The organism is Bacillus sp. 7705b (assembly GCF_002289525.1).
GTDB lineage: Bacteria > Bacillota > Bacilli > Bacillales > Bacillaceae > Bacillus > Bacillus halotolerans.
This window is the reverse complement of the sequence record NZ_NSDH01000009.1, coordinates 1-57,671: the sequence shown is the minus strand read 5'-3', so window position 1 is coordinate 57,671 and position 57,671 is coordinate 1. Positions and strand designations below refer to the sequence as shown.

Genomic DNA, 57,671 nt, shown 5'->3' with positions numbered 1-57,671 from the left:
ATGAAACAATTATCGTGCCAAAAAATACAACATATGACGGGAAGGGACAGCGGTTTGTAGCAGGAAAAGAATTGGGTGACGGAAGCCAATCCGAAAACCAAAAGCCTGTTTTTCGTGTGGAAGACGGAGCAACTCTGAAAAATGTAGTGCTCGGAGCTCCTGCTGCTGATGGCGTGCACACTTATGGAAACGTTAACATTCAGAATGTGACGTGGGAAGATGTCGGTGAGGACGCGTTAACTGTGAAGAAGGAAGGAAAAGTAACCATTGACGGCGGTTCTGCTCAAAAAGCTTCTGATAAAATCTTTCAAATCAATAAAGCCAGCACGTTTACAGTGAAAAACTTCACTGCGGATAACGGCGGAAAGTTTATTAGACAGCTGGGCGGGTCGACCTTCCATACCGATGTCATTATCGACAGATGCACCATCACAAACATGAAGGAAGCGATTTTCCGTACGGACAGTAAAACGAGCACTGTCACCATGACGAACACAAGATACTCCAACGTCGGCAAGAAATGGATCGGCGTCCAGCACGTAACGGAAAAAAACAATACCCAATTTTAATATACAGAAAAAGCCCGCGCTATTTATTCAGCGGGCTTTTTATTCTTTCCTGCATTTCTTCCCTTGTGTATATGATTTTCATCGGATTTCCGCCGACAAATGCTCCGGCTGGCACATCCTTATGGACAAGCGTTCCGGCAGACACGACTGCGCCATCCCCTATTTCTACGCCTGGCAGAATGGTCGTGTTGGCTCCGATCATCACTTCGTCTCCGATCAGGACTTTACCGGTTCGATACTCCTGAATTAAATACTCATGGGCCAAAATGGTCGTATTGTATCCGATGATTGAATTCGTTCCGACTGAGATCTTTTCCGGAAACATAATATCGGGCATCACCATGAGGGCAAAGGATGTCTGCTTTCCGACCTTCATCCGCAAAAATGTACGGTACAGCCAGTTTTTCATCCCTATAAACGGTGTGTATCTCGCGATTTGAATAATCATAAAATTCTTCACTACCTTCAAAAAAGGCACCGTTTGATAGACATGCCACAGTGAGTTAGCACCTGATACAGGATGCCGATCTGTTTTTCTCACAGATTACTTCACTCCAACGATTTGTAATAGATCACTCATTTTCTCAAGCATATAGTCAGGCTCATGTTTCGCCAGCGCTTCCGGGCCTTTAATCGTCCAAGCGACCCCGGCTGTTTTTGTACCGGCGTTTTTACCCGCCAGAATATCATGATAGTTGTCGCCGACCATGATGGCTTCCGTAGGCTCGCTTCCCAGCTGTTTCAGCGCCAGCAGAACAGGCTCGGGATCAGGTTTTGCCATCGTGACGTCATCAAGTGTAACAACGGTTTCGAAAAATTCGCCGATGCCCGTCAGCTTAAGGCCCATATTGACAGTATCTCTTAATTTTGTTGTCACAATTCCTAATGTAAAGCCTGCTTTTTTTAGTTCATCCAGCGTTTCATAAACCGTTTCATATTCGGTGACAAGTGTGTCATGCATCTGGTGATTGTATGTTCTGTACATGCTGATCATATCTTCAGTTTTCTCAGCATCCATTGAAGAAAACGTTTCAAAAAGAGACGGGCCGATAAACGCAAGCACATCTTCACGTTTATAGCGGCTCGGGTAATAATGCTCCAGCGTATGCAAAAATGACGCGATAATTAATTCATTCGTATTAATAAGGGTTCCGTCTAAATCAAACAGAATTGTCGTAACTTGTTTATCAGTCATACTGCTTCCTTTCCAACCGCTGAGGGTTTCCATTTTTTCCACGTATACGATATAGCCATCGTCAGCAGCACAGCCGTAGTGACCCGGATCAGCAGAAGCGGCCAAACTGGAATGCCAAGCGGAATAAAGACAAGTGTGTCTTCAACGACGGCATGGCAGGCAACGAGAAAAATAAAGGCCAGTGTCATGTCGCGCCTGCCAACGCCGTCATCTTCGACTGCTTTAATCATGACACCCGCTCCGTAGGCCAGACCGATTGTCAAGCCGGCCACCATTGTCATCGAGGTATTTTTATTCATGCCGAGCATCTGCGTAAACGGAGACAGCCACTTCGAAAACGTGTGCAGCCAGCCTAAGTCTCGCATAAATTGAATGATGATCATCAGCGGGATCACAATTGCCGCCAGCTGCAAAACGCCAAGACCGGCTTTCATTAAAGCCTCGGCCAGCATCGCCAGCCAGCCGTCAGGCGCATCACCCCTTGCAGCGATAAAACCGTACTGCGCCGTTTCCTGCCCGCCATGCCAGATGAGATTGATGACGATTGCAGAAACAGCTGCCAAACCAATGCGCACTGCCAATATGATGCCAATCCTGATCCCGACCTTTGCTGCGACTGTCGATTCGATAATCAAGTTATGACAGAATGAAAGCATCACCGCTAAGATAAAAACTTCCTTCACGGATAAATCCAGTGTCAATATCCCGGCAATTCCCGCGTACAGATTCAGCATATTCCCAAGAACAAGCGGGATCGCCGCTTCACCGGAAAGCCCGAATAGGCCCATCACTGGTGTAATCAGCCGTACCAGCCAATCCATGACAGGCGTATGCTGAAGCAAAGTGACCACCAGCGTTACCGGAAAAATGACTTTGCCGAGTGTCCATGTTGTTTGAAGACCTGCCGCAAGACCGGCCAGAAAAATCTTCTTCATCCCTCATCCCCCTTTGTTACCGTCTACTCTGCGTAACGTTTCGCCGAGTACCCCTTGACGCGTCTGAAGATGATTGCTGCTACAGCCAAAACAATCAATACGATTGAGATCACCTGAGCGATGCGAAGCGAACTTGTCAGCATTAAGCTGTCAGTCCGCATTCCTTCAATAAAGAGCCTTCCGATTGAATACCAAATGATATAGATTAAAAACAGCTCGCCTCTCCGCAAATTCGCTCTGCGCAAAAGCAGCAACATAATAACGCCGACAAAGCTCCATAGTGATTCATATAAAAAAGTAGGATGATAATATTGGCCGTTGATGTACATTTGATTGATGATAAACTCAGGCAGGTGCAGATTTTCTAAAAAGGCTCTGCTGACCGCCTCCCCGTGTGCCTCTTGATTGACAAAGTTTCCCCAGCGGCCGATCGCCTGACCGAGCAAAATGCTTGGCGCCGCGATATCCGCAAGCTTCCAGAAAGAAATGTTTTTCACTCTCGAAAAGACATAGCCTGTCAAAATGGCACCGATTAAGCCGCCGTGAATCGCGATGCCACCCTTCCAGATTTTTATGATTTCCCCCGGATGTTCGGCATAATAATCCCATTCAAATGCAACGTAATAAATCCGTGCGCAAATAATCGCGATTGGGATCGCAAAAAGGACGAGATCGATAAAAATATCTTTCTGCAGTCCTCGTTTCTCACTTTCTCTCATGGCAATCCAAAGCCCCAGCAAAGCACCGAGGCCGATAATGATTCCGTACCAATGGACGGCTAACGGCCCCAGCTGAAACGCTATCGGATTGAGTGGTTCTATCGCTTCATTCATTTATTGCCAACTCCTATTCGTCTTGTTCACCGTCTTCAATGACATCCGCCAGCTTGTTGGTAAATTGCTCAGCGGCGTTTAAGCCCATCCGCTTCAATCTGAAGTTCATAGCAGCCACTTCAATAATGACCGCGAGATTTCGTCCCGGACGGACAGGGATCGTGAGTTTTGTAATTTCTGTATCAATAATTTTCATTGTTTCTTCTTCGAGTCCAAGACGGTCGTATTGCTTGCCCTGCTCCCAGAGTTCAAGATTCATGACAATTGTAATTCGTTTATTGCTTCTGACCGCACCGGCACCAAACAGCGTCATGACGTTTATAATGCCGAGCCCTCTAATCTCAAGCAGATGCTCAATGAGCTCAGGGGCGTTTCCGACAAGGGTATCCTGATCCTCCTGCCGAATTTCAACACAATCATCAGCAACAAGGCGGTGGCCTCTTTTCACAAGCTCCAACGCAGTTTCACTTTTTCCGACGCCGCTTTTCCCTGTGATCAGCACTCCGACGCCATATATATCGACAAGCACACCGTGAATGGCTGTAGTTGGCGCAAGTCTGCTTTCTAGGAAGTTGGTCAATCGGCTTGACAGTCTTGTCGTTTTCAAAGGCGATCTGAGGACAGGCACGCCGTTTTTCTCGGAAGCGTCAATGAGCTCCTGCGGGATAGGCATATCTCTAGACAGAATAATAGCTGGTGTTACATCCGTGCATAGAGAGTCCATTCGCTGCTTTTTATCCTCTTCCGGCAGCTGTTCAAAGAAAGAGAGCTCTGTTTTCCCCAGAAGCTGTACGCGCTCTCTAGGGTAATATGTAAAATATCCGGCAATTTCAATGCCTGGTCTTGATAAATCGCTCATCGTAATCGGGCGGTTAATTCCTTCTTCTCCGCTGATTAATTCCAAATGAAACTGTTCCATTACATCTTTTGTCCGAACCTTTGCCACGATATGTTCCTCCTGTTCCGGGATAACCCGAGCTTGCTCAACAATAATTTCATTTTATCACTTTCGGGCTTGAACCTAAAACAGATTTTATAAAAGACTGGCAAACGTGTCAGCTGGTCTAGATCACTAGTCTGAAAAAGAGTAAAATAAACGTATTCATATTCCAGAAAGGCGGATCATTTATGGCAGATAGTCTTCTTCTCAGCGGAATCAGTATCGTGACAGAAAATGAAGTGATTAAAAACGGCTATGTTGGGGTCAAGGACGGAAAAATCAGCGCTGTCTCAACAGAACGGCCAAAAGAGCAATACGCAAAGGAAATTCAAGGCCCAAAGGATGCCGTATTGCTTCCGGGGATGATTGATATTCATATTCACGGCGGCTATGGCGCAGATACAATGGATGCGAGCTTTTCCGTGCTCGATGCCATGTCCTCAAGACTGCCTGAGGAAGGCACAACGAGTTTTTTAGCGACAACCATCACACAGGAACACGGCCAAATTTCTCAAGCACTGGTAAACGCGAGAGATTGGAAATCTGCGGAGGATTCCTCTTCATTAGGTGCGGAATTGATCGGAATTCATTTAGAGGGTCCCTTTGTTTCACCTAAAAGGGCCGGAGCGCAGCCAAAGGAATGGATCAGGCCCTCAGATCTTGCACTTTTCAAGAAGTGGCAGCAGGAGGCAGGGGGGCTGATCAAAATCGTCACGCTTGCGCCGGAGGAGGACCAGCAATTTGAGCTGATCCGTTATTTAAAGGATGAGTCGATTATCGCGTCAATGGGACACACGGATGCAGACTCCGCATTACTTTTGGAAGCCTTTGAAGCAGGCGCCAGCCATATGACTCACTTATACAATGCGATGAGCCCGTTTCATCATCGTGAACCCGGAGTAATCGGGACAGCCCTCGCACATGAGGGGTATGTCACAGAGCTTATTGCTGACGGTATCCACTCCCATCCGTTAGCGGCAAAGCTTGCTTTTTTAGCAAAAGGCAGCAGCAAGCTTATCTTGATCACCGATTCGATGCGGGCGAAAGGGCTGAAAGACGGAGTCTACGAGTTCGGCGGACAAAGTGTGACAGTAAAGGGAAAAACAGCTCTTCTTCCGGACGGGACGCTTGCCGGTTCGATTTTAAAAATGAATGAAGGCGCCCGGCATATGCGCGCGTTTACGAATTGCTCTTGGACGGATATAGCAAATATAACTTCAGCAAACGCGGCCAAACAGCTTGGCATCTTTGACCGAAAAGGCAGTATAACAGAGGGAAAAGATGCGGATCTTGTAATCGTCAGCAGTGAATGTGAGGTGCTTCTCACCGTTTGCCGCGGAAACATTGCATTTAAATCCAAGGAGGCTGATCATATATGAAAGTAATCGAATGTCAATCGTATGAGGCATTAAGCCAAAAAGCTGCCGGCATTGTGGCTGAAACAGTCAGGGAAAAGCCTGATGCCGTTCTCGGTTTAGCAACAGGCGGGACACCGGAAGGCACGTATCGCGAGCTAATCCGCCTGCACCAAACAGAGAATCTTTCTTTTCAAAACATCACCACGATTAATTTAGATGAATACGCCGGGCTTTCCGGTGATGACCCAAACAGCTATCACTGCTATATGAATGACCGTTTCTTTCTGCATATCGACAGTCAACCGAGCCGGCATTTTATTCCTGATGGAAACGCAGGTGACCTGGAAGCCGAGTGCAAACGCTACGAACAATTGATTGAATCACTTGGCGGAGCGGACATTCAGCTGCTCGGCATCGGCCGGAACGGGCATATCGGCTTTAATGAACCAGGTACATCATTTCAGTCCCGCACACATGTCGTGGCATTAAATGAACAAACCCGTCAGGCCAATGCCAGATATTTTCCCTCCATTGACAGTGTGCCAAAAAAAGCCGTTACAATGGGAATTCAAACGATTCTCTCAAGCAAGCGGATTCTTCTGCTTATCTCCGGCACAAGCAAAGCCGAAGCTGCCAAAAGGCTGCTGGACGGACAAGTCAACGAGGAATTCCCTGCGTCTGCTTTGCATCTGCATCCTAACGTTTCGGTTTTGATTGATCAAGAAGCCGCGGGATTCAGGCATTGAAAGGATTTTCGCTATGAATATCGATAAACAATCTCCTATCCCGATTTATTATCAGATTATGGAGCAATTAAAAGCCCAAATAAAGAGCGGAGAGCTGAAGCCGGATATGCCGCTTCCTTCCGAGCGGGAATATGCCGAGCAATTCGGGATCAGCCGGATGACAGTGCGCCAAGCGCTTTCTAATTTGGTCAATGAAGGTTTTCTCTATCGCCAGAAAGGCCGGGGCACCTTTGTCAGCAAGTTAAAAATGGAGCAAGCGCTCCAAGGGCTTACAAGCTTTACCGAAGATATGAAAAGCCGCGGTATGAGGCCGAGCAGCAGGCTCATCGATTATCAGCTTATCGATTCGACTGAGGAGCTGGCCGCCATACTAGGGTGCGGGCACCCGTCCCGCATCCACAAAATCACACGGGTTCGGCTGGCGAATGATATTCCTATGGCGATCGAAGCCTCACACATCCCATTTGAGCTGGCAGGTGAATTAAATCAGTCTCATTTCAAGTCGTCGATTTACCAGCATATCGAAAGGTACAACAGCACGCCGATTTCCCGCGCCAAACAAGAGCTTGAACCGAGCGCCGCAACACAGGATGAAGCAAGCATGCTCGGCATCCAAGAGGGGGCGCCAGTCCTGTTGATTAAACGAACAACGTATTTGCAGAACGGGACTGCTTTTGAGCATGTAAAATCTGTATACAGGGGCGACCGTTATACTTTTGTTCACTACATGGATCGGCTGTCATAAAAAAATCTCCAACCCCTTTTTAAGGATTGGAGACACGGCGAAAATCAAACTGGTCTGGCGCTGGACGATAGGTTTCTTTTTTCGTCTTGAACTTCCAGATCGGTGATTTCGTTTTTCCGTTAAAGCTGTCTTCCACAATGGTGTACCAATAATAAACAGAACTCGGCTCTAGATTCTCCCAAAGGAATTCGGCGGTTTCCCCGCTTTTCACTTTCTCGCGTTTTCCGAGCTGTTCGTTTGTATAGACATTGCATTCAAAATAATCGGTTTCTACTCTTTTCATTCTTGGCTTCAGATCAAGCTCCAGCGTAAACTCATCCTTGTTGCCGTAACTATCTGTATCATAAAAGTTTTTATCATCCAAATACGGAGAGTATGTGGATACATGCACCACATTGTTTGCCTGGTCAAACTGCATCAAACGCAAATATCCCTGGCCGCCCTCGGGCCCGCCCTGATAATCAGCAAGCATTTGATGTACGAGACGATCCGGTTTTCCGTCTCCGTCATCATCCAGCTCATCTGTTTTTCTCATCGCGCTGTGATAATGTCCGCTTAACACCATCACGACATTCGGGTTCGGCTTGACAACTTTCTTGAAAATTTTCTCACCGATCGGGCTTCTGTTTCCGCTTACGAGTAAATATTCATGAAAAGCTAAGACAGCTGTCCTGTCAGGGTGCTTCTTCAGCACTTGATTCATCCATGCGATGTCTTCGTCCGTGATGCCCCAGCCCATGTACAGCATGATATAGTCATTGCCGCTGCTTGATATGAGGTCATAATGCCCGCGGTTATTTTTGTACGATTCGCCATAATACAGTCTCTTATCGAAACGGTGGCTGCCAAAGTATTTGCCAAATGCCCTGTAGGAGCCGTCCTTATGACCGACATCGTGGTTTCCGGCCAGCACGCCGTAAGGAATTCCGCTGTTGTCCAGGACACGCATTGATTGATCAGCGTTTCTCCACTGTCTGATATCCGCGGAATCATCTACAATATCCCCTGTATGAAACACGTATTTCGTATTCAGCTTCCTTTGGGTATTTTTGATCCATGCAGTCTGCTTATCAAAAATATGCGGATAGCTTTTTGCATAATATTGCGTGTCTGACATCCAGACAAAGGTATACATATCCTTCGCAGGAGGAATTTCGTCCTGAACAATGATATTCACCTTAGATTTCCGTACATAATCGGAAGCGATGACAGACGCCTTTAGCGTGAACTGTTTGTCATCTTTGGCAACGAAGCTGTCAATCGGCTGCCACTGGCTTGTCCGGTAATTCCAAGCGTACATTGTCACTTTCCTCCCCGGCAGAGAGCTTCCTCTCCAAACGGCTTCAGCTAAATCATTCTCATCAATGGACGGGTCAACCGTCACTTCAAAACGGTGATAAGGAAAAAGCTCCTTCTCTTCAGTTGACACTGTTTTTCCGTCAGCTCCTGACACCCGATTCATTTCTTCATTGGTAAACGGCGTCTCGCTTTCCGGGACAAAGCTCTTCGGAGGTTCAGTCAGTGACGCATGCTTAAAAATTTTCACATTATTTCTGTTTTGCGCCGTATATTGAAAGCCTCTGTAAAAAGACACATCCATCGCGTCATTCGTCGGATCCTTCACCCGCACCGAAAGCTTGGCTTTGTGCGTATCGGCATCGCTATTTACGATTTCCGGCTGGTCCGGATGCTCCCGCTCTGTCTTAAATGTCCGCTCAATAACCGTTTTATTGCCAGCCAAATCTGTTGCTGAGACTTTCAGCGTGTGTTTGCCCGGAGACAGCTCAGAAGTTGACGTATGATATGGGAGCGTAATGCTGTCACCATCTAAAAATGCCTCTGTTTCCTCTATTTTGCTCCATTTATCAAACATATCTGCCTGCAGAACCAGGTTACCTTTATACGTCTGTCCGTCCGTCACATTCGGTTCGATGTGCGGCCCTGAATTATCAACCCGCACTACAAAACTCAGGTTTTCATTCCCGTCGCTTACTGCAATATGATGGGCTCCTTCAGTCAGCTTCTCTGTATCCCACTTCAGCAGCTGTGACGTAAACAGTCCGTCAGGCAAATGAAATTGAAACGGCCAGCTTTTATTTGAGCGCTGATTATCCCCAATAAAAAGCTCCTTCTCGGGAGAAATACGCTCATCCCTGATCACCGTTCCATCCGATAATACCAATCGGGCATTTTTGACTAAAAAGTCATCACGGTTTTCAGCCGTATCAAACGGAGATACCTTTGAACCCGATCGTATCGTGATACGCTGCAGCTGCTTCCCTTTTTGAAGCAGCGTCTCCGGCAAAGGGACAGAATAGGTGCGGTATTTATTTGTCGTATCATCGAAGACTTTTAGCACCTTGCCGTCCATCGTTACAGCATTTTTAAAGTAAAGGTTCGTTTTTCGGGTATCGAACGCAAAATATACTTCTTTTTCCATGGCGGGCTCTGTCAGTTGTTTTTTTCCGTCAATCCACAACTTAATGCTGTCAGTCCGCCCATCCGTAGTCGCTTTGAGAAACTGTGTCCCCGAAAGTGTATCTCTGTTTTCTATATTCATCCGCAAACCGTGCGACTTGCTTGTTTGCTTAATATCAATCATTTTGACAGGCGTCTTCGCTTCATTAATCCCGTCACCGGCTACGACGTAATACTCAAGCTGATCCTTCCCGATCAGCTCAGGTGAGTAGACAATATAATGGTACAAATGATCGTTGCGGTCTTTTTCAGCGAAAATGCGTTTGAACGGTTTGTTTTCATCTGTCCGATAATAAAAGGCGGCCGTTTTCACTAAACTGCGGTCACGTATGTCAGCCCGCAGTTCAATGCTTTCAGCCGGACGGACAGGCTTGCGGTCTGTTAAATCTTCTATAACCGGCTTTTCTTTATCAAGCATCATTTTTCGTTTTTGCTCTGGAACCTGCGCCTGTAAAACCGAGCCTGGCGACGGATTTTTTTCTGCTATTGAAATGTTGAGCAGTTCCGCTGTTCCATCGAGAGGATATTTATAAAGCACAGACGACAGGCGGCGCAGCGCATGCTTTCTGTAGTGCGCAACTGAAATATCCTTCCCTGTATTCGTCGATATCGCAACCGCACGCGGCCGGGTATTCGCCATGCCCTCTGTTCCTTCCAGCACCAACAGATTTTCCCCTTCTCTCAAATGTGTCTGATAGTGCCGGTTAAAATCATCCGATGTCAATTCAGGATGTCCGGCAGGCTTGAGCCAAAATACACAGGTTTCGCCAGAAGGAATAACGACCCGCTGATCAGGTCTCCAAATCAAATCGGAGTCCGGCCCTTCCTTCGGATAGCGATAGCGGATGTGATAATCTTTAAAATCAATTGTTCTGTCGGTTGTATTATATACCTCAATAAATTCATAACCGTCTGTACGCCCGGTATTTTTTGTATCAACCGCAAGCTCGGTGATCAGCAGCTCCGGGATATGGGCGAGATCAGCCTGATATCCATCCAGCTTCAGTGTCTTCGTTTCTGACTCCACCTGCTGCTTTCCATTCGAGAACACAATGTAATACTCGAGCTCGCTATTCCAGATTGACCTCTTCGGAATTTGCGCCAAAAACTGGCGGATAGCTCCAGGGGTTGGGTCCATCGGCACCATTTTATAGCCCAGTTCATTGCTTTGTTTATAAAACAAAAAGGCAGAAAACGATTGATACTCACTGTCACGCACGTGCGCCTGAATGATCAGGTTGCCCTTCATTTCAGCCTTCACTTCAATTTGAGGAGGGTTTTCAAGCAAGGGTATGTAATGAGGCGTTTGAAACGGCTCCTGCTTTATGACGGGCAAGGCCCTCGCTTCATGATGGCCGCCAGACTGAACAAACAGAAAAGACAATAATAAAGAAGCGATGACTGTGTATTTTCTCATCACGACACCTCCCTTTTACGTATTTTGCGTCTGAACAGGGAAGCTTATGAGTTAATTTTTGTGCAAAAAGAACAAAAAGATATCTGCACCTTGGAGTTCCACTATTATCCAATAAACCGAGGTTAGTTAAACCGGTTAACGATAAAATCAGAGAGGCAGATTGATGAATAACAGCATTCATAATGAATGATTTCAAGCGATACAAGAGTTCGCATTAAAAAGAGATAAGCACGGTACAGCTTCCATCTCATTTACCTCTTAAAATGAGATGGATTATTGATAGACAGCACTTAAAGCTTCAACGGATCATTTTCAGCAATAACCTTTTTTCGTTTCATAGACGATTACCATAATTAATGTTTATCAGTAAACATTGGTCATTCCATCCCTTATTCTGCCATGTGTCAATATCATCAGCCCTAAAAAATTGAAAATAAGTGTAAATGCCATGGTTTTTACACTATTTTTACTGGTCATTTTTCAGCTTCCTTAAGCACCAGCAATTGACAACAAAAACAAGTACAGATAAAATAAAATCGTTCACCGGTAAACAATTTTTATTATTTCCTGGTACACCATTCATTCAAAGAAAGAAGGTAGCCTATGTCCGATCTGACAAAACAGCTGATATACGACATATACGTTCGGCTCCTGCATCTTAATGAACAAAAAGCGAATACTTCACTTCGGCAGTTCTTTAAGGAGGCCGCAGAAGAAGATGCTAGTGATGTTCCCAAAAACATCACTAGCATCCATGTCATTGACTGTATTGGTCAACATGAACCGATTAATAATACGGGAATTGCCAAAAAAATGAACTTATCAAAAGCGAACGTAACGAAAATCAGCACAAAACTGATCAAAGAAGAATTTATCAATAGCTATCAGCTGACTGATAACAAAAAAGAAGTCTATTTCAAATTAACCCGTAAAGGCAGACAGATTTTTGATTTGCATGAAAAACTGCACAAAAAAAAGGAGCTGGCATTTTACCAATTCCTTGATTCATTCTCACAAGATGAACAGCATGCTGTATTGAAATTTTTAGAACAGCTTACCTCCAGACTTGAAGCTGAGCAAACAGATGATACTTCAGAGAAACCTGTAAAGTAAAAAAGGGGGTTGTTCTTTATGGCTCAAACGAAATCAAAAGCAATGCTGATCTTGTATATTGTTTGTTTCAGCGCATTTTTTGCTTCTTTAAGCCAAAATATATATTCACCCATCATCCCGATTATTAAAGAATCTTTCCATGTCTCTGTAACCCTCGTAAACCTGACAATTTCAGTTTTTATGATTGTGACAGCCATTATGCAAATTATTTTGGGCCCCATCATCGATTTTAAAGGCGCGCGTTATATCTTGCTTGCCGGAATACTGGCAACGGCGGCAGCCAGTTTCGGGTGTGCCATCACCACTGATTTTACTTTGTTTCTTATTTTCAGAATCGTACAGGCAGCCGGTTCCGCAGCACTCCCTCTCATTGCAGCCACCACAATCGGCCAGCTATTTACAGGCAGTGATCGCGGAAATGCCATGGGTACGTATCAAATGCTGCTTTCGGCCGCCCCGGCTATTGCTCCTGTTCTCGGGGGGTTTCTCGGCGGTGCTTTCGGACACGAAGGGATCTTTTGGATGCTGACGGTGATCTCTGTTATTTTATTAGCAACAAACAGCATTTTCTTCCCTAAGGATTCTCATAGCGCACCAAAGCAAGATGCAAAATCAGGCAGTTTGCTTGCTCATTATAAATCCATTTTCACAAACAGAGCTGGAAATGTCATTTTGACCTTAAGCTTTTTTCTCTTTTTCATTTATTTTGCGGTTATTGTCTATCTTCCGATATTGCTGACGGAACATTATCATATGGATGTACAGATAGCGGGACTGTTATATTTGCCTCTGGCGTTAAGCACAATCGCTGGTACCTTTCTGTTTAAAAACATACAGGCAAAAGTTCCTTTAAGTACATTGTTTGTCTACAGCAATTCAATTGCAGCGGTCAGCATCATTTTATTTGCTTTTACCCATTCCGTCTCGATCATTCTTATGGCTCTCACATTGGCGCTGTTCGGTGTCTCGATGGGGGTTATTCCTCCCCTGTATTCCACGATGATCACCAATGAGTTTGAACACAACAGGGGGAGCGCGATCGGAATCTTTAACTTTGTCAGATATACAGGTATGGCGGCCGGCCCGATGATATCAGCTTATCTGTTGACACGGATGCCGTCTGTCATGTCCTTTGGCCTTTTGGGTATCGCATTTGCCATATTGAGCTTTTGCCTTCTGCCGTATATGCATCAGGCGAAACATGACATCAAACAAGAAAAACATCTTATGTAAAAAAGCTGCCATTTGCATGGCAGCTTTTATTTTTTTCGAAGCGGTTCTAAAATGCCTTTTTGAATCAGCAAATGGAACACCGACAGGACAACAGATGCCAAGATGGCTGATCCGAAGCCGTCAATTTGAAAACTGTCACCCATAATGGACGCTGTCATCATCAAGGTGATGGCATTAATCACAAACAAAAAGAGACCCAGCGTCACAACTGTGACAGGCAGCGTAAAGATAATCAAGAGCGGTTTAATCAGCACGTTTAAGATTGATAAAATGAGGCTGGCAATAATCGCTGCCCCGATGCTGCTGATATGAATGGAATCAATGTAACCGTCAATGACGATTAATAATAAAGCATTTACTAAAATGCTGACTGCCCATTTGACCATGTTACTTCATATCCCTTTCTGACGGAACAATAAAAATCCAAATGATATATATGAGCAGAACAGGAATAACGCTTGTCATAACGGCTAAAATGACGGTTATCACTCTGAGGAGTGACGCATCCCAGTTGAAATACTCCGCCAGGCCGCCGATGACGCCGGCCATTTTCCTGTTTTTTTCTGAACGATATAATCTATTCATTCGATCACCTCTGTGTATACTTTAATTTGATGGCGCCAGTTAATGATTCGGAGAAAACGGCGATGTTTTGATCATGTGCTTGATTAGAAGTGAACATCATTTCTTTTTGAATGGTATCATTTTTTTCTTTCAGCATGTCAACATCTATTAATTCGTGGGACAGCGAGCCGAGATTGCTTTTCAGTTCAGCCTTCACCGCAAGATCATCCGGAATCGACAGCTCCACATTTCCAGTAGTCGTTTTTGTGTAAATCGAGCGGCAGTCTGATTCTGTTACAGTAATCGCGATATTTCCGTTAAAGCTTTGAACATCAATGGATTCGCTTTTTCCGCGCAGATCAATCAGCCCGTTAATGGTTTCCGCTTCTATCGTGCCGCAATTGTGATTGGCTAGCTTAATTTGGCCGTTCGCCGTTTCTGCCGAAGCTTTTTCAGCCGTCAAATTCGAGAACGACAGCACGCCATTTGTCGTTTTCGCCGAGAACTCTTTTACATGTAAATGTTCCCCTCTGATCGGTCCGTTAAACAGCTTCACCCGAATCTTATCATACTCCTTCTGAGGAATATACAATGTGACATTGGTTTTCATCGTTTTCTTTTCTGTACGGATAAAAAACTTATTTCCTTTGATTTCACATTCAATATGCTGAAGAAAAGCGTCTCTTGCTGCTTCTTGGCTGTCAGTGCGATATACCTTCGCCTGGCATTCCGCTCTGATATCCTCGTCTTCCCACGGAACAATATTTACGCTGCCGTTTGCGATCTGGAGCTCCACACTGGAAAAATCAGTATCCTTAAATTGAAAAATATGCTGTACGTCAAACGAATGCCCGAAGTTTAAATCAAGATCAACTTCTTTGACCTTTTTCACAGCAGAATCAATCCAATCGAACAGCTTCGCCCCTAAAGACGGCTTGTTGCCCTCTTTTTTGGCCGCTGTGAATGGCTCATCCTCTTCATGAACGTTAACTGACAGAGCCGTGATTTTTTCTTCTTTTTCCTTATAGTCGCTGTCGAGCTTTTCAATCAGCGTCAGTGCTTCCTGTGCCGTCAGCTTTCCTTCCTCCACAAGCTTGAGGATTCGTTCCTTTTCCTGCTTCATTCGATCTCCTCCCTATGATCTACTTATGCTGCACGCAGCACCTTAATGCCCTGAATGACGTTCCAAATGATAATACCGAGTACAACTAAGAAATAGACGATGACTCCGCCAATCATCACAAAGACAGGCAAAACGCTTTCCCCATCAATGGCAATGGCTCCGCCAAGAAAAGCGATAAATAAGATCAGCCAGCCGACAAAGGGAACAATGTGGGAAATGAGAGAACGCACCGCGTGACGTTTCGTCTCTTTCTCATCAACAACAAAGTAAGCGACAATCGGCACAATGACCGGCGCGATAAAGACGCTGAAATAACAAAGTGATGCAATTATGGCTTGATTACGGTTCAATTTATTCCACTCCCATCGTTAATCATCCGTGATTATAAGTCAGGACGTTTTACTTAGATAGATATACGTATAAAACCTCCAGAGGTTTCAAAATCATCCTTTAGACATGCTTCCATTTACGGAAATTGGATTTTAAAAAGTTTTAGAAGTAGAATCTTTCAGCCGTACCGATTACAATATGTAAAAAGCTTACGGCAATCAAGGAGGCTGGACAAGCAATGGAGAAAGATCCCAGTGACTATACAGTAACACAAGAATCCGTTTTAAAACTGATTCATGAACAAAAAAGAATGAACCGTGAAATGTTAGCCGAGCTTGAACAGATTCACGGGCCTCTTCCCATCTCTCATGACATTCAATATATAAAAGTTCTTCTGGACAGCAGCAGCACTCATATTGTTCAAGATTTAATGAATGTGAGCCGGCAGCTGTATAAGAAGACGTTTTAATAAATACTGCAAAGAAAAGTGAAAACCCTCTGAAAAGAGGGTTTTAAGATGTTGCAGTTTCTTTCGCTTCCAAGAGTGACTTCATGCGTTTTTTGTCACGCTCCATAACAGGCTTCAAATAACGCCCTGTATACGACTCTTCCACTTCAGTGATTTCCTCCGGTGTTCCCGACGCGACAATGGTGCCGCCTCCGGCTCCGCCTTCGGGCCCCAGATCAACAATATAATCAGCCGTCTTGATGATATCAAGATTATGCTCAATGACAAGCACTGTATCCCCATTATCAACCAGACGCTGAAGCACGACAAGAAGTCTGGCGATATCGTCGACATGCAGACCTGTTGTCGGTTCATCTAAAATATACAGCGTGCGGCCGGTTGAGCGTTTATGCAGTTCAGATGCAAGTTTCACCCGCTGCGCTTCACCGCCTGACAAGGTAGTCGCAGGCTGGCCGAGCGTAATATAACCAAGACCAACATCGTACAGGGTTTGGAGCTTGCGCTTAATTTTCGGGATATTTTCAAAGAAAGAAAGAGCATCTTCGACCGTCATATCAAGCACATCAGAAATGCTTTTTCCTTTGTATGTCACTTCAAGTGTTTCCCGGTTGTAGCGTTTGCCGTGGCACACTTCACATGGCACGTATACGTCAGGAAGGAAGTGCATTTCAATTTTTATAATCCCGTCTCCGCGGCAGGCTTCGCATCGTCCGCCCTTCACGTTAAAACTGAAACGGCCTTTCTTATAGCCGCGGACTTTCGCTTCATTTGTCTGTGCGAACACATCGCGAATATCATCAAAAACACCGGTGTATGTCGCAGGATTTGACCGCGGCGTTCTTCCGATCGGCGCCTGATCAATATCAATGACTTTGTCTAAATGTTCGAGGCCTTTGATTTCTTTATGGCTGCCTGGCTTCGCTTTTGCTTTATGAAGCTTTTGCGCTAATGCCTTGTGAAGTATTTCATTGACGAGAGTGCTTTTCCCCGATCCTGATACACCCGTAACCGCTGTAAACGTCCCTAGCGGAAACTTGGCATTTGCCTTTTTCAGATTGTTTTCTGAAGCGCCTTTAATCTCAATATAGCGGCCGTCCGGTTTTCTTCTTTCGGGAGGCAGCGGGATAAATTTCTTCCCTGATAAGTAACTGCCTGTTAACGAATCTTGATCTGCCATGACTTCTTCCGGAGTTCCCGCGGAAATAATTTGTCCTCCGTGGATGCCGGCACCCGGGCCGATATCAATTAAATAATCGGCTGCCATCATCGTATCCTCATCATGTTCTACGACGATCAGTGTGTTCCCCAGGTCTCTCATGTTTTTCAGCGCGCTGATTAAACGGTCGTTATCACGCTGGTGCAGACCAATTGATGGCTCATCTAAAATATAAAGCACACCGGATAACCGCGAACCGATTTGAGTTGCCAGCCTGATCCGCTGCGCCTCTCCCCCGGACAATGTTCCCGCTGCCCGGCTCAGTGTCAGATAATCAAGTCCGACCTTATCCAGAAAGCTTAAACGCTCCACAATTTCCCGCAAAATCAGATCGGCAATCTTCATATCCTTTTCAGAAAGCGTAAGGTCTTTGAAGAAATCAAGGGCATTTCCGACAGACAGCTCGGTAATTTTTCCGATGTGACGTCCGTCGACCAGTACCGCAAGCGCCTCTTTCTTTAGCCGATAACCTTTACAAGTCGGACAAGCCTTTTGGGACATATATTGCTCCATCTGCTCACGGATGAAATCCGAGCCTGTCTCCTTGTAACGTCTTTCAATGTTGCGCAATACGCCTTCAAATTGGATTTCACCTTCGCGTATTTGCCCGAAATCATTTTCGTAACGGAAATAAATCAGGTCATCTCCGCTTCCATAAAGGACTTTATCCAGCTGATGCTTCGGCAGATCCTTTACCGGCACATCCATATCAATGCCGTAATGGGTGCAGACCGCTTCAAGAAGCTGCGGATAATATTGTGAGCTGATCGGCGTCCAAGGGGCAATTGCATTCTCTTTCAACGACAAATCTTGATTGGGAATGACAAGATCTGCATCAACTTCGAGCTTCATACCTAGACCGTCACACGTTGGACACGCTCCGAATGGGCTGTTGAATGAAAAAAGCCGCGGCTCAAGTTCACCGATTGAAAATCCGCAATGCGGACAGGCATGATGCTCACTGAACATCAGCTCTTCCTCACCGATCACATCAATCATGACACGCCCTTCACCTAATCGAAGCGCTGTCTCCAATGAATCCGACAGACGGGCTGCTACGCCTTCTTTTACCACAATCCGGTCAATGACAACCTCGATTGAATGCTTCTTATTCTTTTCTAATTCGATCTCATCAGAAAGCTCGGCCATCTCGCCGTCAATTCTGACTCTGACATAGCCTTGTTTTCTGATCTGCTCAAGCGCTTTTACATGAGCGCCTTTTCTGCCGGACACAATCGGCGCCAGCACCTGAAGCTTCGTCCGCTCCGGATATTCCAAAATCCTGTCCACCATCTGCTCAATGGTCTGTGACGTGATTTCGATTCCGTGCTCCGGGCAATGCGGCTTTCCTACTCTCGCATACAAAAGACGCAGATAATCATAAATTTCCGTTACCGTACCGACAGTAGATCTCGGGTTTCGACTCGTTGTTTTCTGGTCAATGCTGATGGCAGGAGAAAGCCCTTCAATCGCATCGACATCAGGCTTATCCATTTGCCCTAAAAACTGGCGGGCATAGGCGGATAACGACTCAACATATCGTCTCTGCCCTTCTGCATATATGGTATCAAAGGCAAGGGAGGATTTCCCTGACCCAGACAGTCCTGTAACAACGACAAGCTGATCTCTAGGAATGGTTACATCAATATTTTTCAGGTTGTGCGCCCTTGCTCCCTTCACCTCAATCCGATCCATAGCCATTCTTTCATCATCCTTCCGCTTTTAACTCTAAAAGTAAATCGCGAAGTTCCGCGGCTCTCTCAAAATCAAGCGCCTTGGCGGCTTCCTTCATTTCATGCTCCATTTGTTCGACGACTTTCTGACGCTCTTTCTTCGTCATTTTCGACAGCTTCGGCGCAGCTTTTGTTTTATACTCCGCTTTGTCCTCAGCAGCCACAGTCGCACGAATCACGTCACGAATTTCTTTATTAATCGTTTGCGGCGTAATGCCGTGTTCTTCGTTAAACCGCTCCTGCTGCTCGCGCCGGCGTTTCGTTTCATTAATTGCAATTTCCATAGACTTCGTCATTTTATCGGCGTACATGATGACACGGCCTTCCGCGTTCCTCGCCGCCCGTCCGATCGTCTGAATAAGCGAACGCTCCGAACGCAGGAAGCCTTCCTTATCCGCATCTAAAATCGCAACCAAGGATACTTCCGGAATATCAAGCCCCTCTCTCAGGAGGTTGATGCCAATGAGCACATCATGCTTGCCGAGACGCAAATCACGAATAATTTCGATCCGTTCAAGCGTCTTAATTTCTGAATGCAGATAATTAACCTTGATGCCGATTTCTTTTAAATAATCGGTTAGGTCCTCTGACATCTTCTTCGTCAAAGTCGTTACAAGCACCCGTTCATTCCGTTCAACTCTCGCGTGAATTTCACCGATTAAATCATCAATCTGGCCTTCAATCGGCCGCACGTCAATAAGCGGGTCAAGAAGCCCTGTCGGACGGATGATCTGCTCTATCATTTCATCTGTATGTTCAATTTCATACGGCCCTGGTGTGGCTGACACATAGACGATATTGTGCATATGCTTTTCAAATTCTTCAAACCGGAGCGGGCGGTTATCAAGCGCTGACGGAAGACGGAATCCGTGATCCACAAGCACCTGCTTTCTCGCCTGGTCTCCGTTAAACATGCCGCGCACCTGAGGAATCGTCACGTGCGACTCATCCACCACAATCATAAAATCGTCAGGAAAATAATCGAGAAGCGTATACGGCGTTGAACCCGGCGGGCGAAGCGTCAAATGTCTTGAATAGTTCTCAATGCCGGAGCAGAATCCCATTTCCCGCATCATTTCAAGATCATATCTCGTCCGCTGCTCTAAGCGCTGCGCTTCCAGAAGCTTGCCGTTTTCATGCATGACCTTCAGCTGCTCCTCAAGCTCCTTCTCGATATTTTGAATCGCTTTTTCCATTTTTTCGGCCCGCGTAACGAAGTGGGATGCCGGGAAAATCGCGATATGTTCACGGTCGCCTAAAATTTCTCCGGTCAGGGCGTCCACTTCCCTGATCCGTTCAATTTCATCTCCGAAAAACTCGACTCTTACACAGTGTTCATCACGGGATGCCGGGAAAATTTCCACTACATCTCCGCGCACACGAAACGTACCGCGCTGAAAATCAATGTCGTTGCGGGCATACTGAATGTCAACAAGCTTTCTAAGCAGCTCGTTGCGCTCAATTTCCATTTCAGGACGCAATGACACAACCATTTCACGGTATTCTTCAGGCGAACCGAGACCGTAAATACAAGACACACTCGCAATGATAATCACATCTCTCCGTTCAAACAGAGACGATGTAGCGGAGTGTCTGAGTTTATCAATTTCATCATTAATGCTGGCATCTTTCTCTATAAATGTATCCGTTTGAGGCACATACGCCTCCGGCTGATAATAATCATAGTAGCTGACAAAATACTCGACAGCATTGTTCGGAAAAAATTCCTTAAACTCGCTGTAAAGCTGTCCGGCAAGGGTTTTGTTATGGGCAATGACGAGTGTCGGCTTATTGACTTCTTTAATCAAATTGGACACCGTAAATGTTTTGCCCGTTCCTGTTGCACCCAGCAGAGTCTGATGCTTCTTGCCCTCCTGAATGCCTTTGACAAGCTTTTCAATGGCTTTCGGCTGATCTCCCTGGGGCTGGTATTTTGAGACTAACTCAAAGCGATCTTTCACAAATAAGCCTCCGTTTCTTTAACGAAATCTTCCTATAGATATAGTAACACAATGGAAAGCAAAATCACCAAAAATACGAACTAAAGTTCGGTGGTTTTTTATTTCCAGCTGTTTTCATGTATAAAAAACCTGCTTTTAAAACGTAAAAGCAGGAATTCATCTTTATATTCATTATGTCCGGTTTATTCTTCTTTTTTCTCAGCAGCTTTTTTGGCCATGTAAAGTCCGCCGGCCACAAGGGAGACAACATCTAATCCCACAATAAAATATGTTTCTGTATAGCCTTTTAAATAAGAAGCAAACAGCAGTGCAGCTGTAAGAGCGATCGCCACGTAATGGTTAAAGGTCACTCTCGTAAATAGGACGACAAGCATAAAAGGGAAAAATAATGCAAAAACGGCTTTTGTAATCACAAAAACCCTCCTCAGGGATTCTTCATCTGATTTGATTATAGTAAAAAATGAAGAATCGGACAATCGTGCAATGGTTCCCTCTTTTTACACCATACCCTTTTTCAGTTCAATTCAATCATCGTGCCCTGCCGCAAAACTCTCTTCTTATAGATAGACAGATGCCTCATCCGATTTTTTGGCAAGACCCAAATCCAGCTATTCAACCCGGACAGAAGAAATGTTCATAATAAAATAATAGATTACCGGCAGGCAAAATAGACGGTATCAAATATAAAGAAAAATTAACTTTAGTGCGGCTGAATGAGAGCTGAAACTGTACTGATTGTCAAATCAACAGGAAGGTAGGTATTAAGTCTCGTTTAAGTGAAGGAAACTTGACCAACAGCGATCTGAAAGCTCAGTGAAACGATTTGCGAATACGAAAAAATAAGCAAACAGACCCACTCAGTTTTATTTTTCATGATCATCTAACTAACTTAAATATTCATTTTATTTAGGGCTTTTTGCGTTTGACAACATTTTCCTATAAACCTACAATTGAGTGATAGTGTTCACTATCATTTTTTTGAACATTGGCTCCCAAAAATAAAAGATAGAGAGAAAAATACTAAGGAAAGAGGGGTTTTAAACATGTACTCTGTGTTATTTCGCCAAGCTGAAGAATCCAGTCAGCTGGCTGGAGCAAAAGGCATGAATCTGATTAAACTGACCAAACACGGACTTCCTGTTCCAGATGGGTTTATCATTCAAACGAACGCTCTCGCCCGTTTTATGGAGGATAATCAGCTTCATGATTCAAGCGAAAATATCGAAAATGCCATTATTGACGGAGCATTTTCAGATGAGCTAAAGAACGAGCTGACGAGCTCCTTTTACGAGCTGAGAGAATCATATCGTTCCGTGGCCGTCCGCTCTTCATCAGCCTCAGAAGATTTAGAGGGCGCTTCATTCGCCGGTCAATATGAAACCTATTTAAATATAAAAACAGAAGAAGAATTTCTGGCTAAGGTGAAAGAATGCTGGGCCTCCTTTTTCTCAGGCAGGGTCAGCCGCTATAAGAAGAAAATGAACAATCAAATCGCAGAGCCGTTAATGGGTGTTGTGGTGCAGGGCCTGATCAATTCAGAAATATCGGGTGTGATTTTCAGCCAAAATCCCGTTACCCATGATGATAGAGAGTTATTAATCAGCGCCAGCTACGGCCTGGGAGAAGCGGTCGTATCAGGAAGCGTCACTCCTGACACGTATATCGTTCATAAAGCTTCATTTGAGATTCAGAAAGAAATGGGTTTAAAAGAGATCTACATGGAGTCCGCAGCAGAAGGCATTGCCGAAAAAGAAACGAGCGAAGACATGCGCAACCGTTTTTGCCTTACAGATGAACAGGTAATTGAGCTGACTGAAATCACAAAAAAAACCGAAGCCCTATACGGATATCCTGTTGATTTAGAATTCGGGATCGCCGATCATAAACTGTACCTTCTGCAGGCACGGCCAATTACCACCATTGAACAGGATAAAAAAGCGGCTGAGGAAGAACGGAACTTCATGATTACCGGCGAGGATATGGATGATTTTTGGCTCAATATGGAGTCCAACATCGAAGGCCCGGTCAGTCCGCTATTTTCATCTTTTATTGTGCCCGCACTTGAATACGGCTTAAAGAAAAGTATGCAGCAGTTCCCGATCGGTGTCATCGTCGATGAAGTAAAAGTTTACCGGGGACATATTTATTCAAAAAATCAAGGCGGACAACAACAGCCTCCTGAGGACAGTGCCGAAGAGCTTTTTCCGATATTGGCCGAGCGCATGTACGACATCATTCATAACACGTACCTTCCGTTTTACCGGACATTGGACCAACTCACACAAACGGAACACACTCCGGAAAGTGCGCTGGAGGCCTTTAAAAAACTGAAGGCCTTTTATCTCACGGCCTATGAGGAACACTTCAATATCGTTTTCCCGCAAATTCTGTTGACGAACAAACTGCAAGCAATGTATCAAAACATTCAGGGTGAAGCTGAAAACTCACATTTTTATGAAATGCTGACAGGAGTCATGAACAAATCGCTGGAAACAGACCGCCGCCTATGGCAATTCTCCGTTGAAGTACGAGAAAATCCGAGTCTGACAGCCATTTTTGAGCATACCGAGCCGCAACAGCTGCAGAAGAAATTAGAACAAATCGACGAGGGCAGACGTTTCCTGCAAAAAGTTAATGAATTTTTACAGGAATACGGATGGAGATCTGTAAAAAGCCACGATCTGATTGAACAGACTTGGGCAGAGAATCCATATTACGCATTGACTCATATTCAAAACTACGTCCGCAATGGCTATCATTTTGACAACGAATTTAAGAAGACCATTGAAAAACGTGAGAAGTTGTACAATGAATTCTTGCAAAGCATTGAGGATTCCGCTTTGCAGAAAGAATTTGAACGTTATTATCAATGGACGCTGAATTCGTCCAATATTAAGGATGATCATCATTTTTACATTGATGCTATGCTGGATGCCAAGGCAAGAGTCTTTTTGCTGAAGGTAGGAGAATTGCTGGCAAAAAGCGGTGTGATCCGAGATCGAGAAGACCTTTGGTTCTTATATGATGACGAGGTGGAAAACGCGCTCCTTCATCCCGTATCCCTTCAAGAGAAGGCTGAAAAACGGAGACAAATCTTTCATGAGTATGAGCTGGCACAGGCGCCTGCTTATCTCGGTACACCGACAAAAGCGCAGCTGAAAGCGGCTGAAGAAATTGTCGGTGCTGTCATAGAAGATGAAAAAAACACGGAGAATGATATTTTCGGAATTGCAGCATCAAGCGGTATCGCAACAGGGCCGGTTAAATTGATTCGGGATGCCAGTGAGTTTTCTCAATTCGCGCCTGGAGACATCCTGGTTTGCAAAATGACGACACCGCTATGGACCAGCCTGTTTCAAGATGCCAAAGCCATTATTACAGACACAGGAGGAATCTTGTCTCACGCAGCGATTATCGCACGGGAATACGGCATTCCCGCTGTTCTCGGCACACGTGCAGCGACAGAAAGGCTTCGAGATGGAGACATCGTCACTGTAGACGGAAACAGCGGCAAAATCACAGTTGTCAGCCGGTCCTGATGCGCCCACCCTCTTTATTATACAAGCGGGGCAGGTGTATACTTGTCCTGCCAGTATATTCGTGAGGTGAAATGTATTGAGACCGACAAACCGCAGAATCCTTGACGCTGCCATGCAGCTGCTCGTCAAAAAAGGATATCGTGCAACGACGACAAAAGAAATTGCAGAAAAAGCAAATGTAAGTGAAGCGACGATTTTCAGGAATTTTAAAAACAAACAGGGGCTTGTCGAGGCTCTGCTTTCTCAGCATTCTGCAAATCGAAATCGCATCTTTGAGCAAACAGAGGGAGATTTGTATAAAGACCTGTTGCATATCGGAACCTGTCTGCTGGAAGAGCTTGAACAAAGAAAAGATATAATTAAAATCAGCTTTCGTGAACCGGCCATGTTTCAGGATGTCATCAACCATGTGACTGAATATCCCCAATCTATGAAACAGCTTTTAGTTGATTATCTCACAAGCATGGGTGAGAAAGGGGCTATCCAGACAGGAGATGAATCGGAACATGCCGATGTATTTATTTCGATGATTTTCGGTTACTTTGTACACCGTCTTCATTTAGGAGACAGAGTGATTACAATGCCCCAGGAAAAAATGCTGGAGCATAGTACAGCTGTATTCGTCAAAGGAATTACTGCCCGTTAGCTCCTTGGCAAAACAAAAGGAGGATCCCAATGAGCCCAAAAAAAGAATGGGCGCTGATCGTCTCACTTTTATTGGGGGCCATCCTGGTTCCCATTAACTCAACGATGATCGCAGTCGCGCTTTCATCTATATCACATACGTATAACGAATCCATCGCAAGCATCACTTGGGTAGTTACCGTTTATTTAATCGTCATGGCTGTCACACAGCCAATAGCCGGAAAACTCGGTGACATGTACGGCAACAAAACCATGTATTTATGGGGCGTCGGCCTGTTTCTGATTGCTTCATTAGGCTGCGCTCTATCGCCGAGCCTGTTTTTGTTAATTGTATTTCGGGCTTTGCAGGCTGTCGGCGGGGCACTGCTCACGCCAAACAGCATTGCCATTATCCGGCACGTTGTATCAGAGAAACGCCTTCCGAAAGTGTTTGGCTATTTCGGGCTCGGCGCGGGACTCGGTGCCGCTCTCGGGCCGTTTATCGGCTCTCTTTTGATTGACAGCTTCAGCTGGCATTCGATTTTTTGGGTCAACATCCCGTTTCTCGCCATTGCTTTATTTACAGCATTGACCATGTTTCCTCAATATAAAGAAAACAAATCAGAGGCGCCGCTGGATATTATCGGCTCTCTCTTGCTGGCAGGCAGCATCGTTTCGATTATCCTGCTGACGAAAAATGAATCTTCATGGGGCTATGCATTATACAGCATATTGATACTGCTTTTTGTCCCGCTTTTTTTCAGACGGGAAAAACGCACAAAGCACCCAATCATTGATTTTGCGCTATTTAAAAGCTCAACCTTTACAAATGCCAATCTATCCGTCTTGTTAAGCAATCTAATGATGTATGCCGTCTTATTGATTATGCCGTTATTCATGACAAACCAGTTTGGGCTTAATACGTCTAACAGCGGCATGGCGCTTTCCGTCTTTTCGATATTTATGTCGGCGAGCAATTGGGCAGGCGCTCAGCTCCATCATAAATGGGGTGCGAAAAAAATCATATTTCTCTCATTTGCGATGATGGCCGGAGCCAATTTGTTATTTTTGCTCTTGAGCAGCTCCCATTCCGTTTTCTTCCTGATGATCTCTCTTATTCTCGGAGGGCTTGCATCCGGAGTCGGACTGACCAGCATGCAGGTGTCATCCCTTGCCACAGTAGAGCCCGCGATGTCCGGAGTGGCTTCCGGTATTTTCTCGACCTTCCGTTATTTCGGAAGCATTATTTCGTCAGCCTTAATTGGCCTGATTTCTGGGTATCACACGTTATTTATTATTCTCTTCGCGGTATCCATCATTGGTGTTTTTGTTTCGTTAGGCATCAAATCTGACGAAACGGCACGCATGGAACAAAATTCAGCGTAAAACAAAACAGCCCGGCGCCACACAAAATATGTGGTGCCGGGCTGTTTTTTATGATCCAGGCAAAGCGGCTGCTTCACGGTCATCCTTTACGAACAGAATGCCCAATTCATGATGTTCTCCCTCATAAGACGCACGCTGATCAAAGCGAATCTCCCCGTTCAGACCGATAATTTCAAGCTTCACATACGCACGGTTGCGCTGGAGCGCTTCATAAAAATCTGATACGTGCTTAACGGGCACGCCGTTGACTTTCGTAATAATTTCTCCGATTTTTAATTCCAAGTCTTCAGCCGGTGTATTTGGTATAATACCAAGCACCATTAAGCCTTGATCACGCTTGGAGAAATAAAACGGTGCTGCATTGTCGTTTACCCTTTGCTTCACGGACAGAAAAATACGTCCTAATACAGCCGCACAGACAGCTGCACCCGCAAGCGGCGTCCACAGCAAACTCGCAGCACCGAGAGCGGAGACAATAAGCCCGAGTATACAGACTCGCTTCGCTGTGATTCTTATACTGGTTTCAGGAAGGGAACCCTGCACCCTTTGGCCGAATCCAACAAAGTAAGGTATCCACAGAAAATGGAATGACCCTCCGGGAACAGAAAACACAGGCCACCAGCTGAGGTGTGATTCTAATCCATTGCCAGGTACAAGAATAAACAGCGGTAAAAGCCATATACGGTTTGCAAGCTGCTGACCGATCGGCAAACCGCGGCTGCTGACGACCAATCCCGGTGATGTTTTCACATGGGCAGAACGATATGCAACCGCTCCTTCAGCGATAACCAATAAACCCAAAAACACCGCCAGGGCCGGCCACATGACCGCAAAGCCTTGCGGAAACCGATCCAGAAAAGGTTCAGCCTGATTCACTTGCAGCCCAAAACCTATCAGCATACTCACACTGACGATATATGCAGCAGACATCCAGTTTGCGCGAAGAGTGAGCGCTGCCGCTGCAGTCATAACGGCAATAATCGCAAGCATACCGAGAGGAATAGAAATTCCGAGTACCCCTAAAACAATAGACAAAAGGATACCGGGAATTAACCCTTTTGTATATGTAAATTTCAGTTCATCATAAATGTCTGCTATTCTTGTATGAAAGGTTTTTCGCTCACGCTTGATCCTCACATATCCGAAAGCCAGACTTACAATGACAAAAAACCAGAATAGCGGGTGCAAAAAGAACAGGCCCGCACTTTTTAACAGTTCAAATCCCCATTGAACAGACACTATCTTTCACCGCCTCAAGCCAAACATGTTACTCATATTCTATCAAATATTAAATGGCTTGGATATCCTCAGGAGGGTTTATCTCTCTTGCGTCATCCACAGCGTGACATTCGATAGTGAAAAATCCTTTAAATAATGGTTTACATCAACGTCCAATAACCCGCTGATCAGGTGCATCGACCTCTTTATATCTGTCAGATTGATTCCTAATCGTTTATGGTTTTTCATTAAGTAATTAAAATAATGCTTGGCACATTCTTCATTAATGTCATTGACCGATTCAACATTTGTGTAATTCACTAGGTACCTGCTAAACAGCATAAGAAGACTTAGTGCTTTTGTAGCTGAAAATGTTACGTCTTGTGTTCTGTCTTTTAATTGTTCCACTAATTCATAATATTTTTTTTCACGCACAATACTTGCCCTCTTCAATTGTGAACCCCCATTTTCTTTGTACAGATAAGCACGGGCCAGTATAAGCAGCAGTACTGGAGTGCTAACAAGCATTCTCGCTAACGTTTCTCTTTTAAATACCTGTAGTTCAGCTGCCATAAACCTGATTACTGTTCTTTTTAGAACCTTCTTATATTGTATGAAGTAAACAAAGACTAGGCAACTTGCAAAAGTTTCATTTTAAATGCATATTTTCTCGTTAGAAAGTCTCTCTCATATATTGATATCGGGTAATCTCGGTCCTTTATAAATGTTTATTTGTGAAAAATTTTTTAATATCTTGTCAAAAACTCAATTTTTATGTGACTTATGGATTATTTATTCATTAAGCACAAAGAAACAGGAGATGGAACACCATCTCCTTTAATTGACAAATAATGATTTAAGCGCCGTTTGAAGCTGCAAATCATTTTTTTCATCTGATTTTTTCATTTCAATTAAATGATTTATTTTCTCCGCGGTGCGATTGTCAATCACACCCGTTTTTGCGAGCTTGTTTTGATCCTGAAAGGCCAAAACCGCTTTTTTCATTTCTTTACTGAAATAGCCGTCTTCCCGACCCGGATCAAAACTGAGTCCTTTCAGCAAAACCTGTGCATGTTTCACATCTTCATTGTTCATATCAGCTTTAAGAGGCTCTTTTAGCTGCAATGGACCTGCGGAGAAATAACCAGGCTGCTTTATCGCAATGGTCGGCTTAACACCCTTCTTATGAATCCAATTCCCGTTTGGCGTCAGCCACTTGTAAAGCGTCAATTTAATATTGCTGCCGTCTCCCATCGGTACAGCTTGTTGAACAGTTCCCTTTCCGAACGACGTGTCACCTACAACATCATAATGCCCCGCTTCTTTTAATGCGCCTGCAAGAATTTCAGAAGCAGAGGCGCTCCCCTTATCTGTGATGACATTGACAGGGTATGTTTTTTTATGGGTCAATGTTGAAAAATAACGTTTTCTATCTCCATTGCGTTCAGCAATCTGAATGTACGGCTGATCCTTTGTAATGAAATGCTTAAGAATCTCTTCAACACTTTGAAGATATCCTCCCGGGTTTCCTCGAACATCCAGCACGAGGCCTTCAATTCCTTTTTTCTCAAGCTTGCCCAATGCTTTTGCAAAATCCTTCGCCGTATGCTCAGAAAAAGTAGAAATGGCAATATACCCGACAGAATGCCCCTGCACTTTTTTCTCTGAAGCAAACACCGTTTCAAGCGGAATTTCAGCTCTCTTAATGCGGAATGACAATTGCTTCTTCGTCCCGGGCCGCTGAATCTTTATTGACACGCTGGAACCTTTCTTTCCTCTTATTTTTAAGACAGCGTCATTTAAATCCTTGCCCGCCATCGATTCTCCATCAATACTGATGATTTCATCATTCGGCTTCAGCCCGGCTTTTTCCGCAGGAGATTGTTTAAATGGCGACACAATAATGATTTTGCCTTCTTCCACTCCAACCTCAGCCCCGATGCCTTCGAAAGAGGAATCAAGAGAATCAGAAAATTGCTTTGCCGTCTGCTTGTCCATATAGACGGAATAAGGATCGTTTAATGTAGACAGCATCCCTTGAATGGCTCCTTCAAGCAGCTTTTCTCTATCAACCTTTTCTACATATTCATTCGAAATCAATTCATATGCTTTTTCAATTTTATCCATAGCTGCAGCCCGATCAGAGTCAGCTTGAGCCGTTGCGGCAACAGCTGCGGCTTCCGGCTTTTCGGCTTCCAGCAGGTTCATTCCCGCATATACGCCGGCGCCTCCGAACAGCATGCTCCCCGCCGCTATCACAGCGATTATTTTTTGATTCATCCTTTACTCCTCCTGTATGCCAGACTGTCTTTGCAAAACCTAGAGATAGTATATGTAAAGGATGGAGATTTCATGTAATCATAGAAGAAAAAGAAGGCAAAAGAAAAAAGCCGTCCCGCAATCGGGATGGCTTTTCTTATGTTTATACCCGCAAAAACTTGCGGATGGAAGTCAGGCTTCCCCATACTCCAATCACTGCGCCAATTGCAATTAATACAAGCGAGACTTGGAATACAAACGGATTATATGGAAGAAGAGAGACAAATGATCCTTGAACCTTCGGAACGACCCATCCGATAACATATTGATAAGTGCTCAATACAAGCGCGATCGGAATGACTGAACCGAATACGCCGAGCAGCAATCCTTCAAGGAAAAACGGCCAGCGGATAAACCAGTTCGTCGCACCAACAAGCTTCATGATTTCAATTTCTTTTCTTCTTGCAAAAATCGTAATTTTGATGGTGTTGGAAATTAAGAACATCGCCGTAAACAATAAGCCGATAATTAACGCGATTCCGATGTTGCGGGAAACGCCGACCACTTTAAACAAACGGCTGACCTCTTCTTTTCCGTAAGTAACTTTATAAACATGATCCATTTTTTCTATCTTTTTCGCGACACTTGGCGTATCATGCGGATCGGTCGTTTTCACGACAAACGCGTCATTCAGCGGGTTTTCCTGATCCTGCATCGTCAGGGATTTTCCGCTGTCTCCAAAACTGTCAACTAACTGGTCAAGCTCTTTTTCTTTAGATGAAAAAGTGACACTTTGAATGCCGTTCAGGTCTTTTATCTCGTTCTGCAGCTTGTCCTGTGCCTTCTTATCTGCAGTCAGATCAACCAATACCTTGATTTCGACTTCTTTTTCAGCATTCGTAGCCATGTTATTCAAATTCAGCATAATTACTAAAAACACGCCGACTAAAATCAGCGTAACGGTTACTGCACTAATGGATGCAAACGTCATCCATGTGTTTCTCCCGAGAGATTTAAAACTCTCACGCAAATGGCGCCCGAGAATTTTAATCATAAGAACCATACTCCCCTCTTGACTCATCACGCACAATGATACCATCTTCGATTGCAATGACACGTTTCTTAATGGTGTTTACGATTTCTTTATTATGTGTCGCCATTACGACTGTTGTTCCGCGGTTATTAATCTCCTCCAGCGTCTTCATGACTTCCCAAGACGTATCCGGATCAAGGTTTCCCGTAGGTTCATCTGCAATGACAACATCAGGGCTGTTCACAATTGATCTGGCTATAGAGACACGCTGCTGCTCCCCGCCTGAAAGCTGGTCAGGGAATTGTCTCGCTTTATGCTTCAGCTGCACCAAATCAAGCACTTCAAGCACCCGTTTTTTAATGACAGACGGCTGTTCTCCAATTACTTCAAGGGCAAAAGCCACATTCTCAAACACAGTAAGTTTCGGGAGAAGCTTGAAGTCCTGGAAGACTACACCTATTTTACGCCGCACGAAAGGAATCTCTTTTTCTTTAACCGATGCGAGATCTTTATGATTGAGTAAAATTTGCCCTTTTGTTGGCTTTTCTTCTCTGTATATCATTTTAATAAAAGTAGATTTACCCGCTCCGCTCGGTCCGACAACATAAACAAACTCTCCGGGATGAATGGTAACTGAAATCCCGTTTAGCGCCTTTACACCGTTCGGATAGGCTTTGTATACTTCTTTCATCTCTATCATGAAATCACCTAATCTTTTATATCATTTTATGTCGCACGGTCATACTCTTCGAAAGCATTCGACAGTTTATGACCCATTCATTTGTAAAAAGATGAAAAATCTGAAAGTTTGATTTTCAACACACTTCATTATACGTCAAATTTAGACATAATACTATTACAGTTTCTTTTCATTCATCATGATTTAAGCATAAAAAAATCCTTGCCTGAATCGCGGCAAAGATTTTCTCCTCTTACTTTTTCTCTGACAGCCATTTGGCAATTGAAGCGGCTTCCTTATCATCTACAAGCCCCTTCGGCATATTGCCCCGTCCGTTTTTAATAATGCTTTCAATTTTTTCTTCGTCGTATTTGCCACCAACCTCTTGGAGATTAGGTCCTGACACACCTTCTAAATCCTTGCCGTGGCAGCCTACACAGCTCTGCTGATATAATTCTTCCCCTTCAGACGCAGATGCTTCTGTTTTGCTGCCGTTGTCTGTCTTCTCTTCTTTTGCATCGTTAGAACCGCAGGCAGCCAGCAGGGCAGAAATGGCAAATACAAGCATTAGTATCGATAGTTTTGATTTCATGTTGAGAAGCACAACTCCTTTACGATCTCTTCCATATTATAACCCCGTTTAAGCGCGTTTGAAACCCTCGCCCAGCACCTCGCTTGCATCTGCTACAATCACAAAAGCAGTCTCATCAATCTGTTTGACGATTTGTTTCAATTTCGTGAATTCAGTTTGGCCAACCACGCACATTAAAATCGGCCGTTCATCGTCAGTATATCCGCCGACTGCAGAAATTTTCGTAACGCCTCTGTCAATTTTTTTAAAAACAGCTTCCTTCACGGCCTGTTCCTGTTTTGTAATGATAAGCGCCATTTTAGAGCGGTTGAAGCCGACTTGGACGACATCAATGGTTTTGCTTGATACATACACCCCAAGCATGGCATACAGCCCTTGCTCTATATTAAATACGATCATCGCCGTAACAACAATCAAACCGTCAATGATCGCGAGACAGGTCCCTAATGAGAGACCTGTGTACTTATGAATGATTTGAGCCGCTAATGCCGTTCCCCCGGTTGATCCTTTGCCTAAGTACACAATGCCGATTCCAATCCCGATGCCGACGCCGCCAAAAATCGCCGCCAGAAGCTCATGATGTGTAGCAGGCTGAATGTCTCTCGTCAAAAACACGACAAGAGGCAAAAAGACAGAACCCGCGAGTGTCTTGAGTCCAAATTTACCGCCAAGCAAAATGATACCGGCAATAAATAAGGGAATATTAATGATCCACTGCACATAGGCCGCTTCAAAACCATATGACTGTAAAATGGTACTGATCCCGCTGACACCGCCTGCGGCTATTTTATTAGGAAGCAGAAAGACATTAAAGGACACTGCTGTAATTGCTGCCCCTATCAGTATGTATACATAATCCCTTATAACTCGAAAACTTTTATTCCGTACATCCATCATTACAACCTTCCTCCGTTTCTTCCTATGCTCTCCGATAGCATTTTAATCCTTCCCCGATAAGATGTAAATAACACCCAAACACAGTGGTAATATGCTAAAGCAGCAGTGAAAGCAAGGATATGCAGGCAATAAAAAAACACACCTGTAGACACCAGGTGTGTTTCCTGCTTATGAAAGTTTAGAACGAAGGTATGCGTCAATAAATACGTCAATATCTCCGTCCATTACGGCTTGAACATTACCCATTTCTGTATTGGTCCGATGGTCTTTTACCATGGAATACGGATGGAATACGTAAGAGCGGATTTGGCTTCCCCAGCCGATCTCTTTTTGCTCACCGCGAATTTCGTCCAGCTCGGCCTGCTGTTCTTCAATTCTGCGCTGATACAGCTTTGCCTTCAGCATTTTCATCGCTCTTTCACGGTTTTTAATTTGTGAACGTTCTGTTTGACATGTCACAACCACGTTTGTCGGCAAGTGGGTAATCCGAACAGCTGAGTCTGTTGTGTTGACGTGCTGTCCGCCTGCTCCGCTTGCACGGTACGTATCAACTTTTATATCCTCCGTACGGATATCAATATCGATCTCATCGTTGAATTCAGGCATAACTTCACAAGATACGAATGAAGTGTGGCGGCGGCCTGATGAGTCAAACGGAGAAATCCGCACGAGACGATGGACGCCTTTTTCCGCCTTGATATATCCATAAGCGTTGTGCCCTTTAATCAGTAATGTGACTGACTTAATACCGGCTTCATCACCAGGAAGGTAATCGAGCGTTTCCACTTTAAAGCCGCGGCGCTCAGCCCATCTGGTGTACATTCTGAGAAGCATAGAGCCCCAATCCTGTGACTCAGTGCCGCCCGCACCCGGATGCAGCTCCAAAATTGCGCTGTTTTTATCATACGGCTCACTGAGAAGAAGCTGAAGCTCAAACTCATTGAACTCCTTCGTTAAAGCCTTTAGCTCTTTTTCAAGCTCAAGCTGAAGATCTTGATCCGGCTCTTCTTTCAGAAGGTCATGAGTCATTTGCAGTTCTTCATGGGATTCATTCAATTTTTTATAGGAATTGACATAATCCTTTAAACCATTTGCTTCATTGATGACCGTTTGAGCTTTCTGCTGATCATTCCAGAATTCCGGATCAGCCATTTGCTCATCTAGCTCAGCAATGCGGGTCTCCTTTGATTCGAGGTCAAAGAGACCCCCTAAAGTCCGCTAAACGAGAAGCCATATTTTCGAGCTCAACTCTGATTTCTGATAATTCCATTCCATTCACCTCATTAAAAGATCCGCGGGCGCTCAAGGCGCCGCGGTCAGCAAACTTGCCCGAACGAACTATTCAGTCCGGCCGCAGCAATTTTTATATTTTTTTCCGCTTCCGCAGTGGCATGGCGCATTTCGGCCGATATCAACCACTTTACGAACCGGCGCTTTCTTTGCTTTTTTGTTTTCATCGCCTTCTTGCGGCTGATGAGCCGTGGTTTGGCCTTGTACAACCTCTTCACGCTCCAGATTATTTTCAATCTCAGCCTTCATCACAAATTTGGCAACCTCGTCCTCGATGGATTCAATCATATGCTCAAACATCGCAAAGCCTTCCATTTGATACTCACGCAGCGGATTTGTTTGCGCGTAAGCACGAAGGTGAATCCCTTGGCGAAGCTGATCCATTGCGTCGATATGATCCATCCATTTTGAATCGACGGCGCGAAGCACGATGACTTTCTCAAATTCGCGCATTTGTTCTTCGCCGAATTTTTCCTCTTTGTCATTATATTTGGTCTTGATGCGATCCATAATGAGCTCAAGCATTTCATCCGGCTCTTTGCCGAAGATGTCGCTCTTTTCAAGCGCGCCTTCGTCAAGGTAAGCCGTGTTAACAAGCTCAACAAGACCGTCAAGCTTCCACTCCTCAGGAAGCTCTTCTCTTGGTGTATAGGCCGCAATTGCCCGCTCGAGAGAAGATTTGATCATATTTTCTACGATTTCACGCAGGTTTTCAGAGTCGATGACTTCGAAACGCTGCTTATAGATAACCTCACGCTGCTGGCGAAGAACATCATCATATTGGAGAAGCTGTTTACGTGAATCGAAGTTATTTCCTTCAACGCGTTTTTGAGATGATTCAACCGCGCGGGATACCATTTTGCTTTGAATCGGAGTGGAGTCATCCATACCAAAACGGTCAAGCATTGCCATTGTCCGCTCAGCACCAAATCTGCGCATCAATTCATCTTCCATAGAAAGATAAAATTGTGTGATCCCCGGATCACCCTGACGTCCTGAACGTCCTCGCAGCTGATTGTCAATCCGGCGTGATTCATGGCGTTCCGTTCCGACAACGGCTAGTCCGCCAAGCTCTTTTACTCCTTCGCCAAGCTTAATGTCTGTTCCGCGCCCCGCCATGTTTGTCGCAATCGTCACAGCGCCTTTCTGACCGGCCTCTTCAATGATTTGCGCTTCTCGCTCATGGTTTTTGGCGTTTAATACCTGATGCGGGATACCCTTGTTTTTGAGCAGCTTTGAAATCAATTCAGACGTTTCAACCGCAACTGTACCGACAAGAACGGGCTGTCCTGTCATATATCGCTGGGCAACATCTTCAGCAACGGCCTTAAACTTTCCTTCCATTGAACGGTAAATTAAATCAGGACGGTCATCACGAACAACCGGCTGGTTTGTCGGAATCGTCACAACCTGCATGTTGTAGATGTTACGAAATTCCTCTTCCTCTGTTTTAGCCGTACCCGTCATACCGGCCAGCTTTTCATACATCCGGAAGTAGTTTTGGAACGTAATCGTCGCCAAGGTCATGCTCTCATTTTGAATTTCAAGCCCTTCCTTCGCTTCGATCGCCTGGTGAAGCCCTTCGCTGTATCGGCGGCCTTTCATTAAACGACCCGTGAAAGAGTCAACGATGACAACCTGACCGTCTTCTACTACGTAATCAACGTCCTTCTGCATGGCAACGTGCGCTTTTAAGGACTGGTTGATATGGTGGTTGAGCGCCACATTTTTCACATCAAACAGGTTGTCGATGCCGAACGCTTTTTCAGCCTTTGTCATTCCTTCTTCTGTGAGCTGTACACCTTTTGTTTTCACATCATACGTATAGTCTTTTTCTGCTTTTAACGTGCGTACAAAAGCATTTGCCTGTACGTACAGTTTTGTCGATTTTGCAGCCTGTCCTGAAATGATAAGCGGTGTTCTCGCTTCATCAATCAAAATAGAGTCGACTTCATCAATTACCGCAAAATGAAGCGGACGCTGCACCATTTGCTCTTTATAAAGAACCATGTTGTCTCGCAAATAGTCGAAGCCGAGCTCGTTGTTTGTAGAATAAGTGATGTCAGCCGCATAAGCTTCCCTTTTTTCATCTTTCGACATTGAGTTCAAATTCAGTCCGACAGTTAAGCCGAGAAACTCGAAAATTTTCCCCATTTGCTCTGCGTCACGGCTCGCCAAGTATTCATTGACTGTCACGACGTGCACGCCTTTTCCAGATAAGGCATTTAAATAAACAGGCAGAGTAGATGTTAATGTTTTACCTTCCCCTGTTTTCATCTCCGCGATATTTCCGTCATGAAGAGCCACGCCCCCCATAAGCTGGACTTTAAACGGGAACATGCCGGTTACGCGGCGAGAAGCTTCCCGAACCACTGCGAATGCTTCAACAAGTAGATCATCAGTTGTCGCCCCTTTTTCAAGGCGCTCTTTAAATTCAATTGTTTTATGTTTCAGCGCATCATCTGAGAGATTTTCATAGTCTCCCCGAATCGCATCAATATCGTTAGCTATTTTTTCGTATCTATTCAGCGTACGTTTTGTTGGATCAAACATTTTATTTAAAATTCCAAGCATTTATAACGCTCCTCTATCATCACATGCCTGTTTGACAAGCATGTATAAATAATTTACTAGTCCATGTATACCTCTCATTATCATATCATACCTTCTCTTATTTCCAAAGAATTTGCAAATAAGAAAAAACAAAAACCTTCCGCGAAAATCACGGAAGGCTGCTCTTCATTATTCAGTCGGTTCAATCAGGCCATATTTCCCGTCATTTCTGCGGTACACGACGTTTGTAAGGTTTGTTTCCGCATTTGTGAAAACAAAGAAGTTATGGCCGAGCATATTCATTTGCAAGATCGCTTCTTCATTATCCATCGGCTTTAAATTAAAGCGCTTCTGACGGACGATTTCTAAGCTTTCATCTTCTTCTATTTCGTCCTGAACCGCAATATCTGTATCAGAGCCGAGGCCGTTTGCCACTGAAGATTTCGGAAGACCCTGCTCACGGAATTTGCGGTTTACTTTTGTTTTATGCTTACGGATTTGACGTTCCAGCTTGTTTGTAGCGAGATCAATTGCATTGTACATATCCTCGTTATGCACTTCAGACCGAAGCGCCAGATCTGTCATCGGAATCGTAACCTCAACCTTGGACTCCTTGTCATTGTAAAACTTCAAGTTGACGTTCACATCGGCATTTACACTATGCTCAAAATAACGCTCCAGCTTGCCGATCTTCTTCTCGACATGATCCTTTAACGCGGGTGTCACTTCAATATTTTCTCCTCTGATGTTATAGTTCATCAAAGAACGCCTCCCTTTTATTAAGGATATGTATCTATTTCTCCCTTACCCTTTACAATTCCTGCTGAAACGTAAACCTTTTGTGAAAATTCAGTGAACTTTGTCGAATTATGCCGTTTTATGCTAATGTTTCTATGGTTACGGGAGGTATATGTATATGCTCGTAATAAGAAAAAATACCTTACACAAAGTCAATTGATCACAAAGGGCTCCATACATCGATGAATGGACAGCATCCATTTCCTATAGTGAATCAGAAAATGTCCTTTTAAATACTCGCAGAATTCATGAGAGGGGAATGAGAAAGAAACCAATTGATCAAATTCTGCAAAAATCTCGTCAAAAGCCTTAACGCATACTTCTGCGCACCGTGTGTTCATCACGAAAAGAAGAGTTGAATGGGTTGAATCCAAATAAAAAAAGGCTTGGATCAGATCTTGGTAGATCCGATCCCCTTCTGTTTTTGATAAATTCTGTTCCGCCTCTATCAAATAGCACAGCCCTTCCTCAATGGTAAAAAGAAGATGATAATAAGCTGATAAAAGCGTATAATCCTCAATGCTCTTCAAGGCACTCACCTATTTACGCTTGTCATAATATCTTCCGTCAATCGTGATGTTGTTATAAGGATTTAAATACGTCGTATGCATCGCACGTTTTCTTTTCACCTGCTGAAGTTCTGCTGCGATTGACTGCTTCAGTCTTTCCATTTCCTTCACAATAAGCTGATCCCATGTCAAGACAAGCTTCATCTGCTTTCGCTCTTCTTCTGAAAGCGGCAGAGATATCCCCTGAATAAGTTCAGACCGTTTAGACACAAAGCCTTCAATTTGCTTTAAAAGTTCATCGCTTTCCGGTGTATTTTGTATGTGTGACAGCATACTCTCCGTCTCAGTGTATAGTTGATCTATGTTTTTCATGCGATCCCGCCTGATCCGTGCCGGTCCTTTCGTTCACTTTGCATGGCTTGTTTCCAAGCATCGCGAAAATCTTTTACATAGCCCTCTACCTCAGCCAGCATGCTCGTATCATTTTTGATATTTGCCTGTACCAATCTTCGATACATATAATCGTACATCGCACCCATTGAACCGGAAAGCTCTATGTTGCGGTTAAGTGTACCATTTAATTCCTGAATGATATTTTGCGCTTTAATCAGATTTTCATTTTTACCTTCCATATCATTATTCTCAATGGCCTGAGATGCAAGTTTTATAAATTTCAAACAGCCATTATACAGCATAAGGGTCAGCTCCCCGGGCGTAGCGGTATTCACTGAATTTTGCTGATAAGCTGCATAAGGATTTTGGATCGCCATGTGTCATCCTCCAAATTACATTTATTGTACAAGTAGCTGTGATAAATAGGACGCTTGTTCGTTCATTTTTTGAATCGCAGAATCCATTGCACTGAATTTTTTATAATAACGGTTTTCTACTGTGTTCAATCGGTTCTGCATATCGGTGATTTCAGTACTGATGGAACGCAAATTCTTCCCAATTGAATAGTCGCTTGCCCCCATTGTTGAATTGCCGGCTTTTGCTTCAATGCTTTTCACTGTGCTTCTCAGTGTGTCGCCGATACGTTTCATAATCCCTTTATCACTATAGGCACTGCTGTTCGTTCCGTTTGTAAATAAGGCGGCAACACTTTGTGGATCTTCTTGTATTTTTGCTTTCAGTTTGTCTTCATTAATCTCTAAATGGCCCCGCAATTGATAAGCACTTGAGGTTGTGATGCCAAATTCAGTTAATTGATAGGTTTTCCCATCCGCATTAACTTGAGTATAAAAATCAGTCCGCATTTGGTTCGTGCCGGTGCTGATGCTGGAATCATTTCTCAGCAAACCGTTTTTTGCCTTCTTCTCCCAGAGTTCTACCTCTTTATCAGACATTGCTTCTTTTTGTTCACTCGTCAGCGGAGTATAGTCTCTGAATTTTTCTTCCTTGAGCTTTTCATTCAGGCTGTCAACCAATTCATTGTATTTATCTACAAACTCTTTAATTTGGTTATAAATCCCGTCAACATCAGTAGAAACAGATGTGGTAACAGGGCCTGTGGCTGCAGTTGTATTTTTGATCGAGTAGGTGATGCCATTAACGGTAAAGTTGTTTGTCAGCTTCTCCATTTCAAAGCCATTAATTGTGACCTTTGCATTTGTTCCTTCTTTGTAAGCAGTGAGCTTATTTTCAGCGTCTAAAGAAAAACCAAGCTGACCGGACATAAAGTCGGATGTAGCAGAGTCTGCTGCCTGTATGCTGCCTCCTGCACCTGTTGCTTTAGAAGAAAACGCAATCGTTTCTACATACTCTGTACCGTTCCATATTTTATCTTTAAATGCTGATACTCCTAGATCTGAGCTGTTAAGTTTAGAAATCACATTATCAATGGTATCGGCGCTCGTCACACTGATGTTCACTGTTTTTGCCGTTGTCTCACCAGGTGCTACAACGTTAAATGCCAAATTATAATCGCCTTGTGTGTATCCCGTATAATTATTTGCCTTATACGTTGCTGCAGTTGCCAAACTCGCTACTTCAACAGTAGAAGACGAGTTTGGCGCACTTGCGCTTCCTGTAGCAGTTAACACAGACTCATTGGAGCTGATCACAGCTTTGCTCTGATACGTGCTCGGATATGTCAACGTATTTTTAGACATATAATCTTGTAATTCTTTTATTTTTGAGTTGACTTCACGATAGCTGTCACGCTGCCATTCTAGCGTCTGTTTTTTTTGAGTCAGCTTATCAAGCGGCGCTCTTTCTGTTTGCATCAGCTTTGATACGATATCATCTATATCCATTCCTGACGCAAGACCTGTTATTCTCGTGACCATTTCAAACCACTCCTCATCTACTTTTTTTCATCTACAAATAACCCAAGAAATTCAGTCATAGCCGCATAAAAATCAAGCCACCGTTTCGGCGGAATCTCGCGGACGACTTCATTTGTAGAGTCCTCTATTACTTTTACATAGTATTCTTTTAACTTCTCATGGAGCTCAAACTTCAGGTGAACTTGCGAAGGTTCCAAAAGCTTGTTCATTTCCCCTACCATTTCAGCAAGATTGGTATATGAAACTTGATGAACAGGAACCTCACTCTCATGATCTTTCTGATTATGTATTTGAGTATCATAACGATCCCAAACAGGTTGTAACGTAGTGAGTCTTTCAATGTTCAATTGATCATCCCCTATGTCCCAATCTATCGTTTATATCGACTAAGTCGAGATAAGATTACACATATTTATGGAAAAAAACTCATCTGTTTTAGAATTCTTGTTTGGAAATACTTTTATAGGTTAGTGGAGAATCCGATTATTATATCACGAGTTATAGACAGCCAGGGGGAAGATTTGGAGTTAGGAATATAAAAAAAGACCCCGGCAAACGCCAAGGTCTTTTTCAAAATTAACGTAACAATTGAAGTACGTTTTGAGGCTGTTGGTTCGCTTGAGCGAGCATAGCTTGAGAAGCTTGAGAAAGAATGTTGTTCTTTGTGAACTCGCTCATCTCTTTAGCCATGTCAACGTCACGGATACGAGACTCAGCAGCTGTCAGGTTTTCACCAGAAGCGCCTAAGTTGTTGATTGTATGCTCAAGACGGTTTTGTACCGCACCAAGTTTAGCACGTTGAGTAGATACCTTATTGATTGCAGTATCAATACTTTGAAGTTGAGTATCAAAAGGAGTAGCAGCGAAATCTGTTACATCAAGAGTGTTTACTCCTAAAGCAGTTGCTGACATGCTGTCAATTTTAACATTTAGTTGTTGGCCAGCATTTGCACCAATTTGGAATGTAAAACCATCAGTAGCAGAAGATCCATCTAACAATTTTTTACCGTTAAATTCAGTACGATTTGAAATACCGTCAATTTCAGAGATAAGTGCATCCATTTCATCTTTAATTGCACCAAGATCTTCTTCTTGTTGTGTGCCTGTGTTTCCTGCTTGAACAGTAAGTTCACGCATACGTTGAAGGATTGCATGAGTTTCAGTCAATGCACCCTCAGCTGTTTGGATAAGAGAGATTCCGTCTTGAGAGTTTTTAGAAGCCATTTCAAGACCTCTGATTTGCCCTCTCATTTTTTCAGAGATCGCAAGACCTGCTGCGTCATCTCCCGCACGGTTGATACGAAGACCTGAAGAAAGTTTCTCCATGTTCTTTTGTGCTGCGCCGTTGTTTGAACCCAAACGATTCAGTGTGTTAAGTGCTGCGATATTGTGGTTAATTCTCATTGTTTTGTTCCTCCCTGAATATGTTGTTAAGGCACGTCCTTGTGCCTTGTTTTTTTGTAACTGGCGGAGTGCTTGCGTCTCCTCCCGGCTACATCATTAATATCGGATTGTCTCTGATTTTGTTAATACAAAAATAAAAAAAATCCTCACTTTTTTTGTGAGGATAATGCGGAGATCACATCGCTGGATAACGCTGCCGCTCGATTATTTTCTTCCTGAATGGTCAAATATATTTCTTTCCTGTGAATATCAATATGCTTTGGGGCGTCAATTCCCAGCTTCACTTGGTCACCCTCAACCGCAATGACTTTCACTTCAATATCAGCACCTATTTGAATCGCTTCGTTTAATTTCCGCGATAAAACTAGCATGATTCTCCTCCAATCGGATGCTTTGTCGTATATGGGGAGTCGTGTAAAACGACTTGCTTAGCCAGCATGTTCTTGCGATTCACAATAATAGGAGCCAATAAATTAGCAGTAGTTTTTTCGAATGGCTCTTCCATGGTCAATAATGTCATGACTTCTACGTCTTCAATATTATCGATATCCAAAAGTTCAGCAGTTGATTCATCAAGGTCAAATTCATAATTCTTAAAAAAGATAAACGGACTTACAACGATGAACGCAAGATTCTCTGAAGTGACGGACTGCAGCGCCACGAATGGAGAGTCTTCTGAAAGCGGAAGAATGACAAACTGTTTTTCTTCAACAAAACCTGGAATCCCGTTTTCAAAAAGAATGATTTGTTCTTCTTTCACGTTCATTTGGCCATGGTACTTAGTATGAATGATCATTGTTCACGATCCTTTTCTTTTTACTTTTCTAGTGATTTTTTCGGGTATTCTACATCTATATTTAAATCAGGGTATTGGAGCATGTCAATCTTAACGTTTCCCGGCATATATTCAACAATCGGCTTATGCGGTTCAGCCTGAATAACAGGCTTTCGCGGCGTAATCTGAACATTAAGCTGTGACGGAGTATATTGTATTTTCACCCTTGAAAGAGAAGGAGCATAATGTTCGCCTAATTGAATTTGGTGCATCTCAGAGTTCCTCTTTGCTTGTGAAGCGATTGGGTTCCCCTTATTTTCAATTCTCATAAGCTCGTCTCCTTCTTCTGCGGTACGGGCTATCCCCTCCATTACATCCTCATGCCCTTGTTGGGCAGCTTCTTCGATTCTTTTGGATATATGCTTTCTGTCTAATTCTTCCCATGCTTGCGTCTGGTCAATCGTGAGTTTTCCCGGGGTCACCGATATTTCCATTTCCGGGCTTGGCTGTTCAATTTCCAAGTCGGCTTGCGGCTGCTCTATTTTTAAGCTGGCAGGCGTCGTTGTTAAACCAATTTTCCCTTGAACACTATGCATAATCAATCTGGGAATTTGCATCACTCTACCTCCTAAACTATAAAAAAAGCGAACTCCTGAGAGCCGCTTACTTTAAAAAGTCGATCAATGTAGGCTGAACAATTTGCGCATTTACAGCCAGAGTAGCCCTGTGCACGCTTTGCTGCGCAATAAATTCAGTTATTATTTCTTCCAGTTCTACGTCTTCATTGTCTGACAACACTTTTGTAGCTGTTTCTTCTTGAGCTGAAAGTCTTGTATTAATCAGTTCAAGACGGTTATATCTCGCTCCAATATCAGATCGTTCTGCACTCATACCGTCAGAAAATTGATCAATATCATCTAAAACGCTGTCCACATCGTCCAAAGAGCCTGAATTAAGTGCTGTCTCAAATGAATTAAGCATTTCAAACACATTTTGTCCGCTTCCAGAAGTACCGCCAAAGGCTGCCTTCGGATCTGAGTTCACCTTTAATGACATATTATCCGATATATTGACAATAACGTCAGCGGTATCAGAAATCGTATAAGTTCCGTCACCGTTGTCTTTAACTGGAGGTGTATCTGAATTAGTGCCATTGAAGATATATCTGCCGTTCACTTGTGTATTAGCAATATTTAAGAGCTGTTCTTTTAATTGTTTTACTTCTACACCAATAGCTTGCAATTCTGCTCCACCATTTGTGTCATTCTTAGCTTGAACAGCTAACTCTCTGACCTTTGACATAATGTCAATTCCTTCAGTAATGTTTGTTTCTGTGTTTTCAAGCCAAGTAAAGGCTTGAGAAGCATTACTTTGGTATTGCTGAACTTGAGATAATTGCGTATTGTACTTTAAGCTTTTCATAGCTACTACTGGATCATCGGAAGCTTTTGAGATTTTTTTTCCGGAAGAAATCTGTGATTGAAGTTTATCCAGCTTTGAGTAGCTTGAACCGATATATCTCAATGAGTTTTGCTGAATCATCCCTTGTGTTACTCTCATTTGATCTACCTACCTTCCCCCGACACCCATGCCATTAATTACTTTATCAAGGATTTCGTCTTGTAACGTTACCATTCTTGCGGCAGCATTGTATGCGTGTTGGAATTGAATCATATTGGTCATTTCTTCATCTAAAGAAACAGCGCTCATTTGCTGACGGTTTATGTCTGCATCATTCAGCTGTGTTTCTGTATTAGATGCCAGCCGATTCGCCTCTTGAGCTTTGATCCCCAGCTCGCCAATGAGACCAGCATAATAATCTAGCACACTCGTTTCTTTTCCGTTAATGGTGATGTCCCCAGTTAACACATTTGCTAAATTCGTTGCGTTTGAATTATCGTTTGCTGCTCCAGTAAGTGAGAAAGCGATATTCGCGCCTTTTGAATCTTTTATGCTGTCAGTGACTTTAATCTTACCTGCTGCGCCTTTTGCCGGCTCAGTTTCACCCCCGGTAAAATCAAAAAAGTCCCCGCCTTGTTCACCGCTCTCTGTCAGACCATTTCGGTGTACTTCATTGAAAGCTTTTGCAAATTCGAGCGCCATATTATCAAGATCTGAAAGCATCTCCGGATATATGCCCTTTTCTTTGCCGTCTGCCGTGACATATCCATAAGACTGTATAAATCCTAACAGTGATCCATTGCTGCTGAACGACTCAGCTTGAACCGCAGTGTCTCCAATTGAAATACTTGTCACTAAGCCCGTTTCATTATCATAGTTAGCTTTCAGCTCTGAAACCTCATAATTTTTTCCGTCCAGAACAGTTCCCAGCGACTGTTTATTTTTATCCAGGATTTCGATCGATACAGTTCCTTCCGAAGAAGCAAGCGCATTCCCGCCTGATTTGTTGTAGCTCACTTTGACATCAACAATTGAAGATAATTTATCAATCAGCAAATCACGTTGATCGTATAAACCATTCGGAAGCAGACCGACTGGTTCTACCTGTGCAATTTGCTTATTGAGACTGTTTAATTGAGATAGCAGTGAATTAACATCTAGTACACTAGTATCTAGTTCTGCTTTTAAATTTGATTGAACTTTTGTAAGGGACTCAGAAATATGATTAAACGTATCAGCAACAGCCTGTCCTTTTTGAGAGACAACAGAACGCGCACTGTCCTCATTTGCATTATTGGATAGTTCTTGCAGAGAATTCCAAAATGAATTTAGCACACTGTTTAATCCGCTGCCACCAGTCTCATTCATAATCCCTTCCATTTGGGACAGGGCTTTAGCCTTCGTGTCATAATATCCAGAACTGCTGTTTTGGAGGCGGTATTGGTAGTCAAGAAAGATGTCTCTGATTCTTTCAACTGACTTGCCTTGTACACCCGTTCCCATTTGTCCCGCAGTTTTTTCTGCATTTTTTGATACAGCAGGGAAATAGTCCGTTGCCTCTAATGAGACTCGCTGTCTTGTATAACCATCAGTATTGGCATTTGCCACATTATTTGCAGTAGTGCTTAACGCTGCTTGCTGAGCGCTTAACGCCCGCCTTGCAGTTTCAAGACCCATAAAGGTAGATGTCATATTCTGAATTCCTTTCTGCTAAGCTTTTGAATCAAAAAGTTTCATCCGGCTGCTCTTTGGAAGCTCAGCTTTAATTGATTTGCTGTAATTGAAATTATTTTCCTTAGGAACCAGCATATCGTACGAAATAGAGATGAATTGCAGCGCGTCTCTCGTCAACTGCCTATTCATCTCATTCACTTCTTTCAGATGTCCGAGAACGTTAGAAAGAGCTTTATATAGTTGTTCCAGCTCTTCCTTTTCACTGCCTGAAGTTTTGGCGATACAAGCAGAAATGGTGTTATTTTCGCTGAATCCGAGAAAGGCGGAAGTCGCTTTGATCCGGTCATCTTCTGTCTGTCCGATAGCTTGAATATACTTTTGTTCCTTTGTCAAAATGTTAGAAAGCTCTTTTGTTTTGCCGGCTTTGAGCGCTTCCGTCTTTTCCTCAGACAGCGTGAGCAGATGCTCATGCAGAACGCAAAGTCGCTTCAATTGTTCAATAATTGGCTTTGCTGACATGGGCTTTCTCCTTTTTTATTGCTTTTTATAAAAATTAATCATATTTTTCGCTATATGATTTGCGTCTACTTTGTATGACCCGTTTTCAATTTGCGCTTTTAGCTGCGCGATTTTTTCCTGGCGTGAACCAGTGACTGCGTCGGATGCATTTTGCAGCTCTTTAGCCTGCGATGAAATTTCGATTTTATCTTTAGGCTGTGCAGCATTTTTTTGCACTGCTTGCTTTTCGTAATTTTTTTGGTATGGATTAACGGATTGTGTTCCAAATTGATTGATTTTCATAGGATTCCTCTCGCTTTCCGTTGCAGTCTTTAAACAATCTAACCCTTTTATCGACTGCGTTTTCAGTTAGTTTAGGGAATCAGCTGTTTTTGGTATTATAGGCATAGTATGTGTCTTTTTTACTATTTTCCCGTTCTGTTTTCAATGCGGATTCTTGGTTCAGATGATCTATTTGATCCTTTATATCGGACTGGCAAGCCTTGCAGAACTTGCCTTCCCTAATCGATGTCCCGCACCTTTCACAAGGGTATGCCAAATTCGGCAGATGAGTGATTTGGATTCGCTTTTGCCTGATGAATTTTAAAATCAGCTCTTCCTCCACACCTGTTTCCTCAGTTATGCGGCTCAGTGTTGATTGCCTGTTTTCCTGTTTCCTTAAAAATTTATACACAGTCTCAAATGATTTTTCTTCTTCCTTAATACACGCCTGACACACGGTTTGCAGCTTTGTTTTTAAAAATAAAGCATTGCATTTCGGACAATTCGCCAGTTCACCCATCATGTTTACTCCTTATTCATTAATATGCCTGCAGTAATTTCTAGACATTATATCGGCACAAAAATTGAATCATTTAGCTTCTCACTAAGGTAAAAGATGACACAGAACCAGCTTTGCCTTTCTCCAATAAACAGCGGGCAGCATAGTGCAAAGTGGCGCCCGTAGTATAAAGATCGTCGATTAAAACGATATCCATACCCTCAACGGAGCTGTTTTTTGTTTCAAAAACATGCTCTGAAAGCAGGCGCTCCGTTTTCTTTTTCTTAGACTGCTTTTCATTATTCAGGCGGATGAGAGGATTGAGGATGGGCCGGTTTAAGCATTCAGCAAGCATTTGTGACTGGTTAAAGCCGCGTTCTGCTTTCCGTTCTTCGCTTAACGGAATGGGAACGAGCACAAGGCGTTTATCTGGATAGACAGCAGAGAATTCTGAGGAAAAGTCATTTTTAAAAGCGCTTATTATTGCTGCATCTCCCCTGAATTTCATTCGGGCGAGCGTTTCTTTCATCATGTCATTATATAAGTAAACAGAACGGTTTTGACTGAGCCTTAAGCCGTCATCTATTCTTGATTTCCATGCCTCGCAATCCGCACACACTTCATGAGCGGTTTGAGGCCTGCCGCAAAGCGGACAGATGGCCCCTTTGATGATCTGTAATTTGTTTCTGCAGGACTGACAGACCCTGTCGTCAGGTTTTAATAAGAATAGTGAGCACCATGAAACAGCTTGAGAAAATTGTGAATCACATAATAGACAGATCAGTTTTTTAGAGCCTCCTCCTGTCTCGTTTCGCATTGATCACTCGGATTCTCCGATACCACAGCAGCTGATTCAGCCAAAATCACAAGCATAGCCGTGTTTTTCTGTTTATCTACCAGCTCAGCTTTCGTATATGCAATCTTTTTTAAATCAGTGACGTAAGCTGGTCTTACTTGGTTTAAAGAAAGTGCAAGTACATCATTTTTGCATACTTGGCAAGTGCAGGTCATATGAAGCTGATCCATATATCGGTCAAGAAGTTCTTCCATCATGATTTCTTTTGAATTGACAAGCATTTTTACAGCTCCTCATTAGTTATATGAGTATACTGTATCATGTTTTTAAATATTAACTAGTCTATCAATTTATTTTTTAAAGCCAATTCATTCATTATTTTTATATGTTTTCTTGCCTCTATCATACTCTTTGTTTTTCCGAAGTGAAAATAAATGACATCGCCGTCTGCATGTTCTTTATGCCGTCCTGTCCTTCCCGCGATTTGCACAAGCGCGCTTTCCGTAAAGATGGGCGATTCTGCCCCTAAGATGCCTGTTTGGACCATAGGAACTGTGACACCTCTTTCCAATATTGTTGTTGTGATTAACAGATCAAACTGACCGTCTCGAAATTGCTGCACTTTTTCTTTTCTGAGCTTATCTTCCGCATGTACAGCCGCTGTTCGATAATTCATGTTTTTAAAACAGGAAGCAGCTTTTACCAGAACAGAAATGGAAGGAACAAATAAAAAAACGGGCCTTCCTTCTTTCACATGCTGTTCTATCCATCTTTTTACCGCATTTGGGATTTTGTTTCGGGTTAATTTCTTTTTCCAGTTTCCGCACCACTGAAAGCGCGGTTCAGGCAATGGCTTCCGATGGTATCTGGCCGGTATGCGAACGGATTTTAACTCACCTTTATATGTTTTTCTTTTTAATTCTTTAGGAGGTGTTGCGCTTAGATAAACAAGAGTGCTGTTTTTCTTTCTCGCTTTTTGAACAGCGAATTGAAGAGTTTGATCAGCGGAATATGGAAAAGCATCCACTTCATCAACGATCATGACGTCGAATGCGTCTTTATAGCGCAAAAGCTGATGGGTTGTGGAAATCATAAGCGGAGATAAACGCCCTTTGTCATCACTTCCTCCGTATAGAACTGAAATATCAGCACCCTGAAATGCAGCCTTCAGTCTCGGAGCAAGCTCTAAAACAACATCGGTACGCGGGGTCGCAATACAAACACGCAGTCTTAGATTTAATGCCGATTCTATACCCGGGAATAATAATTCAGTTTTACCTGCGCCGCAAACAGCCCAAATAAGGAGCTCTTCTTGCTTCGAAATTACTTCAATTAAGACGTCAGCGGCCTTTTGCTGTCCGCTTGACAGCTTTCCATCCCAAGTCAGTTTTATAGGCTTCCAGTTTGCCTCTGCCTCCTTGCACCAGGAATATAAAGAAATATCCTCACTCACTCTGCCCATCATGACACAAGAGCGGCAGTATACTTTATCTTCTCCTGATGAATGATACGAAGAAAAATACTGTTGATCATTTTGACCGCATCTATTGCATCTATATCCCCATTTATTTTTTGATATAGACTCCTCGGCAGATATATAACCATGCTCGATATGCCAATCAATGATCTCGTCAGAAAATGGGATTTCTGTTCTAAGCAGATGACGTCCCTGAAACTGCTGCTGCAGTTCTTTAGAGAATAGGCTGTTCGATTCTGATGTCTTAGTCTGCATAGTACGGCCTCCTTGCGAGATATTATGCCGGAATGAAAATATTCTGTCTAACAGCTAAAAAAAGAATATAAAAAAATCTCCGCTTCTAAAACGGAGATTTCATCATTTATTTAAAACACCAGCAGATTCCTATTGCACCTTCACCAAGATGAGTGCCTATAACCGCACCAAAGTAGCTGTTATAAAATTCAACATGCGGATATTTTGCAGAGAGCTCTTCAATAATACTCGATGCTTCTTCTTCTCGATTAGCGTGAATAACGGCAGCTTTCATCGGCATGCCCTTACTCGCGTCTTCATCTAAAAGCTCGTAAATCCGCGAAATTGCTTTTTTGCGTGTGCGGATCTTCTCAAAAGGCACAATTACCTTATTGTCAAAATGCAGAATAGGCTTTACCTTGAGAAGACTCCCAATAAAGGCTTGGGCACTGCTTAATCGTCCGCCTCGCTGAAGATGAGTTAAATCATCCACCATAAAATATGCACGAACGGTTTTTTTCATTTCTTCCAGTTCTTTTATAATATCTTCCGGAGATGAAGCTCCATTTCTGATCAAGTCGGCTGCTTTCAGAGCATAAAACCCTTGAGCCAGACAGCTGATCTCTGAGTCAAACGGGTATACTTCAATATTATCGACCATTGTATTCGCTGCAGCTGCACTGCTGAACGTTCCGCTAATTCCGCTAGAAAGATGAATACTGATCACCGCATCATATGACTTGCCGAGCTCTTCATACAAAGCAACCAGCTCGCCGATCGCAGGCTGAGAAGTGGATGGAAGCTCTGTATGCTTTTTCACTTCTTGGTAAAAGCTTCTCCAGTCCATTTCTGTTTCTTCATGATATGTTTCATCCCCAAAAACAACCTGGAGAGGAATCATGTGTATATGATTTTGTTCACGCATTTCTTTTGGAATATATGCCGTACTATCTGTTACTACTGCAATATTCATAGCTTCGTTACCTGCCTTATCAATTTATGACTCTATTGTAAGGGAAACAGAAGCCTAAAAAAAGACCTGCCTCAAAAAGGCAAGTCCAATTTCATGCTATCTCATTTCTACCCAACCATTTTTAATGGCGACCACCACGGCTTGCGTCCGGTCGTTTACATTCATTTTTTGTAAGATATTGCTGACATGGTTTTTAACAGTTTTTTCACTGATAAACAATGATTCACCGATGCCGCGGTTGCTTTTTCCGTCTGCAAGCATTTGCAGCACTTCACATTCCCGTCTTGTTAAAATATGTAATGGTCTGCGAATCTCTGGATAGACCTCATGCTGAGGATGAGCAGAAACTCCGCTTGTTGCAAGACGTCGGAATTCGTTTACGAGGTTGTGAGTAACCTTCGGGTGAAGGTAAGAACCGCCCTCGGCAACTACTTTAACCGCTTCAATTAGTGTATCAGCATCCATCTCTTTCAGCAGATAACCTCTTGCACCTGTTTTCAGGGCATGTGTTACATAATTCTCGTCATCGTGAATTGATAGAATAATTACTTTAGATTCAGGATACAGCTCTACAAGCTGCTTTGTAGCTTCCACGCCATTTACGTTCGGCATATTGATATCCATGATCACGACATCAGGATGATAGTGCTCAACAATACGAGCCGCTTCATCTCCGTCGTCTCCTTCCGCTACCACTTCAAAGGTAGGTTCAAAATCCAATATCCGCTTAACACCTTCACGAAATAACTGATGGTCGTCGATAATAACAATGTTTACTTTAGTCACAAGCCACGCCTCCTTGTATTATTGTTCTATATACTCTGGTATTCGGTCAATATGCCTTTTGGCTCTATTTTACAAATCATAGTCAAAGAGATAACGGAACCTTAATCATGATAAATGTCCCAAGACCTATTTTTGAATCTATCGTCATGGTTCCTTCCAATAAATCTACTCTTTCTTTCATTCCAAGCAAGCCGAATGATTTGTTTTTCTTCTCTTTCGCTTCCTTCAGGTCAAATCCTTTGCCGTTATCTTTTATCATTAAAATCACAAAATCCTTTGTAATCTCAACTTTGACTGTAATTTCTTCAGATCCAGAATGCTTTAACGCATTGGATACAGCTTCCTGTGCGAGTCTGAAGAGCGCAACTTCAAACTGAGGCGCGAGTCGTTTGTCCTCCGTATCGCCGATGCACTGAAAATGTATTTTCACCTTACCGTTATATTCTTCGGTTGTATATAGATATTTCCGCAAAGTTGGAATCAGGCCTAGGTCATCAAGGGCCATCGGTCTTAAATCATATATAATCCGTCTCACTTCGTAAAGAGCATTCCGCACATTTTGTCGGAGATTTTTGATTTCCTGGAATCCGTCTTCAGCGCCTCGGTCTCGGAAAATCCGTTCAATTAATTCCGATCTCATCATAACATTTGCCAGCATTTGTGCAGGACCGTCGTGAATTTCTCTCGAGACTCTTTTTCTCTCTTCTTCCTGCGCTTCAATAATTCTCAAGCCAAAATCCTGTTTTGCCTGCGCATCAGCAAGAAGCAGCCCAACCTCCCGAAGATCCTGATTCAGATAGTTCAGCACGACCGTAATCTGGCTCACTAGTGATTCTGAGCGTTCGATGATTTCCTGAAGGCCTAACAGTCTGCGTTCCAAATCGTCCCGGCGTTCGCGCAATTGCTTTTCACGCTGCTGGATCATCGTCAGTTCTACTTGCAGCTTATGGGCTTTTTCATAAGCGTTGCGGATTTCTTCTTCACTGAATCTATGAAAATTGCGGCTGACCTCGGATAAACGGTTTCGCGCATGGCGGGTTTGCACTTCAAGTTTATCACCAAGCTCGATGACTTCATAAACCTGCTGTTTAATTTGTTTCAGTTCTTCGACCAGCTGTTCATACTGCTGGCGTGACTGCTCTCCGATTTGAAAAACCTCATCCTTGCTCCCGTCAACGGTTTTCAGCATCTTCATTAAAATAGAATCCAAAACTTTGGAATCCATCTTTGTTTTATTCATAATTTCCCTCCGTCACGGTGTTGTCATATATTTTTATTATAAATGTAATTGATCTGCAAATTGTGTCGAATTATAATGAAAGAATGCGTATATTCTAGAAAAAAACAATTTTATGTACCTTCTTACTCTTTATGATAACAAAATACGCACAAAAATTCTAAAGACTGTACGAATTTGTATAGGCGGTCTTTTATGCTTAGCAGGGGGTCAGCAAGCATGCTGCACAGCTATTTTACTGTGAAAGAAGCAGGAGAACACGAGATTGTTATAGAAAAATCGCGTTTTATCTGTCATTTAAGCCGTGTTTCTACCGAACAAGAAGCACAGGAATTTATACAGAAAATAAAGAAACAGCACTGGAATGCAACTCATAATTGCTCAGCTTACGTAATTGGCGAAAACGATCATATCCAAAAAGCCAATGATGACGGAGAACCGAGCGGCACCGCAGGAGTACCTATGCTCGAGGTGCTAAAAAAACGCGGACTTAAGGATACTTGTGCTGTTGTTACGCGTTACTTCGGCGGCATAAAGCTGGGAGCAGGCGGTTTAATCCGCGCTTATGGGAAGTCAGTGTCTGAAGGATTAAACCATATAGGTGTTGTAGAACGGAAGCTTATGAGGGTTATGCATACTTCCGCAGATTATACTTGGCTTGGCAAGATTGAAAATGAATTAAGGGAATCACCTTTTCTATTAAAAGAAATCCATTATACTGAAAAAGTTGAATTCGAAGCATATGTAGAAGAGAAAAGAACTTCTGAATTTTCTCAATGGATTTTAAATTTAACAAATGGATCATGCTATACTAAACCGGGTATCTTGATATACCTTGAAAGACAAGTTAAAAATTAAAAGGAGAATAAATAATGCCAGAACGGGTTAAAGTTCGTGTGAGAAAGAAAAAAAACAAAAGAAAAATTATTTTAAGACGAATACTCTTGCTCTTTTTTCTATTTTTTATAGTTTTCGCAGGGCTAATTGGTTATAAAGTATATAAAACAATTCAAGCAGCTGATAGTTCATATAAAGAATTAGACCGAGGCGAGAAATCGAAATTACGTAAAGAAGTAGTTGACCTTAAGAAAAAACAGCCTTTTTCTGTACTTTTGTTAGGAGTGGAGGACTATGCAACAAGCGGAAAAGGAGGAAGAACCGATTCTATTATTGTTGCCACAATAAATCCTAAACAAAAAACAATGAAGTTACTAAGTATACCTCGTGATACACGAGTCGAAATATCGGGTGATACTTCCGGTACAAAAACAAGAATTAATGCAGCCTATGGAACAGGGGGGGCTCAAACTACTATTGAAACTGTTGAGAAACTTTTAGATATACCTATTGATTATTACGCTACTGTAGACTTTAAAGGCTTCAAAAAAACAATTGATGAGGTTGGGGGTGTCGATGTTGACGTTCCATTCGATTTCAATGAAAAAAGTGATACGTCAAAATCTAAAAAATTCTATTTTCAAAAAGGGAACATGCATCTAAATGGAGAAGAGGCTCTTGCTTATGCACGAATGAGAAAACAAGATCCTCGGGGAGACTTCGGGCGTAATGATAGACAAAAACAAATCTTGATGGCTATGTTAGATCAAATATCAAAACCTTCTAATCTTGCAAAAATTGATACCTTGGCAGATCAAGTAAGTAATAACATAACAACGAATCTAAGAATTACTCAAGTTTTGGCACTTCAACAAATTTTCAGCGGTTTTAAAGGAAGCGACGTTGAAACATTAACTTTAAAAGGCTCCGATTTATATATTGGTAATAAGTATTTCTTCCAACCAGATGATGAGGAGTTAACAAAAGTTCATGAGGAACTTTATAACTTTTTGTATCCTGATAATTAATAATTCACAACACCTTATCTGCACTGCATCTGCACTGACAAGATACTAGACTGTCGATAAAAAGAGGCTGGAAATTTAAATTTCTTAGCCTCTTTTTTGGTTTTGTGAAATTTGTTGAGAACGGGAGAAGTTAATAGTTTTTAAAAGAAAACAAGCATCACTTGCAGGTTCAATACTATCTTAAATTCAGAGATGACCAATGCTGATTACTTTTGTATGTACACATATAGAATAAAGACTATGTTCAGTTCCAGTCAGTTTTGTTAAACTCCTTTCTTTCTCATCAAGTTGGAACTTTGAAAGCTTATTTTGTTTGCTTAACGGTATAGATTAAGATTGAATGTCTTGAGTCTACTTCATCATGATTACCCTAATCTTCTTTTTCCTACCTAGGATCTCCTCTTCGTTGAAATCCATACTAAATAAACATGGTATACAACAAGTTTGAGTAGGGTTGTTGATAGCCTCTTGCATTGACCTTGTTTAAACCATTTGATGACTACTCCTGAAGCAACCTTGGTGCTTGAATATTTCAAAATGATTGAAAGCAATCTTGCCTTCTAAAAACCGTATTAAAACAAGCTCACTAATATGAACACTTCTAATAACTCATACTAATATTCTTTTTTGAATATTATCCCTCTCACCTTTCCTCTCTTAATTACAAAAAACCTCCCCGACTATACCTAGAGAATAGACTACATTCAAATAATATCTATTAATTAACAGTTATTTAGTATATTTAGAACTTAAAGATACAAAGTAGACATTTTCAATATGTACAATTAATCCTTTAAAATTAGATTAATTTTCTATTTAAACCTTTAAATCCCGTGATTCTATGGTATAATTGTACAGAAAATCTAATTAAAGGTTTACGTGAGGAGGTGAAAAGTTTGAAGACGAGTTTAAAAAAACTAACCTACACAGTTGCAACTGCACTTCTAGTAGTGACTGGGTTTGTCACTACTAATGTTCAAGCAAAAGCAAATACAAGTGATTCCAGTTTTGATTTTAAATTCAAGGGTAATAGTACGGCTTATACTCCAGTAAGAACCAAATATAACTCTACAAGTGCTTACATTAATGTCAAGACAATTAGTGATGGAGATCCATACTATAAAGCATCTCTTGTAAAATCAAACGGACAAAATTTCTCTAAGACTTGGACATATACATTTGGCACATATGATGCTGAAAATCCTAAATTAGCTAAGCATTATATCAAGAACTATGCTATGGAAGATAGTAAAGGTTCTCCTGTTAAAGTGAAAATTAAAGCAAGAGGTTACAGAGGAATATCAGCGAATTATAATTGGCATTCCCGTGGCGTATGGAGCCCTGATTCCATCTGAAATTAGAGTCAAAATTATAAATAAGGAGAATCATATATGAAGACTAAATTCAAAAAAATTATTGGAGCCATAACAATTACTGGGTTGGTTTTGACTGGATTTGCTGCAACTAATGCTCAAGCAAAAGCAAATACAAGTGATTCCAGTTTTGATTTTAAATTCAAGGGTAATAGTACGGCTTATACTCCAGTAAGAACCAAATATAACTCTATACATTTGGCACATATGATGCTGAAAATCCTAAATTAGCTAAGCATTATATCAAGAACTATGCTATGGAAGATAGTAAAGGTTCTCCTGTCAAAGTAAAAATTAAAGCAAGAGGCTATAGAGGTGCAGCGGGTTATAATTGGCACTCCCGTGGCGTATGGAGCCCTGATTCCATCTGAAATTAAAGTCAAAATTATAGATAAGGGGAATTATATATGAAGTCTAAAATCAAAAAAATTATTGGCGCCATAACTATTGTTAGTCTTGTATTAACAGGCTTTGCTGTGAGTAATGCAAGTGCTAAAGGAAATACTAAAGATACTAATTTTTCTTTTCGCTTCACCAATAGTACATCAGGGAAATATGAATATACTAGTTCACGGGAAAAACGTGATAACACAAGCGCCTATATGAGACTTAAAAGTATTAGCATGACTGGTTCAGTTCATTATTATGCAGAACTTGTTACTAGCTCTGGAAAAAGGTTCTCAAAGCCTTACCGTTACGTGTTTGGAAACAATTTTAGTACTTTCCCTAAAACACAATACTTAAAAAACTATGCTCATGAGGATTATAAAAAAACAATTAAAGTAAAAATAGAAGCAACCGGTTATGGTACAGTTAATAGTTGGGGGGCTGCTGGAGTTTGGAGTCCTGATTCAATCTAAATCGGTTATCTAATCTCATATGATAAGATATGAAAGTTTTTCTAAATTCTTTCATATCTTATTCTTTATGAAAAGGAGATTTACAATGTTTAACAGCTTAATAACTAGAGGATTCACTAAAAATACAACTTTATTCATTTTAATTTTAGGTTCAATAATTGCTCTTTTAGACGTAATTGAAAATAATGTTATTCACTTAAAACCATCTGATTATTGGGATTATCCTCTTGGCGTATATAATTGGTGGTTTTTATTTAACCCTGAAGTATACCTTTCAATCATTATCACTGTTTTTCCATTGCTAGCGTCAGTACCATACGCAGATTCCTACATTGAAGAAAAGAAGAGTGGATTTTTAAAGAGTATTCTACTAAGACAAAATAAAAGTAAGTATTTAATAAGAAAGTTTCTCATTAACTTTGCAATTGGTGGAATAGCTTCAATTGTTCCGCTTGTGTTAAATCTAGTAGTTTATTTCTCTTTACTACCAGCTATTAAACCAAACTTATACTTCGGTAATATTCCCATTATTAGTTTTTTGCCTGATTTATATGTCAATCACCCATTAGTATATATCATTTTAAGAATTGGAAACTGTTTTATTTTCGGAGGTATTTTTGCTTCAATTGCTTTGACCTGTAGCCTTTTCGTGGAAAATCGTTATATTATAATTGGTATACCTTTTTTTATTTACACGATTTTAGACATAGTTTTAGACACACTAAATTTACAAAATTACTCTCCGCTTAAATTTTTATTTTTAGATGTTCCTTTCACGTATGGAATCTACGTCATTGCAATAATAACAATAATAATACTATTTACAGCCTTTTGTTTTGGAGGTGAAAAGAGTGAGAACATTTAGATTTATTTTATATACATGTAACCAAATCAAATACTCATTACTATTAACA

Annotated in this window: 59 protein-coding genes (1 of these 59 running past the window's edge); 16 read left to right on the top strand and 43 right to left on the bottom strand. The window is 42.6% G+C overall.

Going from position 1 to position 57,671, the window contains the following annotated elements; genetic code table 11:
* On the top strand, positions 1 to 569 hold the 3' portion of the coding sequence (gene pelC, locus CJU60_RS03305) for a pectate/pectin lyase PelC (RefSeq protein WP_010332018.1). The gene continues 97 nt to the left of window position 1, outside the view; the window shows 569 of its 666 coding nt (coding positions 98-666); the start codon falls outside the window, past its left edge; its stop codon occupies positions 567 to 569.
* Positions 570 to 588: 19 nt separating this feature from the next.
* Here the strand turns inward: pelC and hprF are convergent, their stop codons facing one another.
* From hprF to hprK, 5 genes are read right to left on the bottom strand one after another with little or no spacing between them, the layout of a single operon-like run.
* On the bottom strand, positions 589 to 1,110 hold the full coding sequence (gene hprF, locus CJU60_RS03300) for a heptaprenylglyceryl phosphate O-acetyltransferase (protein ID WP_095712936.1): 522 nt from the start codon (positions 1,108 to 1,110) through the stop codon (positions 589 to 591).
* Positions 1,111 to 1,113: 3 nt separating this feature from the next.
* On the bottom strand, positions 1,114 to 1,764 hold the full coding sequence (gene ppaX / locus CJU60_RS03295; RefSeq protein WP_095712935.1) for a pyrophosphatase PpaX: 651 nt from the start codon (positions 1,762 to 1,764) through the stop codon (positions 1,114 to 1,116).
* A complete protein-coding gene (locus CJU60_RS03290) occupies positions 1,761 to 2,699 on the bottom strand; it encodes a nucleoside recognition domain-containing protein (protein WP_095712934.1) in 939 nt (312 codons plus the stop codon). The genes ppaX and CJU60_RS03290 overlap by 4 nt, the downstream gene beginning before the upstream one ends.
* A gap of 23 nt (positions 2,700 to 2,722) precedes the next feature.
* A complete protein-coding gene (gene lgt / locus CJU60_RS03285) occupies positions 2,723 to 3,532 on the bottom strand; it encodes a prolipoprotein diacylglyceryl transferase (RefSeq protein ID WP_095712933.1) in 810 nt (269 codons plus the stop codon).
* A 13-nt stretch (positions 3,533 to 3,545) separates the two neighbouring features.
* Positions 3,546 to 4,478, bottom strand: a complete 933-nt coding sequence (hprK, locus tag CJU60_RS03280; protein ID WP_010332023.1) for an HPr(Ser) kinase/phosphatase — start codon at positions 4,476 to 4,478, stop codon at positions 3,546 to 3,548.
* A gap of 182 nt (positions 4,479 to 4,660) precedes the next feature.
* Between hprK and nagA the strand changes: the two genes are divergently transcribed.
* The 3 genes from nagA to CJU60_RS03265 are packed head-to-tail and all read left to right on the top strand — an operon-like array spanning position 4,661 to position 7,321.
* Positions 4,661 to 5,851: an N-acetylglucosamine-6-phosphate deacetylase gene (nagA, locus tag CJU60_RS03275; RefSeq protein ID WP_095712932.1), complete on the top strand. Its 1,191-nt coding sequence runs from the start codon at positions 4,661 to 4,663 to the stop codon at positions 5,849 to 5,851.
* The gene (gene nagB / locus CJU60_RS03270) at positions 5,848 to 6,576 is read left to right on the top strand and encodes a glucosamine-6-phosphate deaminase (protein WP_095712931.1); all 729 of its coding nucleotides are present in this window, start codon (positions 5,848 to 5,850) and stop codon (positions 6,574 to 6,576) included. The genes nagA and nagB overlap by 4 nt, the downstream gene beginning before the upstream one ends.
* Positions 6,577 to 6,589: 13 nt before the next feature.
* Positions 6,590 to 7,321, top strand: coding sequence for a GntR family transcriptional regulator (locus tag CJU60_RS03265; protein WP_024122992.1), 732 nt, complete (start codon positions 6,590 to 6,592; stop codon positions 7,319 to 7,321).
* A 19-nt stretch (positions 7,322 to 7,340) separates the two neighbouring features.
* Here CJU60_RS03265 and CJU60_RS03260 read toward each other — a convergent pair whose 3' ends face one another.
* Positions 7,341 to 11,216, bottom strand: coding sequence for a lamin tail domain-containing metallophosphoesterase family protein (locus CJU60_RS03260; RefSeq protein ID WP_095712930.1), 3,876 nt, complete (start codon positions 11,214 to 11,216; stop codon positions 7,341 to 7,343).
* Positions 11,217 to 11,819: 603 nt separating this feature from the next.
* Here CJU60_RS03260 and CJU60_RS03250 point away from each other — a divergent pair.
* Positions 11,820 to 12,329, top strand: a complete 510-nt coding sequence (locus CJU60_RS03250) for a MarR family transcriptional regulator (protein ID WP_095712929.1) — start codon at positions 11,820 to 11,822, stop codon at positions 12,327 to 12,329.
* Positions 12,330 to 12,347: 18 nt separating this feature from the next.
* Positions 12,348 to 13,562, top strand: coding sequence for an MFS transporter (locus CJU60_RS03245; protein WP_095712928.1), 1,215 nt, complete (start codon positions 12,348 to 12,350; stop codon positions 13,560 to 13,562).
* Between the two features lie 26 nt (positions 13,563 to 13,588).
* Here the strand turns inward: CJU60_RS03245 and CJU60_RS03240 are convergent, their stop codons facing one another.
* Genes CJU60_RS03240 through CJU60_RS03225 form a run of 4 tightly spaced genes read right to left on the bottom strand, consistent with a single transcriptional unit; the run spans position 13,589 to position 15,599 of the window.
* On the bottom strand, positions 13,589 to 13,948 hold the full coding sequence (locus tag CJU60_RS03240; RefSeq protein ID WP_010332033.1) for a phage holin family protein: 360 nt from the start codon (positions 13,946 to 13,948) through the stop codon (positions 13,589 to 13,591).
* Between the two features lies 1 nt (position 13,949).
* Positions 13,950 to 14,147, bottom strand: coding sequence for a PspC domain-containing protein (locus CJU60_RS03235; protein WP_024122997.1), 198 nt, complete (start codon positions 14,145 to 14,147; stop codon positions 13,950 to 13,952).
* Between the two features lie 4 nt (positions 14,148 to 14,151).
* Entirely contained in the window at positions 14,152 to 15,249 is a 1,098-nt protein-coding gene (locus tag CJU60_RS03230; RefSeq protein ID WP_095712927.1) for a DUF4097 family beta strand repeat-containing protein, read from the bottom strand.
* Between the two features lie 23 nt (positions 15,250 to 15,272).
* Positions 15,273 to 15,599, bottom strand: coding sequence for a hypothetical protein (locus CJU60_RS03225; RefSeq protein WP_095712926.1), 327 nt, complete (start codon positions 15,597 to 15,599; stop codon positions 15,273 to 15,275).
* Positions 15,600 to 15,817: 218 nt separating this feature from the next.
* Here CJU60_RS03225 and CJU60_RS03220 point away from each other — a divergent pair, with 218 nt between their 5' ends.
* Positions 15,818 to 16,048 (top strand): hypothetical protein, encoded by a 231-nt coding sequence (locus CJU60_RS03220; protein ID WP_024123000.1) that lies wholly within the window; start codon positions 15,818 to 15,820, stop codon positions 16,046 to 16,048.
* 43 nt (positions 16,049 to 16,091) lie between these two features.
* Here CJU60_RS03220 and uvrA read toward each other — a convergent pair whose 3' ends face one another.
* The 3 genes from uvrA to CJU60_RS03205 all read right to left on the bottom strand — a co-directional run bounded on the left by uvrA (position 16,092) and on the right by CJU60_RS03205 (position 21,371).
* A complete protein-coding gene (gene uvrA, locus CJU60_RS03215; protein ID WP_095712925.1) occupies positions 16,092 to 18,965 on the bottom strand; it encodes an excinuclease ABC subunit UvrA in 2,874 nt (957 codons plus the stop codon).
* A 7-nt stretch (positions 18,966 to 18,972) separates the two neighbouring features.
* Entirely contained in the window at positions 18,973 to 20,958 is a 1,986-nt protein-coding gene (uvrB, locus tag CJU60_RS03210) for an excinuclease ABC subunit UvrB (protein WP_010332039.1), read from the bottom strand.
* A gap of 182 nt (positions 20,959 to 21,140) precedes the next feature.
* Complete coding sequence (locus tag CJU60_RS03205) at positions 21,141 to 21,371, bottom strand: CsbA family protein (RefSeq protein ID WP_003228053.1); 231 nt, start codon at positions 21,369 to 21,371, stop codon at positions 21,141 to 21,143.
* Between the two features lie 630 nt (positions 21,372 to 22,001).
* Here CJU60_RS03205 and CJU60_RS03200 point away from each other — a divergent pair.
* The 3 genes from CJU60_RS03200 to CJU60_RS03190 all read left to right on the top strand — a co-directional run bounded on the left by CJU60_RS03200 (position 22,002) and on the right by CJU60_RS03190 (position 26,507).
* Positions 22,002 to 24,497 carry a PEP/pyruvate-binding domain-containing protein gene (locus tag CJU60_RS03200; RefSeq protein WP_095712924.1) on the top strand — a complete coding sequence of 832 codons (2,496 nt, stop codon included), beginning with the start codon at positions 22,002 to 22,004 and terminating at the stop codon, positions 24,495 to 24,497.
* A gap of 76 nt (positions 24,498 to 24,573) precedes the next feature.
* Positions 24,574 to 25,143: a TetR/AcrR family transcriptional regulator gene (locus CJU60_RS03195; RefSeq protein ID WP_024123004.1), complete on the top strand. Its 570-nt coding sequence runs from the start codon at positions 24,574 to 24,576 to the stop codon at positions 25,141 to 25,143.
* Positions 25,144 to 25,172: 29 nt separating this feature from the next.
* Positions 25,173 to 26,507 (top strand): MFS transporter, encoded by a 1,335-nt coding sequence (locus tag CJU60_RS03190; protein WP_095712923.1) that lies wholly within the window; start codon positions 25,173 to 25,175, stop codon positions 26,505 to 26,507.
* Between the two features lie 48 nt (positions 26,508 to 26,555).
* Here CJU60_RS03190 and minJ read toward each other — a convergent pair whose 3' ends face one another.
* From minJ to degS, 30 genes are all read right to left on the bottom strand, one after another.
* Positions 26,556 to 27,746 carry a cell division topological determinant MinJ gene (minJ, locus tag CJU60_RS03185; protein WP_095712922.1) on the bottom strand — a complete coding sequence of 397 codons (1,191 nt, stop codon included), beginning with the start codon at positions 27,744 to 27,746 and terminating at the stop codon, positions 26,556 to 26,558.
* 78 nt (positions 27,747 to 27,824) lie between these two features.
* Positions 27,825 to 28,178: a swarming motility protein SwrAA gene (swrA, locus tag CJU60_RS03180; protein WP_015251121.1), complete on the bottom strand. Its 354-nt coding sequence runs from the start codon at positions 28,176 to 28,178 to the stop codon at positions 27,825 to 27,827.
* A gap of 384 nt (positions 28,179 to 28,562) precedes the next feature.
* Positions 28,563 to 30,005, bottom strand: coding sequence for a carboxy-terminal processing protease CtpB (ctpB, locus tag CJU60_RS03175; protein WP_095712921.1), 1,443 nt, complete (start codon positions 30,003 to 30,005; stop codon positions 28,563 to 28,565).
* A gap of 142 nt (positions 30,006 to 30,147) precedes the next feature.
* Positions 30,148 to 31,038 carry a permease-like cell division protein FtsX gene (gene ftsX, locus CJU60_RS03170; protein ID WP_024123007.1) on the bottom strand — a complete coding sequence of 297 codons (891 nt, stop codon included), beginning with the start codon at positions 31,036 to 31,038 and terminating at the stop codon, positions 30,148 to 30,150.
* On the bottom strand, positions 31,031 to 31,717 hold the full coding sequence (gene ftsE, locus CJU60_RS03165) for a cell division ATP-binding protein FtsE (protein WP_010332047.1): 687 nt from the start codon (positions 31,715 to 31,717) through the stop codon (positions 31,031 to 31,033). Before ftsE ends, ftsX begins: the two co-directional genes overlap by 8 nt.
* Before the next feature lie 232 nt (positions 31,718 to 31,949).
* On the bottom strand, positions 31,950 to 32,288 hold the full coding sequence (gene cccB, locus CJU60_RS03160; RefSeq protein WP_024123008.1) for a cytochrome c551: 339 nt from the start codon (positions 32,286 to 32,288) through the stop codon (positions 31,950 to 31,952).
* A 48-nt stretch (positions 32,289 to 32,336) separates the two neighbouring features.
* Positions 32,337 to 33,182, bottom strand: a complete 846-nt coding sequence (locus tag CJU60_RS03155) for a YitT family protein (RefSeq protein WP_069487008.1) — start codon at positions 33,180 to 33,182, stop codon at positions 32,337 to 32,339.
* Positions 33,183 to 33,353: 171 nt separating this feature from the next.
* Positions 33,354 to 34,455, bottom strand: a protein-coding gene (prfB, locus tag CJU60_RS03150; RefSeq protein WP_141243756.1) for a peptide chain release factor 2 whose coding sequence is annotated in 2 segments (ribosomal slippage) — positions 33,354 to 34,382 and positions 34,384 to 34,455 — 1,101 coding nt in all. Because the reading frame shifts where the segments join, the coding sequence is not laid out codon by codon here.
* A gap of 68 nt (positions 34,456 to 34,523) precedes the next feature.
* Positions 34,524 to 37,049, bottom strand: coding sequence for a preprotein translocase subunit SecA (secA, locus tag CJU60_RS03145; RefSeq protein ID WP_095712920.1), 2,526 nt, complete (start codon positions 37,047 to 37,049; stop codon positions 34,524 to 34,526).
* Positions 37,050 to 37,217: 168 nt separating this feature from the next.
* Positions 37,218 to 37,787 carry a ribosome hibernation promotion factor gene (hpf, locus tag CJU60_RS03140; protein WP_044159437.1) on the bottom strand — a complete coding sequence of 190 codons (570 nt, stop codon included), beginning with the start codon at positions 37,785 to 37,787 and terminating at the stop codon, positions 37,218 to 37,220.
* Positions 37,788 to 37,978: 191 nt separating this feature from the next.
* Positions 37,979 to 38,356: a DUF8042 domain-containing protein gene (locus CJU60_RS03135; protein WP_024123013.1), complete on the bottom strand. Its 378-nt coding sequence runs from the start codon at positions 38,354 to 38,356 to the stop codon at positions 37,979 to 37,981.
* Positions 38,357 to 38,365: 9 nt separating this feature from the next.
* Positions 38,366 to 38,707: a flagellar protein FliT gene (gene fliT, locus CJU60_RS03130; RefSeq protein WP_095712919.1), complete on the bottom strand. Its 342-nt coding sequence runs from the start codon at positions 38,705 to 38,707 to the stop codon at positions 38,366 to 38,368.
* On the bottom strand, positions 38,704 to 39,105 hold the full coding sequence (fliS, locus tag CJU60_RS03125) for a flagellar export chaperone FliS (RefSeq protein ID WP_024123015.1): 402 nt from the start codon (positions 39,103 to 39,105) through the stop codon (positions 38,704 to 38,706). Before fliS ends, fliT begins: the two co-directional genes overlap by 4 nt.
* A 21-nt stretch (positions 39,106 to 39,126) precedes the next feature.
* The gene (locus CJU60_RS03120; RefSeq protein ID WP_095712918.1) at positions 39,127 to 40,623 is read right to left on the bottom strand and encodes a flagellar hook-associated protein 2; all 1,497 of its coding nucleotides are present in this window, start codon (positions 40,621 to 40,623) and stop codon (positions 39,127 to 39,129) included.
* A 17-nt stretch (positions 40,624 to 40,640) separates the two neighbouring features.
* Positions 40,641 to 40,970: a flagellar protein FlaG gene (flaG, locus tag CJU60_RS03115; protein ID WP_095712917.1), complete on the bottom strand. Its 330-nt coding sequence runs from the start codon at positions 40,968 to 40,970 to the stop codon at positions 40,641 to 40,643.
* A gap of 229 nt (positions 40,971 to 41,199) precedes the next feature.
* Positions 41,200 to 42,027, bottom strand: coding sequence for a flagellin Hag (gene hag / locus CJU60_RS03110; protein ID WP_095712916.1), 828 nt, complete (start codon positions 42,025 to 42,027; stop codon positions 41,200 to 41,202).
* 146 nt (positions 42,028 to 42,173) lie between these two features.
* Positions 42,174 to 42,398, bottom strand: coding sequence for a carbon storage regulator CsrA (gene csrA, locus CJU60_RS03105; protein WP_095712915.1), 225 nt, complete (start codon positions 42,396 to 42,398; stop codon positions 42,174 to 42,176).
* Positions 42,392 to 42,823, bottom strand: a complete 432-nt coding sequence (gene fliW, locus CJU60_RS03100; RefSeq protein WP_095712914.1) for a flagellar assembly protein FliW — start codon at positions 42,821 to 42,823, stop codon at positions 42,392 to 42,394. The genes csrA and fliW overlap by 7 nt, the downstream gene beginning before the upstream one ends.
* A gap of 20 nt (positions 42,824 to 42,843) precedes the next feature.
* Entirely contained in the window at positions 42,844 to 43,419 is a 576-nt protein-coding gene (locus CJU60_RS03095) for a DUF6470 family protein (RefSeq protein ID WP_095712913.1), read from the bottom strand.
* A 46-nt stretch (positions 43,420 to 43,465) separates the two neighbouring features.
* Positions 43,466 to 44,362, bottom strand: coding sequence for a flagellar hook-associated protein FlgL (gene flgL, locus CJU60_RS03090; protein ID WP_095712912.1), 897 nt, complete (start codon positions 44,360 to 44,362; stop codon positions 43,466 to 43,468).
* Between the two features lie 9 nt (positions 44,363 to 44,371).
* Entirely contained in the window at positions 44,372 to 45,895 is a 1,524-nt protein-coding gene (flgK, locus tag CJU60_RS03085) for a flagellar hook-associated protein FlgK (RefSeq protein ID WP_095712911.1), read from the bottom strand.
* An 18-nt stretch (positions 45,896 to 45,913) separates the two neighbouring features.
* Positions 45,914 to 46,396, bottom strand: coding sequence for a flagellar protein FlgN (gene flgN / locus CJU60_RS03080; RefSeq protein WP_095712910.1), 483 nt, complete (start codon positions 46,394 to 46,396; stop codon positions 45,914 to 45,916).
* A 15-nt stretch (positions 46,397 to 46,411) separates the two neighbouring features.
* Positions 46,412 to 46,678: a flagellar biosynthesis anti-sigma factor FlgM gene (gene flgM / locus CJU60_RS03075; RefSeq protein ID WP_095712909.1), complete on the bottom strand. Its 267-nt coding sequence runs from the start codon at positions 46,676 to 46,678 to the stop codon at positions 46,412 to 46,414.
* Positions 46,679 to 46,757: 79 nt separating this feature from the next.
* A complete protein-coding gene (locus tag CJU60_RS03070) occupies positions 46,758 to 47,177 on the bottom strand; it encodes a TIGR03826 family flagellar region protein (protein ID WP_024123026.1) in 420 nt (139 codons plus the stop codon).
* A 73-nt stretch (positions 47,178 to 47,250) separates the two neighbouring features.
* Positions 47,251 to 47,973 (bottom strand): amidophosphoribosyltransferase, encoded by a 723-nt coding sequence (locus CJU60_RS03065; RefSeq protein ID WP_024123027.1) that lies wholly within the window; start codon positions 47,971 to 47,973, stop codon positions 47,251 to 47,253.
* Positions 47,937 to 48,233 (bottom strand): late competence protein ComFB, encoded by a 297-nt coding sequence (gene comFB / locus CJU60_RS03060; protein WP_059292436.1) that lies wholly within the window; start codon positions 48,231 to 48,233, stop codon positions 47,937 to 47,939. Before comFB ends, CJU60_RS03065 begins: the two co-directional genes overlap by 37 nt.
* A 56-nt stretch (positions 48,234 to 48,289) precedes the next feature.
* Positions 48,290 to 49,684 carry an ATP-dependent helicase ComFA gene (comFA, locus tag CJU60_RS03055; RefSeq protein ID WP_095712908.1) on the bottom strand — a complete coding sequence of 465 codons (1,395 nt, stop codon included), beginning with the start codon at positions 49,682 to 49,684 and terminating at the stop codon, positions 48,290 to 48,292.
* 106 nt (positions 49,685 to 49,790) lie between these two features.
* Positions 49,791 to 50,636 carry a DegV family protein gene (locus CJU60_RS03050; RefSeq protein WP_095712907.1) on the bottom strand — a complete coding sequence of 282 codons (846 nt, stop codon included), beginning with the start codon at positions 50,634 to 50,636 and terminating at the stop codon, positions 49,791 to 49,793.
* Positions 50,637 to 50,732: 96 nt separating this feature from the next.
* Positions 50,733 to 51,422 carry a two-component system response regulator DegU gene (gene degU, locus CJU60_RS03045; protein ID WP_003219701.1) on the bottom strand — a complete coding sequence of 230 codons (690 nt, stop codon included), beginning with the start codon at positions 51,420 to 51,422 and terminating at the stop codon, positions 50,733 to 50,735.
* A gap of 82 nt (positions 51,423 to 51,504) precedes the next feature.
* Complete coding sequence (gene degS / locus CJU60_RS03040) at positions 51,505 to 52,662, bottom strand: two-component sensor histidine kinase DegS (RefSeq protein WP_024123030.1); 1,158 nt, start codon at positions 52,660 to 52,662, stop codon at positions 51,505 to 51,507.
* A gap of 216 nt (positions 52,663 to 52,878) precedes the next feature.
* Here degS and CJU60_RS03035 point away from each other — a divergent pair, with 216 nt between their 5' ends.
* From CJU60_RS03035 to CJU60_RS03010, 6 genes are all read left to right on the top strand, one after another.
* A complete protein-coding gene (locus CJU60_RS03035) occupies positions 52,879 to 53,517 on the top strand; it encodes a YigZ family protein (RefSeq protein ID WP_095712906.1) in 639 nt (212 codons plus the stop codon).
* 14 nt (positions 53,518 to 53,531) lie between these two features.
* Entirely contained in the window at positions 53,532 to 54,524 is a 993-nt protein-coding gene (locus tag CJU60_RS03030; protein WP_095712905.1) for an LCP family protein, read from the top strand.
* 896 nt (positions 54,525 to 55,420) lie between these two features.
* On the top strand, positions 55,421 to 55,879 hold the full coding sequence (locus tag CJU60_RS03025; protein WP_095712904.1) for a hypothetical protein: 459 nt from the start codon (positions 55,421 to 55,423) through the stop codon (positions 55,877 to 55,879).
* A gap of 36 nt (positions 55,880 to 55,915) precedes the next feature.
* The gene (locus CJU60_RS21705) at positions 55,916 to 56,128 is read left to right on the top strand and encodes a hypothetical protein (RefSeq protein ID WP_255237947.1); all 213 of its coding nucleotides are present in this window, start codon (positions 55,916 to 55,918) and stop codon (positions 56,126 to 56,128) included.
* 176 nt (positions 56,129 to 56,304) lie between these two features.
* A complete protein-coding gene (locus CJU60_RS03015) occupies positions 56,305 to 56,757 on the top strand; it encodes a hypothetical protein (RefSeq protein WP_095712903.1) in 453 nt (150 codons plus the stop codon).
* An 85-nt stretch (positions 56,758 to 56,842) separates the two neighbouring features.
* Positions 56,843 to 57,622 carry a membrane-spanning protein gene (locus CJU60_RS03010; RefSeq protein ID WP_095712902.1) on the top strand — a complete coding sequence of 260 codons (780 nt, stop codon included), beginning with the start codon at positions 56,843 to 56,845 and terminating at the stop codon, positions 57,620 to 57,622.
* The last annotated feature ends 49 nt before the right edge of the window (positions 57,623 to 57,671 follow it).

Excerpts from the sequence above, each read along its gene's own strand:
- ppaX (WP_095712935.1), bottom strand. The coding sequence starts at position 1,764 with ATGACTGATAAACAAGTTACGACAATTCTGTTTGATTTAGACGGAACC.
- CJU60_RS03290 (WP_095712934.1), bottom strand. The coding sequence starts at position 2,699 with ATGAAGAAGATTTTTCTGGCCGGTCTTGCGGCAGGTCTTCAAACAACA.
- lgt (WP_095712933.1), bottom strand. The coding sequence starts at position 3,532 with ATGAATGAAGCGATAGAACCACTCAATCCGATAGCGTTTCAGCTGGGG.
- nagA (WP_095712932.1), top strand. The coding sequence starts at position 4,661 with ATGGCAGATAGTCTTCTTCTCAGCGGAATCAGTATCGTGACAGAAAAT.
- nagB (WP_095712931.1), top strand. The coding sequence starts at position 5,848 with ATGAAAGTAATCGAATGTCAATCGTATGAGGCATTAAGCCAAAAAGCT.
- CJU60_RS03265 (WP_024122992.1), top strand. The coding sequence starts at position 6,590 with ATGAATATCGATAAACAATCTCCTATCCCGATTTATTATCAGATTATG.
- CJU60_RS03260 (WP_095712930.1), bottom strand. The coding sequence starts at position 11,216 with ATGAGAAAATACACAGTCATCGCTTCTTTATTATTGTCTTTTCTGTTT.
- CJU60_RS03250 (WP_095712929.1), top strand. The coding sequence starts at position 11,820 with ATGTCCGATCTGACAAAACAGCTGATATACGACATATACGTTCGGCTC.
- CJU60_RS03245 (WP_095712928.1), top strand. The coding sequence starts at position 12,348 with ATGGCTCAAACGAAATCAAAAGCAATGCTGATCTTGTATATTGTTTGT.
- CJU60_RS03240 (WP_010332033.1), bottom strand. The coding sequence starts at position 13,948 with ATGGTCAAATGGGCAGTCAGCATTTTAGTAAATGCTTTATTATTAATC.
- CJU60_RS03235 (WP_024122997.1), bottom strand. The coding sequence starts at position 14,147 with ATGAATAGATTATATCGTTCAGAAAAAAACAGGAAAATGGCCGGCGTC.
- CJU60_RS03230 (WP_095712927.1), bottom strand. The coding sequence starts at position 15,249 with ATGAAGCAGGAAAAGGAACGAATCCTCAAGCTTGTGGAGGAAGGAAAG.
- CJU60_RS03220 (WP_024123000.1), top strand. The coding sequence starts at position 15,818 with ATGGAGAAAGATCCCAGTGACTATACAGTAACACAAGAATCCGTTTTA.
- uvrA (WP_095712925.1), bottom strand. The coding sequence starts at position 18,965 with ATGGCTATGGATCGGATTGAGGTGAAGGGAGCAAGGGCGCACAACCTG.
- CJU60_RS03200 (WP_095712924.1), top strand. The coding sequence starts at position 22,002 with ATGTACTCTGTGTTATTTCGCCAAGCTGAAGAATCCAGTCAGCTGGCT.
- CJU60_RS03190 (WP_095712923.1), top strand. The coding sequence starts at position 25,173 with ATGAGCCCAAAAAAAGAATGGGCGCTGATCGTCTCACTTTTATTGGGG.
- ctpB (WP_095712921.1), bottom strand. The coding sequence starts at position 30,005 with ATGAATCAAAAAATAATCGCTGTGATAGCGGCGGGGAGCATGCTGTTC.
- ftsX (WP_024123007.1), bottom strand. The coding sequence starts at position 31,038 with ATGATTAAAATTCTCGGGCGCCATTTGCGTGAGAGTTTTAAATCTCTC.
- ftsE (WP_010332047.1), bottom strand. The coding sequence starts at position 31,717 with ATGATAGAGATGAAAGAAGTATACAAAGCCTATCCGAACGGTGTAAAG.
- cccB (WP_024123008.1), bottom strand. The coding sequence starts at position 32,288 with ATGAAATCAAAACTATCGATACTAATGCTTGTATTTGCCATTTCTGCC.
- CJU60_RS03155 (WP_069487008.1), bottom strand. The coding sequence starts at position 33,182 with ATGGATGTACGGAATAAAAGTTTTCGAGTTATAAGGGATTATGTATAC.
- secA (WP_095712920.1), bottom strand. The coding sequence starts at position 37,049 with ATGCTTGGAATTTTAAATAAAATGTTTGATCCAACAAAACGTACGCTG.
- hpf (WP_044159437.1), bottom strand. The coding sequence starts at position 37,787 with ATGAACTATAACATCAGAGGAGAAAATATTGAAGTGACACCCGCGTTA.
- fliT (WP_095712919.1), bottom strand. The coding sequence starts at position 38,707 with ATGAAAAACATAGATCAACTATACACTGAGACGGAGAGTATGCTGTCA.
- fliS (WP_024123015.1), bottom strand. The coding sequence starts at position 39,105 with ATGGCGATCCAAAATCCTTATGCAGCTTATCAGCAAAATTCAGTGAAT.
- CJU60_RS03120 (WP_095712918.1), bottom strand. The coding sequence starts at position 40,623 with ATGGTCACGAGAATAACAGGTCTTGCGTCAGGAATGGATATAGATGAT.
- hag (WP_095712916.1), bottom strand. The coding sequence starts at position 42,027 with ATGAGAATTAACCACAATATCGCAGCACTTAACACACTGAATCGTTTG.
- csrA (WP_095712915.1), bottom strand. The coding sequence starts at position 42,398 with ATGCTAGTTTTATCGCGGAAATTAAACGAAGCGATTCAAATAGGTGCT.
- fliW (WP_095712914.1), bottom strand. The coding sequence starts at position 42,823 with ATGATCATTCATACTAAGTACCATGGCCAAATGAACGTGAAAGAAGAA.
- CJU60_RS03095 (WP_095712913.1), bottom strand. The coding sequence starts at position 43,419 with ATGCAAATTCCCAGATTGATTATGCATAGTGTTCAAGGGAAAATTGGT.
- flgL (WP_095712912.1), bottom strand. The coding sequence starts at position 44,362 with ATGAGAGTAACACAAGGGATGATTCAGCAAAACTCATTGAGATATATC.
- flgK (WP_095712911.1), bottom strand. The coding sequence starts at position 45,895 with ATGACATCTACCTTTATGGGTCTTGAAACTGCAAGGCGGGCGTTAAGC.
- flgN (WP_095712910.1), bottom strand. The coding sequence starts at position 46,396 with ATGTCAGCAAAGCCAATTATTGAACAATTGAAGCGACTTTGCGTTCTG.
- flgM (WP_095712909.1), bottom strand. The coding sequence starts at position 46,678 with ATGAAAATCAATCAATTTGGAACACAATCCGTTAATCCATACCAAAAA.
- CJU60_RS03070 (WP_024123026.1), bottom strand. The coding sequence starts at position 47,177 with ATGGGTGAACTGGCGAATTGTCCGAAATGCAATGCTTTATTTTTAAAA.
- CJU60_RS03065 (WP_024123027.1), bottom strand. The coding sequence starts at position 47,973 with ATGCGAAACGAGACAGGAGGAGGCTCTAAAAAACTGATCTGTCTATTA.
- comFB (WP_059292436.1), bottom strand. The coding sequence starts at position 48,233 with ATGCTTGTCAATTCAAAAGAAATCATGATGGAAGAACTTCTTGACCGA.
- comFA (WP_095712908.1), bottom strand. The coding sequence starts at position 49,684 with ATGCAGACTAAGACATCAGAATCGAACAGCCTATTCTCTAAAGAACTG.
- CJU60_RS03050 (WP_095712907.1), bottom strand. The coding sequence starts at position 50,636 with ATGAATATTGCAGTAGTAACAGATAGTACGGCATATATTCCAAAAGAA.
- degS (WP_024123030.1), bottom strand. The coding sequence starts at position 52,662 with ATGAATAAAACAAAGATGGATTCCAAAGTTTTGGATTCTATTTTAATG.
- CJU60_RS03035 (WP_095712906.1), top strand. The coding sequence starts at position 52,879 with ATGCTGCACAGCTATTTTACTGTGAAAGAAGCAGGAGAACACGAGATT.
- CJU60_RS03030 (WP_095712905.1), top strand. The coding sequence starts at position 53,532 with ATGCCAGAACGGGTTAAAGTTCGTGTGAGAAAGAAAAAAAACAAAAGA.
- CJU60_RS21705 (WP_255237947.1), top strand. The coding sequence starts at position 55,916 with ATGAAGACTAAATTCAAAAAAATTATTGGAGCCATAACAATTACTGGG.
- CJU60_RS03015 (WP_095712903.1), top strand. The coding sequence starts at position 56,305 with ATGAAGTCTAAAATCAAAAAAATTATTGGCGCCATAACTATTGTTAGT.
- CJU60_RS03010 (WP_095712902.1), top strand. The coding sequence starts at position 56,843 with ATGTTTAACAGCTTAATAACTAGAGGATTCACTAAAAATACAACTTTA.